The 57,671-nt window shown below is 72.8% G+C and carries 49 protein-coding genes (1 of these 49 running past the window's edge); 18 read left to right on the top strand and 31 right to left on the bottom strand.

The genetic code is table 11. The features are described from left to right. Nucleotides 1–51 precede the first annotated feature (51 nt). From prfB to pruA, 3 genes are all read right to left on the bottom strand, one after another. Nucleotides 52–1,173 (bottom strand): peptide chain release factor 2, encoded by a 1,122-nt coding sequence (gene prfB, locus D7147_RS00295; protein ID WP_120673230.1) that lies wholly within the window; start codon nt 1,171–1,173, stop codon nt 52–54. Nucleotides 1,174–1,289: 116 nt separating this feature from the next. Then, nucleotides 1,290–1,805, bottom strand: coding sequence for a PadR family transcriptional regulator (locus D7147_RS00300; RefSeq protein ID WP_120673901.1), 516 nt, complete (start codon nt 1,803–1,805; stop codon nt 1,290–1,292). Between the two features lie 149 nt (nt 1,806–1,954). Continuing rightward, entirely contained in the window at nt 1,955–3,583 is a 1,629-nt protein-coding gene (gene pruA, locus D7147_RS00305) for an L-glutamate gamma-semialdehyde dehydrogenase (protein WP_120673231.1), read from the bottom strand. Between the two features lie 487 nt (nt 3,584–4,070). Here pruA and D7147_RS00310 point away from each other — a divergent pair, with 487 nt between their 5' ends. Further along, nucleotides 4,071–5,207: a hypothetical protein gene (locus tag D7147_RS00310; RefSeq protein WP_120673902.1), complete on the top strand. Its 1,137-nt coding sequence runs from the start codon at nt 4,071–4,073 to the stop codon at nt 5,205–5,207. Between the two features lie 79 nt (nt 5,208–5,286). Here D7147_RS00310 and D7147_RS00315 read toward each other — a convergent pair whose 3' ends face one another. Then, nucleotides 5,287–5,796, bottom strand: a complete 510-nt coding sequence (locus tag D7147_RS00315) for a DUF6912 family protein (protein WP_120673232.1) — start codon at nt 5,794–5,796, stop codon at nt 5,287–5,289. Nucleotides 5,797–6,002: 206 nt separating this feature from the next. Here D7147_RS00315 and D7147_RS00320 point away from each other — a divergent pair, with 206 nt between their 5' ends. Both D7147_RS00320 and D7147_RS00325 read left to right on the top strand, forming a co-directional pair. Next, the gene (locus D7147_RS00320) at nt 6,003–6,230 is read left to right on the top strand and encodes a helix-turn-helix domain-containing protein (RefSeq protein WP_120673233.1); all 228 of its coding nucleotides are present in this window, start codon (nt 6,003–6,005) and stop codon (nt 6,228–6,230) included. Between the two features lie 102 nt (nt 6,231–6,332). Then, complete coding sequence (locus D7147_RS00325; protein WP_120673234.1) at nt 6,333–6,935, top strand: Rv3235 family protein; 603 nt, start codon at nt 6,333–6,335, stop codon at nt 6,933–6,935. A 935-nt stretch (nt 6,936–7,870) separates the two neighbouring features. Here D7147_RS00325 and secA read toward each other — a convergent pair. Beyond that, nucleotides 7,871–10,792 carry a preprotein translocase subunit SecA gene (secA, locus tag D7147_RS00330; RefSeq protein ID WP_120673235.1) on the bottom strand — a complete coding sequence of 974 codons (2,922 nt, stop codon included), beginning with the start codon at nt 10,790–10,792 and terminating at the stop codon, nt 7,871–7,873. Nucleotides 10,793–10,961: 169 nt separating this feature from the next. Here secA and D7147_RS00335 point away from each other — a divergent pair, with 169 nt between their 5' ends. Both D7147_RS00335 and D7147_RS00340 read left to right on the top strand, forming a co-directional pair. Further along, nucleotides 10,962–12,116 (top strand): GNAT family N-acetyltransferase, encoded by a 1,155-nt coding sequence (locus D7147_RS00335; protein ID WP_120673236.1) that lies wholly within the window; start codon nt 10,962–10,964, stop codon nt 12,114–12,116. Continuing rightward, a complete protein-coding gene (locus D7147_RS00340; RefSeq protein ID WP_120673237.1) occupies nt 12,113–13,222 on the top strand; it encodes a GNAT family N-acetyltransferase in 1,110 nt (369 codons plus the stop codon). Before D7147_RS00335 ends, D7147_RS00340 begins: the two co-directional genes overlap by 4 nt. Before the next feature lie 47 nt (nt 13,223–13,269). Here the strand turns inward: D7147_RS00340 and hpf are convergent, their stop codons facing one another. The 5 genes from hpf to mtrA all read right to left on the bottom strand — a co-directional run bounded on the left by hpf (nt 13,270) and on the right by mtrA (nt 19,164). Continuing rightward, the gene (gene hpf, locus D7147_RS00345) at nt 13,270–13,911 is read right to left on the bottom strand and encodes a ribosome hibernation-promoting factor, HPF/YfiA family (RefSeq protein WP_120673238.1); all 642 of its coding nucleotides are present in this window, start codon (nt 13,909–13,911) and stop codon (nt 13,270–13,272) included. A 251-nt stretch (nt 13,912–14,162) separates the two neighbouring features. Continuing rightward, the gene (locus tag D7147_RS00350) at nt 14,163–14,819 is read right to left on the bottom strand and encodes a ComF family protein (protein WP_120673903.1); all 657 of its coding nucleotides are present in this window, start codon (nt 14,817–14,819) and stop codon (nt 14,163–14,165) included. A gap of 46 nt (nt 14,820–14,865) precedes the next feature. Beyond that, nucleotides 14,866–16,698 carry an LpqB family beta-propeller domain-containing protein gene (locus tag D7147_RS00355; protein ID WP_120673239.1) on the bottom strand — a complete coding sequence of 611 codons (1,833 nt, stop codon included), beginning with the start codon at nt 16,696–16,698 and terminating at the stop codon, nt 14,866–14,868. Continuing rightward, nucleotides 16,695–18,362 (bottom strand): MtrAB system histidine kinase MtrB, encoded by a 1,668-nt coding sequence (mtrB, locus tag D7147_RS00360; RefSeq protein ID WP_120673240.1) that lies wholly within the window; start codon nt 18,360–18,362, stop codon nt 16,695–16,697. Before mtrB ends, D7147_RS00355 begins: the two co-directional genes overlap by 4 nt. 112 nt (nt 18,363–18,474) lie before the next feature. Beyond that, the gene (gene mtrA / locus D7147_RS00365) at nt 18,475–19,164 is read right to left on the bottom strand and encodes an MtrAB system response regulator MtrA (protein ID WP_120673241.1); all 690 of its coding nucleotides are present in this window, start codon (nt 19,162–19,164) and stop codon (nt 18,475–18,477) included. A 208-nt stretch (nt 19,165–19,372) separates the two neighbouring features. Between mtrA and D7147_RS00370 the strand changes: the two genes are divergently transcribed. The 5 genes from D7147_RS00370 to D7147_RS00390 are packed head-to-tail and all read left to right on the top strand — an operon-like array spanning nt 19,373 to nt 24,687. Continuing rightward, nucleotides 19,373–20,218: a hypothetical protein gene (locus D7147_RS00370; RefSeq protein ID WP_120673242.1), complete on the top strand. Its 846-nt coding sequence runs from the start codon at nt 19,373–19,375 to the stop codon at nt 20,216–20,218. Continuing rightward, nucleotides 20,215–20,967 carry a DUF4129 domain-containing protein gene (locus D7147_RS00375; protein ID WP_199734047.1) on the top strand — a complete coding sequence of 251 codons (753 nt, stop codon included), beginning with the start codon at nt 20,215–20,217 and terminating at the stop codon, nt 20,965–20,967. Before D7147_RS00370 ends, D7147_RS00375 begins: the two co-directional genes overlap by 4 nt. Beyond that, nucleotides 20,964–22,391 carry a DUF4350 domain-containing protein gene (locus tag D7147_RS00380; protein WP_199734048.1) on the top strand — a complete coding sequence of 476 codons (1,428 nt, stop codon included), beginning with the start codon at nt 20,964–20,966 and terminating at the stop codon, nt 22,389–22,391. The genes D7147_RS00375 and D7147_RS00380 overlap by 4 nt, the downstream gene beginning before the upstream one ends. Nucleotides 22,392–22,417: 26 nt before the next feature. Then, on the top strand, nt 22,418–23,380 hold the full coding sequence (locus tag D7147_RS00385) for an AAA family ATPase (protein ID WP_120673904.1): 963 nt from the start codon (nt 22,418–22,420) through the stop codon (nt 23,378–23,380). Beyond that, entirely contained in the window at nt 23,377–24,687 is a 1,311-nt protein-coding gene (locus D7147_RS00390) for a DUF58 domain-containing protein (protein WP_120673243.1), read from the top strand. The genes D7147_RS00385 and D7147_RS00390 overlap by 4 nt, the downstream gene beginning before the upstream one ends. 27 nt (nt 24,688–24,714) lie before the next feature. Here the strand turns inward: D7147_RS00390 and D7147_RS00395 are convergent, their stop codons facing one another. Next, nucleotides 24,715–25,737: a stage II sporulation protein M gene (locus D7147_RS00395; protein ID WP_120673244.1), complete on the bottom strand. Its 1,023-nt coding sequence runs from the start codon at nt 25,735–25,737 to the stop codon at nt 24,715–24,717. Between the two features lie 39 nt (nt 25,738–25,776). Between D7147_RS00395 and D7147_RS00400 the strand changes: the two genes are divergently transcribed. Both D7147_RS00400 and D7147_RS32565 read left to right on the top strand, forming a co-directional pair. Next, nucleotides 25,777–26,805, top strand: a complete 1,029-nt coding sequence (locus D7147_RS00400; protein ID WP_233562855.1) for an RDD family protein — start codon at nt 25,777–25,779, stop codon at nt 26,803–26,805. Between the two features lie 222 nt (nt 26,806–27,027). Next, nucleotides 27,028–27,180: a hypothetical protein gene (locus D7147_RS32565; RefSeq protein ID WP_187398596.1), complete on the top strand. Its 153-nt coding sequence runs from the start codon at nt 27,028–27,030 to the stop codon at nt 27,178–27,180. Nucleotides 27,181–27,278: 98 nt separating this feature from the next. Here D7147_RS32565 and ahcY read toward each other — a convergent pair whose 3' ends face one another. The 13 genes from ahcY to D7147_RS00465 all read right to left on the bottom strand — a co-directional run bounded on the left by ahcY (nt 27,279) and on the right by D7147_RS00465 (nt 42,665). Continuing rightward, nucleotides 27,279–28,775, bottom strand: coding sequence for an adenosylhomocysteinase (gene ahcY, locus D7147_RS00405; RefSeq protein WP_120673245.1), 1,497 nt, complete (start codon nt 28,773–28,775; stop codon nt 27,279–27,281). A 379-nt stretch (nt 28,776–29,154) separates the two neighbouring features. Next, nucleotides 29,155–30,318 (bottom strand): mannose-6-phosphate isomerase, class I, encoded by a 1,164-nt coding sequence (gene manA, locus D7147_RS00410; RefSeq protein ID WP_120673246.1) that lies wholly within the window; start codon nt 30,316–30,318, stop codon nt 29,155–29,157. Between the two features lie 5 nt (nt 30,319–30,323). Beyond that, nucleotides 30,324–31,331, bottom strand: coding sequence for a cation diffusion facilitator family transporter (locus D7147_RS00415; RefSeq protein ID WP_120673247.1), 1,008 nt, complete (start codon nt 31,329–31,331; stop codon nt 30,324–30,326). Between the two features lie 148 nt (nt 31,332–31,479). Then, the gene (locus tag D7147_RS00420) at nt 31,480–32,676 is read right to left on the bottom strand and encodes an SIS domain-containing protein (RefSeq protein ID WP_120673248.1); all 1,197 of its coding nucleotides are present in this window, start codon (nt 32,674–32,676) and stop codon (nt 31,480–31,482) included. Continuing rightward, on the bottom strand, nt 32,673–32,858 hold the full coding sequence (locus D7147_RS00425; protein ID WP_076471238.1) for a Trm112 family protein: 186 nt from the start codon (nt 32,856–32,858) through the stop codon (nt 32,673–32,675). Before D7147_RS00425 ends, D7147_RS00420 begins: the two co-directional genes overlap by 4 nt. 60 nt (nt 32,859–32,918) lie before the next feature. After that, nucleotides 32,919–34,304, bottom strand: a complete 1,386-nt coding sequence (locus D7147_RS00430; RefSeq protein WP_120673249.1) for a phosphomannomutase/phosphoglucomutase — start codon at nt 34,302–34,304, stop codon at nt 32,919–32,921. Between the two features lie 69 nt (nt 34,305–34,373). Further along, on the bottom strand, nt 34,374–35,414 hold the full coding sequence (locus D7147_RS00435) for a hypothetical protein (protein ID WP_120673906.1): 1,041 nt from the start codon (nt 35,412–35,414) through the stop codon (nt 34,374–34,376). Between the two features lie 211 nt (nt 35,415–35,625). Beyond that, complete coding sequence (gene nfi, locus D7147_RS00440) at nt 35,626–36,330, bottom strand: deoxyribonuclease V (RefSeq protein ID WP_120673250.1); 705 nt, start codon at nt 36,328–36,330, stop codon at nt 35,626–35,628. Between the two features lie 182 nt (nt 36,331–36,512). Beyond that, nucleotides 36,513–37,103, bottom strand: coding sequence for a DinB family protein (locus D7147_RS00445; RefSeq protein WP_199734049.1), 591 nt, complete (start codon nt 37,101–37,103; stop codon nt 36,513–36,515). Nucleotides 37,104–37,144: 41 nt separating this feature from the next. Further along, the gene (locus D7147_RS00450) at nt 37,145–37,585 is read right to left on the bottom strand and encodes a hypothetical protein (RefSeq protein WP_120673252.1); all 441 of its coding nucleotides are present in this window, start codon (nt 37,583–37,585) and stop codon (nt 37,145–37,147) included. Next, nucleotides 37,585–41,901 carry a toxin glutamine deamidase domain-containing protein gene (locus tag D7147_RS00455; RefSeq protein WP_120673253.1) on the bottom strand — a complete coding sequence of 1,439 codons (4,317 nt, stop codon included), beginning with the start codon at nt 41,899–41,901 and terminating at the stop codon, nt 37,585–37,587. The genes D7147_RS00450 and D7147_RS00455 overlap by 1 nt, the downstream gene beginning before the upstream one ends. A 15-nt stretch (nt 41,902–41,916) precedes the next feature. Continuing rightward, entirely contained in the window at nt 41,917–42,255 is a 339-nt protein-coding gene (locus tag D7147_RS00460; RefSeq protein ID WP_120673254.1) for a hypothetical protein, read from the bottom strand. Then, nucleotides 42,252–42,665, bottom strand: coding sequence for a YbaB/EbfC family nucleoid-associated protein (locus D7147_RS00465; RefSeq protein WP_120673255.1), 414 nt, complete (start codon nt 42,663–42,665; stop codon nt 42,252–42,254). The genes D7147_RS00460 and D7147_RS00465 overlap by 4 nt, the downstream gene beginning before the upstream one ends. A 79-nt stretch (nt 42,666–42,744) precedes the next feature. Here D7147_RS00465 and D7147_RS00470 point away from each other — a divergent pair, with 79 nt between their 5' ends. Beyond that, nucleotides 42,745–43,977, top strand: a complete 1,233-nt coding sequence (locus D7147_RS00470; protein WP_120673256.1) for an SUKH-3 domain-containing protein — start codon at nt 42,745–42,747, stop codon at nt 43,975–43,977. Nucleotides 43,978–44,015: 38 nt separating this feature from the next. Here D7147_RS00470 and D7147_RS00475 read toward each other — a convergent pair whose 3' ends face one another. Then, a complete protein-coding gene (locus D7147_RS00475; protein WP_120673257.1) occupies nt 44,016–45,455 on the bottom strand; it encodes an aldehyde dehydrogenase family protein in 1,440 nt (479 codons plus the stop codon). A 118-nt stretch (nt 45,456–45,573) separates the two neighbouring features. Between D7147_RS00475 and D7147_RS00480 the strand changes: the two genes are divergently transcribed. Genes D7147_RS00480 through D7147_RS00490 form a run of 3 tightly spaced genes read left to right on the top strand, consistent with a single transcriptional unit; the run spans nt 45,574 to nt 47,878 of the window. Beyond that, nucleotides 45,574–45,990 (top strand): GntR family transcriptional regulator, encoded by a 417-nt coding sequence (locus tag D7147_RS00480; RefSeq protein ID WP_120673258.1) that lies wholly within the window; start codon nt 45,574–45,576, stop codon nt 45,988–45,990. 11 nt (nt 45,991–46,001) lie between these two features. Beyond that, nucleotides 46,002–46,889: an ABC transporter ATP-binding protein gene (locus D7147_RS00485; protein ID WP_120673259.1), complete on the top strand. Its 888-nt coding sequence runs from the start codon at nt 46,002–46,004 to the stop codon at nt 46,887–46,889. Then, a complete protein-coding gene (locus tag D7147_RS00490) occupies nt 46,886–47,878 on the top strand; it encodes an ABC transporter permease subunit (RefSeq protein ID WP_120673260.1) in 993 nt (330 codons plus the stop codon). Before D7147_RS00485 ends, D7147_RS00490 begins: the two co-directional genes overlap by 4 nt. A 94-nt stretch (nt 47,879–47,972) precedes the next feature. On the opposite strand, the gene D7147_RS00495 is transcribed toward D7147_RS00490, so the two are convergent. From D7147_RS00495 to D7147_RS00520, 6 genes are all read right to left on the bottom strand, one after another. Next, nucleotides 47,973–48,665 (bottom strand): RlpA-like double-psi beta-barrel domain-containing protein, encoded by a 693-nt coding sequence (locus tag D7147_RS00495; RefSeq protein ID WP_120673261.1) that lies wholly within the window; start codon nt 48,663–48,665, stop codon nt 47,973–47,975. 80 nt (nt 48,666–48,745) lie between these two features. Then, complete coding sequence (locus D7147_RS00500; RefSeq protein WP_120673262.1) at nt 48,746–49,381, bottom strand: M15 family metallopeptidase; 636 nt, start codon at nt 49,379–49,381, stop codon at nt 48,746–48,748. Continuing rightward, nucleotides 49,378–50,511, bottom strand: coding sequence for a D-alanine--D-alanine ligase family protein (locus D7147_RS00505; RefSeq protein WP_120673263.1), 1,134 nt, complete (start codon nt 50,509–50,511; stop codon nt 49,378–49,380). The genes D7147_RS00500 and D7147_RS00505 overlap by 4 nt, the downstream gene beginning before the upstream one ends. Beyond that, on the bottom strand, nt 50,508–52,721 hold the full coding sequence (locus D7147_RS00510) for a pyridoxal-phosphate dependent enzyme (RefSeq protein ID WP_120673264.1): 2,214 nt from the start codon (nt 52,719–52,721) through the stop codon (nt 50,508–50,510). The genes D7147_RS00505 and D7147_RS00510 overlap by 4 nt, the downstream gene beginning before the upstream one ends. A gap of 143 nt (nt 52,722–52,864) precedes the next feature. Continuing rightward, the gene (locus D7147_RS00515; RefSeq protein WP_120673265.1) at nt 52,865–53,923 is read right to left on the bottom strand and encodes a sensor histidine kinase; all 1,059 of its coding nucleotides are present in this window, start codon (nt 53,921–53,923) and stop codon (nt 52,865–52,867) included. Further along, a complete protein-coding gene (locus tag D7147_RS00520) occupies nt 53,920–54,585 on the bottom strand; it encodes a response regulator transcription factor (RefSeq protein ID WP_120673266.1) in 666 nt (221 codons plus the stop codon). The genes D7147_RS00515 and D7147_RS00520 overlap by 4 nt, the downstream gene beginning before the upstream one ends. Nucleotides 54,586–54,884: 299 nt before the next feature. Between D7147_RS00520 and D7147_RS00525 the strand changes: the two genes are divergently transcribed. Together D7147_RS00525 and adh are read left to right on the top strand one after the other, a co-directional pair. Next, nucleotides 54,885–56,162 carry a GAF domain-containing protein gene (locus tag D7147_RS00525; RefSeq protein WP_120673267.1) on the top strand — a complete coding sequence of 426 codons (1,278 nt, stop codon included), beginning with the start codon at nt 54,885–54,887 and terminating at the stop codon, nt 56,160–56,162. Nucleotides 56,163–56,204: 42 nt separating this feature from the next. Then, nucleotides 56,205–57,671: the 5' portion of an aldehyde dehydrogenase gene (gene adh / locus D7147_RS00530; protein WP_120673268.1), read on the top strand. 39 nt of this gene lie beyond the right edge of the window; only the first 1,467 of its 1,506 coding nucleotides appear in the window; it begins with the start codon at nt 56,205–56,207; its stop codon lies off the right edge, out of view.

Consider the following 57,671-nt stretch of genomic DNA (forward strand, 5'->3'; position numbering starts at 1 on the left):
CGATTTAGACTGTTGTGCCGGAGATCGACGACGCACTGCGCCCACGGGTCGTCACGCACTGTCGCCGGCAAGCTCCCGCTGCTTACGCCACCGGATCCCGGCCTCGATGAACTCGTCCAGGTCGCCGTCGAAGACCGCGCTCGGATTGCCGGTCTCCTGCTCGGTTCGGAGATCCTTCACCATCTGATAAGGGTGCAGGACGTACGAGCGCATCTGGTCGCCCCAGGATCCCGCCGCGTCGGTCTTCAGGCCCTGAAGCTTGGCCTGCTCCTCCTGCCGCTTGCGCTCCAGCAGCCGAGCCTGCAGCACCCGCAGCGCGGACGCCTTGTTCTGCAGCTGGGACTTCTCGTTCTGGCAGGTCACCACGATGCCGGTCGGGATGTGCGTGATGCGCACCGCCGAGTCGGTGGTGTTGACGCTCTGCCCACCCGGGCCGGACGACCGGTAGACGTCGATCCGCATCTCGTTCTCGGGGATGTCGATGTGGTCGGTCTGCTCCACCACCGGCAGCACCTCGACCCCGGCGAAGCTGGTCTGCCGCCGCCCCTGGTTGTCGAAGGGACTGATCCGGACCAGGCGGTGGGTGCCCGACTCGACACTGAGCGTGCCGAAGGCGTACGGGACCTTGACCGTGAAGGTCGCGGACTTGAGCCCCGCCTCCTCGGCGTACGAGGTCTCGTAGACCTCCGTCGGGTAACCGTGCCGCTCCGCCCAGCGCAGGTACATCCGCAGCAGCATCTCGGCGAAGTCCGCGGCGTCCACCCCGCCGGCGCCCGCCCGGATGGCGACCAGCGCCTCCCGGGAGTCGTACTCGCCGGAGAGCAGGGTGCGGACCTCCATCTCCTGGATGGCCTTGGTCAGCCCGACGATCTCGCTCTCCACCTCGCCGAGCACGCTCGGGTCGGACTCCGCCTCCGCCAGCTCCAACAGGACGTGGGCGTCGTCGAGCCGCGAACGGAGGCTGCCCAGCTTGTTGATCTCGCCGTTGACGTACGACAGCTGCGAGGTCACCACCTGCGCCTTGGCCTGGTCGTCCCACAGGTCCGGCGCGGAGGCCTCCTGCTCCAGTCGAGCCTTTTCCCCGCGCAGCTTGTCAAGATCGAGGACGGCCTCGATGTTGCGCAGGGTGGCGTCGAGGTCCTTGAGCTGTTCGGCGAAGTCGGCAGCGGTCACGACAGACAAGCGTACTGCCAGGATCAGGAGTCAGCTTGCGAGCCCCGCGGAGACCGGCAGAAACCTGCCGGCACCGGGCGGTGCGGCCTGCGCCGGGGGCGAGAAACGCCCACGAATCACCCGACCGGGGCGCTCTTCAGCCAGGACAGCGCCGCCCGGTGATAGGCGACCGCGAACTCCAGGGCGCTGGCGTCGTAGTCCTCGCCCTCCTTGCGGGCGCTCTTCACCTGCTCCCGGACCTGCGCCAGGGCCTCCGTGTGGTAATCGTTGGCCTGGGCGTAGAGGTTCTTGAGCTGGCTCGCCGAGTGCAGGTCACCGAAGGCCATCCGCAGCGCGATCGGGTTACGGATGGTGTCCCGGCCGGGATTCTCCGCCAGCCACCGGGAGAATGTCCTCTTGCCGGCCGCCGTGATCGCGTACGGCTGGCTCAGCCGCGGCCCGGGCTTGCCCAGCCGCACCAGACCCCGCTCGGCCAGCACGGGCAACTCCCGGTAGACCTGGCTGCGGGTCATCGACCAGTACGGCGCCAGACGGCGCTCAGCGGCGGCCATCAGCTGACCGCCTGTCATCGGCCCCTCGTGCAGCAGGCCGAGAAGGGCCGCCGCCGTGGGGTTGACTCCGGAATCCGCCATGGCCATTACGCTGCCACTTTGCCGACGCGACGTCCAGGATTTGGCAGTTTGCCACCCGAGAAGGACTTCCAATGTGCACTGTCGGCCGACGACAGTCCGTTGAGGCGCGGAAGGCCCCCTGCCCGAGCAGGGGGCCTTCCGGCTTCGACTCAGCCCATGTGCGGGTAGGTGTGGTCGGTCGGCGGCACGAACGTCTCCTTGATCGTCCGCGGCGACACCCAACGGACCAGGTTCAGCCAGGAGCCCGCCTTGTCGTTGGTGCCGCTCGCCCGCGCACCACCGAATGGCTGCTGCCCGACCACCGCACCGGTCGGCTTGTCGTTGATGTAGAAGTTGCCGGCCGCGTACCGCATCTTCTCCGCCACCCGGTCGACCACCTCGCGGTCCGTCGCGAAGATCGACCCGGTGAGCGCGTACGGCGCGATCGACTCGGCCTGGGCCACCACGTCGTCGAAGCGGGCGTCGTCGAAGACGTGCACGCCGAGGATCGGACCGAAGTACTCGGTGGTGAAGGTCTCGTGGGCGGCGTCACCGCACTCGAAGAGGGTCGGCCGGACGAAGTACCCGACCGAGTCGTCAGCGGTGCCGCCGGCCAGGACCCGGCAGCTGTCGTCGCCGGCGATCAGCTCCAACGCGGCGGTGTGCCGGGCGAACGCCTTGTCGTCGATCACCGCGCCACCGAAGTTGCCGAAGTCCGTGACATCGCCGTACGTCAGCCCGTCGGCGGTCGCGGCCAGCCGGTCCCGCAGGCCACCCTCCCAGATCGAGCGGGGGATGTACGCCCGGGACGCCGCCGAGCACTTCTGGCCCTGGTACTCGTAGGCGCCACGGATCAGCGCGGTGTGCAGCGCGTCGACGTCGGCGCTGGTGTGCGCGACGACGAAGTCCTTGCCACCGGTCTCGCCGACCAGCCGCGGGTAGCCCCGGTAGCGGGAGATGTTGTCGCCGACGGTCCGCCACAGCTGCTGGAAGACCTTCGTGGAGCCCGTGAAGTGGATACCCGCCAGATCCGGGTCGGCGAGCACCACGTCCGAGACCTCCTCGCCGCGGCCGGTGACCATGTTGATCACACCGGCCGGGAGGCCCGCCGCCTCGAAGAGACGCATGGTGAAGTGCGCGGCGAACTGCTGGGTCGGGCCCGGCTTCCACACCACCGTGTTGCCCAGCAGCGCCGGCGCGGACGGCAGGTTGCCGGCGATGGCGGTGAAGTTGAACGGGGTCACCGCGTAGACGAAGCCCTCCAGCGGGCGGTGGTCGAAGCGGTTCCACACGCCCGCCGAGGAGAGCGGCTGCTCGGCGAGGAGCCGCCGGGCGAAGTGGACGTTGAACCGGAGGAAGTCGATGAACTCGCAGGCCGCGTCGATCTCGGCCTGCACGGCGGTCTTCGACTGCCCGAGCATGGTGGCCGCGTTCAACGTGTCCCGCCACGGGCCGGCGAGCAGCTCCGCCGCGCGCAGGAAGATCGCAGCCCGCTCCTCGAACGGCAGCGCCCGCCACATCGGGGCGGCGTCCTTGGCGGCCCTGACCGCCGCGCGGGCGTCGTCGTGGGTGGCGTGCGCGGTGACGCCCAGCACATGCGCGTGCTTGTGCGGCTGGACCACGTTGATCGACTCGCCGCCGGCCATCCGCTGCTCGCCCGCGATGGTCATCGGCAGGTCGATGCGCTCGGCGGCCAGCTCGGTCAGCCGCCGCTGGAGCCGCTCCCGGTCGGCACTACCCGGCTCGTAGGTGCGTACCGGCTCGTTGTGCGGCTCGGGTACGGAGAACACGGCGTCCATGAAGGCTCCTGGCGATCTCGACAGCGGTGGCGGAACCGGACCCGCGGGCACCGACCGGACGGTCGGACGCTGCACGCCGCACCGGGTTGACCGGCCACGACGACGGGACCTGCGGCGATTCTGTCACGGGCAGGTGACCACCCTGCCTCCCCGTCGCCCAGCTGCGGCGAGCGCCACGCGACCGGCCACCCGGGCACCGGGCGGGAGCGCTCGGCCTCGCCGATCACGGCCGGGCGGACACCGCGTGACCGGCCACCCGCGCTTTACCGGGACGGGCACCGTGTGGCCAGTCACCCGCGCGCGCCGGACGGGCACCGCGTGGCCAGTCACCCGCGCGGACCGGGCGGGCACCCCGTGGCCGGGTCAGCGGGTGGAGGACCGGGCCCCGCGGCACCGGCCACCCGCGCGGGTGACGCGTGCACGGCGCGGGCACCGGAGGCGGCTACCCTGGATGGCCGGTGACCTGCCGACCCGCGAAGGGAAGACGATGACCAAGCAGCCCGGCGGCCCCAACGCCGCGGAGCCGGACCAGCCCCCGGTCGCCGACACGGCGGAGACCAGGGCCGGCGAGGCCGCATCCGCGCCGGTCATCGAGTCGGCGACCGACGACGGGCAGCCGGCCCGGAGCGCCGACGCGGCAGTGGAGGACGAGCCGACCGACGCCGCGGAGGAGTTCGAGCCGAGCACCCGTCCGGTACCCGCGCCCGCCGCCACGGTGATCGCGCTGCTCTCCCTGGTCTGGCTGGCCGCGATGCTCTGGTCCACCCGGGAGGCGATCCACTCGGCGGAGGCCGGGGTCACCGTGATCAGCCTCTCGGCCTTCGCGCTGCCCGGAGTGATCTCGGCGGCGCTGGTCACCGGTGCCGCCGTCGCCCTCGCCGCCGGCAACCTGCTGGCCCGCCGGTACGGCGACGGCGTCACCCTGCGCTTCGCGGGCGCGATCGGCGCCGGCATGCTGGTCGGGCTCCTCGCCGCGCTGGCGATCAACCTGACCTACGCCGACAACGCCACCACCAACGTCATCGCCGGCACGACCGCCGCTGCGGCGATCATCGGCGGGGCGGTGGCCGGCGCCCGCAGCGCCCCGGTCGTCGGGGCGATCTCCGCCTCGGCGCTCGGCGTACTGATCTTCGTGGTGGCGTTCAGCCGGGTGCGGGACCCGCTCTTCGACCTCTACGGCGCCGGCGACACCCAGGAGTCGCTGGTGAACGCCGCCAAGTGGGTGTCGCGTACCGAGTCGGTGCTCGCCGGGGTGGTGGCCGGGTTGCTCGCCTTCGCGTACCTGACCTGGTCGAAGCGCCGGACGATCCGGCAGGACCCGACCGCGACACTGCCCCGCTGGCCCGCGTACCTCCTGGCCGGTGCCGGTCCCGGGCTGTTCCTGCTGCTGGCCGAGGTGATCATCCGAGTCGGTGGGCGGTCGCTCCTCGACCTGGCCGGCGCGCTCAGCGAGGCGGACTCGGTCGCCCAGACCATGCTCGGCAGCTCGCGCGTAGACAACGGCATCTGGGTGCTCTTCCTGGGGGCGCTGATCGCGCTCATCGCCTTCGGGCGCACCCTCGGCTCGCCCGAGACCGAGGACGACCCGGCCGACGACTCCGTGGCAGCCGGCGCCACCCGCTGACCGAAGCGGACCACCGGGCCGCCAGGCCGCCCGGGTCTCCGGGCCGCAGGCCCTCGGCTGGAGGGTGCCCGCCGGGCGGTCAGGAAGCCGTACGCAGGAGCACGTCGAGCTCGCTGGCGTCGTACCACTCCAACTCGTGGTCCTCGGCGCCGTCGACGGTGAACTGTGCGTCCGGGTCCCCGGCGAGCGCCTCGGCCACCACCTCGGCCGCGGCGGCGACGTCTTCCACCGCCTCCGCGCCGTCCACGTGGATGGCCGCGACGGCGCTCACCGGCACCGGACCGGTCAGCGCGATCGTGCTGGAGCCGAGGTCCCCGTCGGCGCGCCCCACCGCGGCGGCCGGCAGGTCGGCGGAGACCACCACCCGGCGGCGCGGCGCCTTGGAGTCGGCCCGGAGCAGTTGCAGGGCGTCCTGGGCGGCACGCGTGAAGGCGACGTACTCCAACTCCTCCTCGTCGCCCTCGGCGTACCACTCCCGCAGGGCGGGGGTGACCGCGTGGGCCTCGGCCGCGGCCAGCCCGTGTTCGCGCAGGCGGCCCAGCATCGGTACGGTCGCCGGGACGTACACCCGGACAAGCTGGTCGGTCACCGGTCGTCTCCCCGCTCAGGTCCTCCGCCGGCGTCGGCCGGCCCGGGCGCAGATCATGCCGTACGCCGTGACCGTCATACACCTCGCGCCCGGCCGGTGGAAGTTTCGCCACCGGTGTGTCAGGTGATCCGAGGCGGCGCTGAGGCTGGGGTGCGGAGCCGAACGATGGCAAACTGAGGCAACCGAAGTCAACCGAGGGAGTTTCCGTGGAGCCGAGGTTCCTGCTCCTCTCCGACGTGGCCGCCGAGCTGAACGTGTCGGATTCGCAGGTCTACCACATGGTGCGCAGCGGCGAACTGCCCGCGATCAAGATCGGCGGCCGTGGTCAGTGGCGCGTCGAGCGCACCCGGCTTGAGGAGTACATCCAGCGGAAGTACGAGGAGACCGCCGACTGGGTACGCAGCAACCCCCTCACCGAGCGCGACGCCGAGTAACCGACCCGGAGCCGGCTGCCATTGACCGATGACTCTACGTTGCCCGACAATGTGAACCAGTCGAAGGCAAACGAAAGCAAACGTAGGGTTTGGGAGCAGCCGATGAACCGCCGTCCCGGGCCGTCCCGGCCCCCGATCCGCCTCCGCCCCGCACCACCCCTCGACCCGCCGTACGCCGACGACGGCACCGGCTGGTCGCCACCCACCCACGGCCAACTCGCCCTCGACCTGTTCGCGGCGATTCGGCCCACCGCCGGCCCCTCCCCGGCCCGCCGGGCGGGCCTCCGGCCGGTACCCACCGGCCCCGGGCGGGGCCCTGCCGCGGCACTCCCGCCCGACGCCCTGGTCACCGCCACCGCGGAGGCGACCCGGGCGGCGCACCGGTTCGTCGGCACCTGCGTGGAGGTGCTCAACGGCTACCGCCCACCGGCGCAGCTACGGCCACTCTTCGACCCCACCCGGGCGCACGACCTGCTGCCCGAGCTGTCGCGGGCGACCAGCCGCATCGGGCCGCCCCGCCGCCGCTCGACCCGGTCCGCCCGACCCACCGTCCGGGTGCGGCGGGTCCGGGCCGGCGAGCCCCGGGCCGGGGCGGTCGAGGTGGCCGCCGTACTCACCGGCGCCACCGGGCGCAGTTGGGCCCTGGCCCTGCGCCTGGAGCACCGCCGGGGCCGTTGGCTCTGCACGGCCCTGCACGTCCTGTAACCCCGTCTGTCCGGCCGCCGGCCGGCGGGCGATCCCCGCTACCTCCCGGTCGGTTCACCCCCGCCGGCCGGCGGGCGATCCCTGCTACCTCCCGGTCGGTTCGCCCCCGCCGGACGGCCGGCGACCCCATCTCGGACGGGGATCCACTCCGCCCGCGACGGGGCCCCCGTCCCGTCCCGAACGTCCCCGACGTGATCCACTCCGTCTCAGGGCTCATCCACCCTGACCGAACCGCGACCCCACCCGATCCAGCCGTGATCCACTCGGGTTCCTTGAAGTCGGGGTATCCCGGACCCCGGATGGCACGACTTCCTTGAAGGCGAGTTGATCACCGGCGAAGCCGACAAGCGAAGGGCGCCCGAAAAGGCTCAGACCGGGCAAATCACCTGATCGGACTGGATAGTAGCCACACCGAGCTCAGCGCGGCCGCACCGCACCGCACCGCACCGCACCGAGATCGAGTCGGACCGCACCCAGATCAAGCCACACCGAAAGAGGCCGAGCCGAACCGAGCCGAGCCGAGACCAAGCCGAGCCACGTCGACCAGGCCGATCGACCGGGGTCGGCTGGCCTGAACCGGGCCGAGCCGGACAGGACCGGAGCGGACCGGACCGACGGACGGAGCGGACCGGACGGAGCAGACCGGACGGACGGAGCGGACCGGACGGACGGACGGACAGAGCGGACCGGGAAAGGCCCGGACCGGCAAGGCCCGGACCGGGAAAGGCCCGGACCGGCAAGGCCCGGACCGGGAAAGGCCCGGACCGGCAAGGCCCGGACCGGGAAAGGCCGGGCCGGGAAAGGCCGGGCCGGGAAAGGCCCGGACCGGCAAGGCCCGGGCCGGAAAGGTCCGGACCGAGAAAGGCCCGGCCGGAAAGGCGGAACGCCCCGGGGCGTTACTGCCCCGAGGCGTTCCGGATGAAGCGTCGTACCTGTCAGGCCCCGCCGCCGGGGGCACCGTGGCACCGCTTGTACTTGCGACCCGAGCCGCACGGGCAGGGCGCGTTGCGGGACGGACCGTTGCCGGCATCGACCTGCCCGGGTGCGGGTCGGCGGGCGGCGCTGCCCGCGACGGCCGGCCCGTTCATCCCGCTGGCGGGGCGCTGCGGCGCGGTCGGGGCGGTCGTTCCCGGGGCGGCCGGGGCGGCCTTCGCCGGGCGTCCGACGCCGAGGGCCGGAGCCTGCTGCTCGGCCTGCTCGACGGCGATCCCACCGGCGCCCGCCTCACCGTCGATGGTGGGCGAGGAGTACTGCAGGCCCTGCTGCTGCGGGGTCCGGTTGAGGCCCTTGGCCCGCAGCTCGACCGGCTTGTCCAGCAGCTGGACCTCTTCGGCCTCCGGCTCCGGCTCGGAGACCTGGACCTCCAGGTTGTAGAGGAAGCCGACGGTCTCCTCCTTGATGCCGTCCATCATGTTGGCGAACATGTCGAAGCCCTCGCGCTGGTACTCCACGACCGGGTCGCGCTGGGCGTACGCACGGAGGCTGATGCCCTCCTGGAGGTAGTCCATCTCGTAGAGGTGCTCGCGCCACTTGCGGTCGATCACCTGGAGCAGGACCATCCGCTCGAGCTGCCGTACGGCTTCCTCTCCGAGCTGCTCCTCACGCCGGTCGTACGCGGCGTTCGCGTCGTCCTTGAGGCGGGCGACGAGGAAGTCCTCGTCCATGCCGGCGCGGGAACCGCCGGCCTCCTCCTCGAGGTCCTCGATGCTCACACCCACCGGGTAGAGCTGCTTGAGGCTGGTCCAGAGCTGCTCGAGGTCCCACTCCTCGGCATAGCCGTCGGAGGTGGCGCCCTGCACGTACGCCCCGACCACGTCGTCGATCATGTTGCGGACCTGCTCGGAGAGGTCCTCGCCGTTGAGCACCCGCAGGCGCTCGGCGTAGATCACCTGACGCTGCTTGTTGAGCACCTCGTCGTACTTCAGGACGTTCTTGCGGATCTCCGCGTTCTGGCCCTCGATCTGGGCCTGCGCGGTCTTGATCTGGCGGGTGACCATCTTCGACTCGATGGGCACGTCCTCCGGGATGTTGAAGCGGTCCATCACCGCCTCGACCGCGCCGGCCCGGAAGCGCCGCATCAGCTCGTCCTGGAGGGAGAGGTAGAAGCGGGACTCGCCCGGGTCACCCTGGCGGCCGGCACGACCGCGCAGCTGGTTGTCGATCCGGCGGGACTCGTGCCGCTCGGTGCCCAGGACGTAGAGACCACCGGCTGCGGCGACCTCCTCCGCCTCGACGTCGCAGGCCTGCTTCCAGTTGGGCAGGACCTCCTCCATCGCCTTGGCGTACTCCTCCTCCTGCTCCACCGGGTCCAGGCCGCGCTGGCGCAGCTCGCTGGCGGCGAGGAACTCGGCGTTACCGCCGAGCAGGATGTCGGTGCCCCGGCCGGCCATGTTGGTGGCGACGGTGACCGCGCCCTTACGCCCGGCCTGGGCGACGATCTCCGCCTCCCGGGCGTGGAACTTGGCGTTCAACACCTCGTGCGGAATGCCCCGGCGGCGCAGCAACTGGGAGAGGATCTCGGAATTCTCCACCGAGACGGTGCCGACGAGCACCGGCTGGCCCAGCTCGTGCCGCTCGGCGATGTCCTCCACCACGGCGTTGAACTTGGCCTTCTCGGTCTTGTAGATCACGTCCGGCCGGTCCTGCCGGACCATCGGGCGGTGGGTCGGGATGGTCACCACGCCGACCTTGTAGACCTTGTTGAACTCGCTCGCCTCGGTCTGGGCGGTACCGGTCATGCCGGACAGCTTCTCGTAGAGGCGGAAGTAGTTCTGGAGGGTGATGGTGGCCAGGGTCTGGTTCTCCTGCTTGATCTCCACCCCCTCCTTGGCCTCGATCGCCTGGTGCATGCCCTCGTTGTAGCGGCGGCCGTGCAGGATGCGACCGGTGAACTCGTCGACGATCAGGACCTCGCCCTCGTTGACGATGTAGTCCTTGTCGCGCTTGTAGAGCTCCTTGGCCTTGATCGCGTTGTTCAGGTAGCCGACCAGCGGGGTGTTCACCGACTCGTAGAGGTTGTCGATGCCCAGCCGATCCTCGATCTTGGCCACGCCCCGCTCGGTGACCGCGACGGTCCGCTTGGCGTAGTCGACCTCGTAGTCGCCCTCGCCGTCGGTGCCGGGCTGGAGGCGGGCGACGACCCCGGCGAACTCGCCGTACCAGCGGGCGGAGTGCTCGGCCGGGCCGGAGATGATCAGCGGCGTCCGGGCCTCGTCGATGAGGATCGAGTCGACCTCGTCGACCACCGCGAAGTTGTGCCCGCGCTGGACCAGTTCGTCCTTCGACCAGGCCATGTTGTCGCGCAGGTAGTCGAAGCCGAACTCGTTGTTGGTGCCGTAGGTGATGTCGCACTCGTAGGCGGTGCGGTGCTCGCTGGCCGGCCGGTTGGGCAGCACCACGCCGACGGTGAGGCCGAGGAACTCGTGGACCCGGCCCATCCAGGCGGCGTCGCGCTGGGCAAGGTAGTCGTTGACCGTGACCACGTGCACGCCCTTGCCGGAGAGCGCGTTGAGGTAGACGGCCATGACCGAGGTCAGCGTCTTGCCCTCACCGGTCTTCATCTCGGCGATGTTGCCGAAGTGCAGCGCCGCGCCACCCATCACCTGCACGTCGTAGGGCCGCTGCCCGAGCACCCGGGCCGCCGCCTCCCGCGCCACGGCGAACGCCTCCGGCAGCAGGTCGTCGAGGGTCTCGCCGTCGGCGAGCCGCTCACGGAACTGTTCGGTCATGCCGCTCAGTTCGTCGTCGGTGAGGTTGACGTAGTCGTCCTCGATCGAGTTGACGGCGGCGGCGATGGCCTTGAGGCGGCGCACCATGCGGCCTTCGCCCGCGTTAAGGACCTTTTCCAGAATCGACACGGATCAACGCTCCCCTAGACAGTCTCGAACCATCGTAGGCGCTACACCGGGCCGATGGTCACTGGTGGCGGCGGCCCGATCCCACGGAAACCGACATACCGCGCGACGGACGCGGGATGCCGTGGATATCCGGTTACGCCGTGGGCGAACGATCCGGCACCATGCTCGGGTGGAGCCCACGGAGATCATCGAAGACGGCCTGCTGCTACGCCCCTGGCGGGCCGACGACGCGGAGGCCGTCTACCGCGCTTGCCAGGACCCGGACATCCAGCGCTGGACCACCGTTCCCCGCCCGTACCGGCCCGAACACGCCCACGGGTTCGTCACCGACTTCACCGCGAGCGTCTGGCGGGACGGCACCGGCGCCCCGTTCGCGGTCTGCGACGCCGCCACCGGGGAACTGCTCGGCTCCTGCGGGCTGGTCGCGCTCGACACCCGCCTCGGCTCCGGCGAGGTCGGTTACTGGACGGCCCCCTGGGCACGCGGCCGTGGGGTGACCACCCGGGCCACCCGGGCCCTCGCCCGCTGGGCGTTCGACGTGCTCAAGCTGCGCCGGCTGAGCTGGCAGGCGGAGGTCGGCAACCACGCGTCCCGGCTGGTCGCGCTCCGGGCCGGGTTCCGGGTCGAGGGACGGCTCCGGCTCGCCGATCCGGTCCCCGGCGGCCGGGCGGAGGGCTGGATCGGCTCGCTCCTGCCCGGCGAGGTACCCGCCCCCGGTGAACCCGGCCCCGCCGCCCCCGGCACCCTGGAGGCCCGCCGGGCCGCCGTCTTCGGTCGGCAGCAGCCCGTCCTCTTCGCCACCGCCGGCGGCACCGAGCTGCGGCTGCGCCCGATGGAGGAGCGCGACCTCGACGCGATCGTGCAGACCTGCCGCGACCCGGAGACCATCCGCTGGACCACCGTGCCGGATCCGTACGAGCGGTCGGACGCCGAGTCGTATCTCGAGTTCGTCCTGAGCACCTGGGCCGCCGGCACCAGCGCCAACTACGTCTTCACCGGCCCCGACGACCGGTACGCGGGCTCGATAGACCTGCGGCTCTCCCCCAGCGACCCGCTGCTGGCCGAGGTCGGATTCATGGCCCTCCCGGAAGCTCGGGGTCGCGGCTTCATGCCGGCCGCGCTGGCCGCGCTCTGCACCTGGGGCTTCACCACGCTCGGGCTGGCCCGAGTCGAGTGGCGGGCCCACGTGGGCAACACCTCCTCCCGTCGGGCCGCCGAGAAGGCCGGCTTCACCGTCGAGGGCACCGCCCGCGGTGGGCTCGCCCACCGGGGCGAACGGGTGGACGCCTGGGTGGCCGCCCTGCTCCCCGCCGACCTGACATGAGGCCGCTCGCGGTCGAGGCGTACGGGGTGCGGCTGCGCCCCTTCCGGCTCGACGACACCGCTGATGTGGTGGCCGGCTGCGCCGACCCGCTGACCTCGCGCTACATCTCCGGCCTGCCCACCCCGTACACCGAGGCGGACGCGCGGTCCTGGATCGGCGTGGGCGCCCCGGGGGTCTGGGCCGGTGGCGGGGCCGCCTACGCGGTCGCCGACCCCGCCACGGATCGGCTGCTCGGCGCGGTGGGCCTCAGCAATCCGGTGCCCTACCGCGGCCAGGCCGAGATCGGTTACTGGGTGACGCCGGACGCGCGGGGACGGGGCGTCGCCGGCGCCGCGACCCGGGCCCTGACCGAGCACGCCTTCGCCACCGGCACCGCCCGGCTGGAGCTGCTCACTCACGCCGAGAACGCGGTCAGCCAACGGGTCGCGGTGGGCGCCGGCTTCCACTTCGAGGGCGTACGCCTCGCCGCCAACCCGTCCCGTGGCGGCGGACGGCACGACCTGCTGGCCTGGGTGCGCCTCGCCGACGACCCGCCCGGGCCGGCGCCGCGGCAGCTGCCGGACCTGCCGCAGGGTGTGCTGGCCGACGGTGTGGTGACCCTGCGGCCGCTCGGCCCGGACGACGTCGACGTGATGCACCGGCTGCACACCCGCCCCGAGGTGGTGGCGAACCAGGCCCCGCCGGTACCGCCGGACCGGGCGGCGATCGAGCGGCGCTGCCGGCTGTCGGCGAGCCAGTGGCTCACCGGCGAACTGGCCCGGCTGCTGATCCTGGACGCGGCGACCGGCGAACCGGCCGGCAGCTGCGGGCTCTCCGTGAGCGACCCGCAGGCCGGGGAGGGCACCGTCGGGTACGCCCTGCTGCCGCAGTGGCGCGGGCGGGGGTACGCCACCAGGGCGGTCCGGCTGCTCGCCGGCTGGGCCTTCGGGCCGGCCGGTCTCACCCGGCTCGCCGCCGGCACGGTGCCCGAGAACGTCGCGTCGCACCGGGTGCTGGAGAAGGTCGGCTTCCGCCGCGAGGGTCTCCTCCGTGGCCGGCTGCCCGGCCTGGCCGGTACCCGGATCGACGACCTGGTCTTCGGCCTGACGCCGGACGAGCTGCGCTGACGGACCAGGAGGCCGTGCCGACGACGGCCCCCTGATCGGCGTATCGCTCAGACGGCCAGCGAGATGATGCCGTAGTCGTACGCGCGGCGGCGGTAGACCACGCTGGGCCGGCCGGACTCCTTGTCCAGGAACAGGTAGAAGTCGTGGCCCACGAGTTCCATCTGGAACAGGGCGTCGTCGACGGTCATCGGCTCGGCCGCGTGCACCTTCTCCCGGGCGATGTGCCAGGGCTGGTCGTCGTACTCCTCCTCGGCCTCGACCCGTTCCGCGACCGCGGTGGCGGCGCGGCCGTTGTCGCTGAGCGCGCCGAGCGGGTCCGCCGCCAGGTCGGTGACGGGCAGGTCGGCGGTGGCCGCCGCGACGGAGAGGGGCGCGTGCCGGCCGCGGTGCACGCGGCGCCGGTCGGCCGCCCGGCGCAGCCGGGTGTCGAGCTTGGCGATCGCCGCGTCGAGCGCGGAGTAGAAGTCGTTCGTGCAGGCCTCGGCGCGGATCACCGGACCACGCGAGATGCAGGTGATCTCCACCCGCTGGCAATGGTCGGACTGGCGTGGATTGCGTTCGTGGAACAGCTCCACGTCGACCCTGATGAGCTTGTGATCGTAGCGTTCGATCTTGGCAAGTTTCTCGGCTACGTGCACCCGGTAATGGTCCGGCACCTCAACGTTTCGGCCCTTGACCACGATGTCCACGTGACCTCCCTGGCTCGGACGAGTTTCGATCGGTATCCCGGTCGATCGCCCCTAGGGATGAGGCCCGCTCGGCGTCGACCGGTCAGTACGGCTACGCCTCCTTCCACCGCCGGGAGCGGTTGGGATGACCTCCTACCCCCGACACGTTGACGCTAACTCCTGTTCTTCGGGCAGTCACCCCTGGTTGCAAAGAGCGCCACGTTTTTTCGCAGCTCGTACACCATCGGGTGAAACCAAAACACGAAGAGTTATCAGCGGTGTCGCTTTTCGGTGGCGGCGAGCACCGCGGCCACGGCGGGAGCCGGTCCGGTCGCGCTCAGTGCCCGGCTCACCGCGGCGAGGGTCACCCCGGTGGTCACGATGTCGTCGAGCACCACCACTGTCGCGTCGACCCCGCCCCGCCCGGTCGACCGGGACCGGAACGCGGCCTCCGCCGCCGCGGCCCGGCCGGCGCTGTCCAGCGTCACCGAGTCCGGGCGGGGCAGCGCGCGCAGCGGCCGGAGCACCCGCACCGACCGACCGGCGTGGCGCAGCCGCTCGGCGCAGTGCCGGGCCAGACGGTCGAGGTGGTCGCCGTAACGGGCGCGGGCGGCCGCTGCGGTGTCCGGCACCGGCACCAGCGCCACCGGGCGCGCCGGTTCCACCGCCACGGCTACCACCTCGGCGAGCAACGCGCCGAGCGGTCGGGCCAGCCCGTGCCGGCCGTGCTCCTTGTACGCCAGCAGGGCCTCCCGCAGCGGGCCGGCGTACGGGCCGAGGGCGTAGCAGGGCGGCAGGCCGGGTGGGGCGGGAGTGGGCCGCACCGGCCCGGGGCGCAGCGCCTCGAGGGTTCCGACGCACTCCGGGCAGACCCCGTGCCGCAGTCCGGGACGGCGCTCCCGACAACCCGCGCAGTCGGCGGGCAGCACCAGGTCGCCGAGGTCCGACCAGAGCCCGCCGAGACCCCGCACCGGATCAGAAGAGGAAGAAGGGGGCGGACGGGTTCGTGGGCCGTACGCCGGTCGGCGGCGGCGTCGCGTCGGCCACCTGGTCCGGCTGGATCCGCTCGACCGGGACGGTCCGGTACGCCACCCCGTTCGCCTCGTACATCAGGGCACCGGAGGGGACCTCGACCGTCGGGTTCACGGGGTACGCCGACAGGTGGGTCACCTCGGCCCGGGTGTCGGGCGCGAGCGGCGATTCGACGACGCCGTCCACGCCGATCTCGTAGATCGCCGGGCGCGCCGCGGAGCCGGCCACGATCAGCCGGTTCTCGTCGCCCCAGTCGACCGCCGAGAGGCCGGTCAGCGAGGTGCTCACCCGGCGGGACGGCCCGACGGTCACCCCGCCGCCGTCCAACAATTTGACCGCCGCGACGTAGAGGGCACCGCCGACGATCAACGCGATCCGCTGGCCGTCCAGCGAGGCGGCGACCGCGGTGACCACGCCCGGAGGCAGGTTGAGCACGATCTGGGCCATCTCGGCATTGCCGTCGAACCGGTAGAGCTTGCCGTCGGCCACCACCAGCCCCTGGGGTCGGCGCGGGTCGCTGGAGCGCAGCCAGACGGGCGCGCCGATCGCCTTGTACTCCGGGCCCTTGGCGAAGGAGGTCACCGGTCCGCGACCGGTGCCCACAGAGAGCCGCTGCTTCCCGCCGGCCGCGGTTACCACGAGCGCGGCGAGGATCTGCTCCTCGGAGCGGGCCAGCCCGGCGGAGACCACGTTCCGGTTCGCCGCCGGGTCCAACGGCACCACGGCGGAGGGCTCACCGTCCACGGTGAGCGGATGGATCGCCCCCTCGAACACGCAGTACCGCCGGGGCCCCTCCCGCAGCCGGTACAGGGCCCAAGCGGAGCGCCGCGCGGCCAGGTTCTCCACCTTCACGGAGTTGTTGCGGATCTTCAGCTCCAACTCGCCGTCGAAGTCGCGGAGCGACCAGGCGAGCTGGGTGACCAGCTGATCGGCACGGGTCCGGTCGTCACCGGGCATGTCCAGGTTGACCTCCCAGCGGCCGTCGCCGCCGGTGGCGTTGTTGATCAGCTCGGTGCGGTCGGGCAGCCCCACCACGCCCGGGCGCAGCCAGTCGGACGGGCCGTCGACCAGCCACTTGACCACCTCGTTGAGCCGCCGCTCGGTGGGCACCGTGCCCGGGAGGTAGCGCAGGTCGGGCACCAGCCGGGTCCGGTCCGAACTCCAGAAGTAGATCGTTTTGCCCTCGTAGTAACGCAGCAGCGCCTCGTCGCTGAGCAGCAGCGTGTTCGGCGGCTCGGTCACGTAGAAGCCGGCCGCGTCGTCGGCCGCGCCCGCCTGGTCGGAGGCGCTGCGCAGCCCGAACTCGTAGCGCGTCTCGCCGGAGACCGGCGGTACGAGCGTCCCGTCGGTGCGCAGGACGCCGATCTGCTGCACCGCGATCGTCACCTTGAGGCTGTCGTCGCCGACGGGGCTGTCCTCGTTGAGGGTGATCACCGGCGCGTCGGTCAGCCGGACGACGGTGAGTTCGACCTCGCTGCCCCGCTTCTCCTGGAGCCGGTTGCGGTACTGCGGGTCGACGAACTGCTTGACCCGGCTGTAGGCGCGGTCGGGCTCACCCGCGGCCGCGGAGAGGAAGTTCGAGACGAACTCCTCCGGCCTCGTGGCCATCGACCGGGTGGGCGGCTCCTGACGCCCGGCGTTGACCGCGCCGGACTCCGTCGCCGGCTCCTTGCGCCGGTCGACCTGCACCTCGGAGCGCTCCGGAATGCCGCAGCCGGTGAACCCGACGACCGCCAGGGCCCCGCACAGCGCCCCGGCCACGAGACGTGCCCTCACGTGCGCACCTCCGCCCGCGTGCCGTCCGGATCTCCCGTCGGCGCCGGACCGATCGCCAACGCGCCGCCGGAGCCCGGGCCGATCGCCAACGGCGCGGCGTCGCCCGGACCGCCGAAGGGCAGCCGGGCGTCCTCGGGCACCAGCCGCAGCGGCGAGGTGGTCAGCCGGTCCCCGGCCCGCGCCGGCAGGGTGAGCCGGAACTGGGCGCCCTGACCCGGCGCACCCCACGCCTCCAGCCAGCCGCCGTGCAGCCGCGCGTCCTCCACGCTGATCGACAGACCGAGCCCGGTGCCGCCGGTCTGCCGCGCCCGCGACGGGTCGGCGCGCCAGAACCGGTTGAAGACCAGCTTCTCCTCGCCCGGCTTCAGCCCCACCCCGTGGTCGCGTACGGTGATCGCCACCGCCGTGTCGTCCAGGCCCAGCCGGATCAGCACCGGCCGGCCCTCGCCGTGTTCGACCGCGTTGCCGACGAGGTTGCGCAGCACGCGCTCGACCCGCCGCGGATCCACCTCGGCGATCACCTCGTCCTCCGGCAGCTCCACCTCGATCGGCACGCCGACCCGCTCGGCCAGGCCGGCCAGCCGCTCCACCACCCGGTGCACGATCGGCACCAGATCGGTCGGCTCGGCGTCGAGCATGGCGAAACCCGCGTCGAAACGGCTGATCTCCAGCAGGTCGGTGAGCAGCTCCTCGAACCGATCCAGCTCGGCCTGGAGCAGCTCGGCGCTGCGCGCCACCGCCGGGTCGAACTCGTCGCGCTCGGCGAAGATCAGGTCGGCCGCCATCCGGACCGTGGTGAGCGGCGTACGCAGCTCGTGCGAGACGTCGGAGGTGAACCGACGCTGCAACCGGGACATCTCCTCCAGCCGCAGGATCTGCCGTTGCAGGTTGGTGGCCATCTGGTTGAACGACGCGGCGAGCAGCGCCAGGTCGTCCTCGCCGTTGACCACCATCCGTTGGTCGAGCAGACCCGCGGAGAGCCGCTGGGCGGTACGGGCGGCCACCCGCACCGGATTCACCACCAACCGGGTGACCAGGGCCGCGAGCAGGCCGAGCAGCACCACGAGAGCGGCCCCGGTCGCGACCACGGTGGCCCGGGCCTCGGCCGCGGTGACGTCCTGCCGGGTCAGCGGAACGAGGTAGTAGAGCTCGATCTGACCGAACTTGGTCGGCACCGGCGAGCCGTACGCCAGGTACTTGGTGGCCTGGTCGCCGGTGAGCCGGCCGGTACCGATCTGGCTGGCCACGTTGCCGTTGGCGACCGCGGCCCGCAACTCCGGACTGATCAGCGGCCCGACGTCGATCGCCGGGGCCGCCCGGGTCTGGATGACCCCGGGATGGTCCTCCGCGGTGATCGCCACCACCACACCGCTGGTCTGCTGCGGGTCGCCGCCGGCCAGGTAGTTGACCGTGCCCTCGATGGTCTCCTGGAGCTGGGCCTCCTGCGGCTGGCCGTAGAGGTCGACCTGTTTGGCCGCGTACTCGGCGCCGCCCTCCAGCCGCAGCCGCACGTCGGTCTTGGCGTTCTCCAGCAGGATCCCAGTGATCTTGTCAGCGGTCAGGTAGGCGAAACCACCCACCAGCAGACTCGACGCCACCAGCGTGATGGTGACGACCCGGAACTGGAGGGAGCGCCGCCACGTCCGGTGCACCCCGGCGACCATCCGCACGGCCCGCCCGCTGAGCGCGCGCCACAGCTCGCGACCAGCGCCGCGTCGGCGCGTCGTCGCTGCTTCGGGGGTCGGGAGCACGGGGGAGGACACAGTGCGCCCCAGGCTATCCGGTGCCCGCCTTGTAACCCACACCACGCACGGTGAGGATGATTTCCGGCCGCTCCGGATCGGGCTCGATCTTGGCGCGCAGTCGCTGCACGTGGACGTTCACCAGCCGCGTGTCCGCGGCGTGCCGGTAGCCCCAGACCTGCTCCAGCAGCACCTCGCGGGTGAAGACCTGCCGCGGCTTGCGGGCGAGCGCGACCAGCAGATCGAACTCCAGTGGCGTCAGCTTCACCTCGTCGCCGTTGCGGCTGACCGTGTGGGCCGGCACGTCGATGCTGATCTGGTTGCCGGGCGGCCCGATGGTCAGCAGCTCCGGCGCCACGTCCTCACCGCGCCGCAGCCGGGCCCGCATCCGGGCCACCAGCTCCTTGGGCTTGAACGGCTTGACCACGTAGTCGTCGGCGCCGGACTCCAGCCCGAGCACCACGTCGACCGTGTCGCTCTTCGCGGTGAGCATGACGATCGGGACGCCCGATTCCGTGCGGATCGCACGCGCCACGTCGATCCCGCTCATTCCGGGCAGCATGAGGTCGAGCAGGACGATGTCGGGTCGACTGTCACGGAACGCGGCCAACGCCCGCTCCCCATCGGCGACGAAGGAGGGCAGGAAGCCCTCACTACGCAGCACGATGCCGAGCATCTCGGCAAGCGCGGGGTCGTCGTCGACCACCAGAACCCGGGCTCTCATGGGATTAATCTTCCATCCCCGTTTCAATGTCGGTGGGACCGGCGTCACCCGGCACGGTACCGCCGCGGCAAGCTTGCCACAGCAGCCGCCACCGTGGGCGACCGCGCGCCGACGCCGACCTGCGGGTCCACCGGATCGGGCCGGGCGTGACACCATGATCCCCGCGTGCGCCGCCGCGCGCCACCATCGCCCGTCCCCAGGAGTACGCGTGCCCGACGCCGGCCCGATCGCCGTGCTCCCGCACCGCCCGCTCACCGTGGGTGAACTGCTGGACTCCGCGGTCCTGCTGCTGCGCGCGCAGGCACGCGTACTGGTGCCGATCGCCGTGGTCCTCGCCGCCGCCGAACAGTTCCTCGTGCTGCAACCGCTTCGCCTCGCGGCCGGCACCGTGCCGCCGATCTGGTGGCTCTCCGACGGATCGTTCGCCACGTACTGGCTGCTGCTGACGACCGGCGCGGCGACCGAGGCAATGATCATCATGCTCCTCGGCAACCCGGCCGCCCGGGCCGGCGCCGCCGCGCTCCTCGGCCGGACCGCCCGCCCCGGCGAGGTGCTGCACCGGGCCGGTGGCCGTTGGGGTGGCACCGTCCTGTTCGCGCTCGTCGTCGGCGGCCTGATGTCCGTGGCGGCGTTCTGCGGGCCACTCTGGTTCGCGGGCTTCGCCCTGCTGGGCGCCGTCGCGCCGGCGCTCGTCGTCGACCGGGTGCCGCTGCACCGCGTCCTGCCCCGCGCCGGGGCGCTGGCCACCCGGTCAGGGATGCGCGCCGGCATGATTCGGCTGCTCGGCTACCTCGGCTGGTGGATCCTCCGGGTCGGTCTGGCGAGCGGGACCATCCTCGGGCTGACCCAACTCGGCCTCGTCGACGACTACTGGGCGATACCCGTCGCCCTGCTGGTCTGGACCGCGGTGAACGGGATCGCCTACCCGGCGCTCGCCTGCCTCGACGCCGTGCTGCACCTGGAGACCCGGATCCGCACCGAGGGCCTGGACATCCTGCTCGCCCGCGCACCGGCCGGAACACCCGAGCCCGCCCTGCTGGCGGCCGAGCGATGAGCTTCAGCCGGTGGTGGAGCGAGACCACCGCGGCGCTCGGCGACCACGTCCCGCTGTGGCTGGTCACGCTCCTGCTCTCCGTCGCAGCGGTGGCGACCGCCCTGGTCTGGTACACGTTCCCGGCCTGGCTCCCCCGCCGCCTCCCCCGCCCACGGGTGCGGCTGCCCCGGATCACCCTGCCCCGGTTGCGGCTGCGCCTGCCCCGGCTGCGGCTGCCCCGGCCACGCTGGCCCCGGCTGCGGCTGCGACGCCGCCGGCGCAGCGTCGACGCCGCACCGACGGCCGCTGCGACGCCTGCCCTGCCCGACGAGACGCCCGACCCGCTCACCGTCCACCTCTCGCTCGCCGACCGGCTGGCCGCCGAGGGGCGCTACGCCGAGGCGGTACGGGAGCGGCTGCGCGACATGATCCGCGAACTGGCGGCACGGCAGGTGGTACCCGCCCAGCCGGGGCTCACGGTGGTCGAGGTCGGCTCGACGGCGGCTCGGAACCTGCCGCCCACCGGCCCCCCGGTGACGGCCGCCGGCCTGATCTTCTCCGAACTCTGGTACGCACAGCGGCCCGCCTCCGCCGACCACGACCGACGCATGCGGGAACTCGCCGCGGAGCTGCACCAGGCGCTCGCCGCACCACGAGCCGTCGACCCGTCCGACCCGAGGCAGACCGGCGGCGGGGGGCCGACGAGTCTCGTACCCGAGCAGTCCGCCCCCGGCGGCCGGCCGGCCGGCACCCGGGAGGAGCGAGCGTGAGCGCCGCCGCGCGGACAGTGACCCCACCCGCCCCTCGTCCGGCCGCCGCCCGGCCCGGATCCGCCCCGAAGCGGCGACGGCGGTGGCATCGGCTGGTCATCCCACTCGGGCTGGTCGCCACCCTGATCACCACCACCCTGGTCGCGCAGGCGCTCGACCGGCCCGACGCCGACGATCCGGGTTACCTCTCCCCGGTCGAGGCCGGTGAGCACGGCGGCAGCCGGCTCGCCGAGGCCCTGACCCGGCGCGGCGGCACCGTCGCGCGGGAGACCGACGTGCGGGCGGCGCTGCTGACAGCCCGCACCGGAGCACCGACCACCCTCTTCGTGCCGGCGCCCGACCTGCTGAGATCCGAGACCCTGAGCCGCCTGAGCCGGTTGCCCGCCGGGACCCGGGTGGTGCTGGTCGACCCGTCCGTCCGGGTCCTGCACGCCGCCGGCCTGCCGGTGGAGCAGCACGGTCGGCGCTGGGCGACCAAGGTGGTGGGTCCGCAGGCGAACGGCCGCCCCTGCCCGCTCGACGAGCTCCGCCCGGTGCGCCAGGCCGCCGCGCAGCGCCAGCGGTACACGGCGGACACCGAGATCCCCCTGGATCTCTGCTTCTCGGCCGGTCTGGCCCGCCTGCCAGGAACGGTCGACACCGTCCTCGTCGGGGCCGACGACCCGTTCCGCAACGACCGGATCGGCGAGCACGACAACCAGGCGCTCGCCACCGCGCTGCTCGGCGTGCACCCACGCGTCGTCTGGCTGGACCTGGAGGGGCCCGAACCACCCCCGCCGACCCCCAGCAGCCGACCGCCGGTTACCGACTCCTCCACCGAAGGACCCGGTTCGGAGACCACCCCCGCGGACGGCACCGCACAGGGGCGGCCCAGCAGACCCGGCGACAGCTCCGACGACCGGCGCCCCGCCGACTCGGACGACGGACCGGCGCCGAACCCGCTCTGGGGCGCCTTCCCGCTCTGGTTCTGGGCGATGCTCGTCCAACTCGCGCTCGCGCTGCTGCTGGCCGCGCTGTGGCGGGCCCGCCGGCTCGGACCACCCGCGCCGGAGCCACTGCCGGTGGCCGTACGCTCGGCCGAGACCGCGCTCGGCCGAGCCCGGCTGTACCAACGGGCCGGCGCCCGCGGACCGGCCGGGCGGACGCTGCGTACGGCCGCACTGGCCCGCCTGCTGCCCTGGCTGAACCTGCCGGCGGAGACGCCACGCGACCGGGTTGCCACGGCCGTCGCGGCGCGCACCGGCGGCGAGCCGGAGCAGGTCGAGGAGCTGCTGTACGGCGACGACCCCGCCACCGACCAGGAGCTGCTCGACCTCGCTCGCTCACTCGACGCGCTAACCCGCGCCGCCGCGGAGTCCCCGCCCGAGCAGACGCACGGCGTCACGCCGACCCGAACCGAACCGACCGAAGGAGAACCGCGGTGACCCGACCCGCCGCAACCGCCGAATCCCTGACCGCCGGCCCCGACGAGGCCCGCGCCGCCCTGCACCGGCTGCGCGCCGAGGTCGCCAAGGCGGTCGTCGGCCAGGACTCGGTGGTCACCGGGCTGGTGATCGCCCTGCTCTGCCGCGGCCACGTGCTGCTCGAAGGCGTGCCGGGAGTCGCCAAGACCCTGCTCATCCGCACCGTGGCGACCGCGCTGGAGCTGGACTCGAAGCGGGTCCAGTTCACCCCCGACCTGATGCCCGGCGACGTCACCGGCTCGCTGATCTTCGATCCGCACACCGCCGCGTTCACCTTCCGCGAAGGCCCCGTCTTCACCAATCTCCTGCTCGCCGACGAGATCAACCGGACGCCACCGAAGACCCAGTCCGCGCTCCTGGAGGTCATGGAGGAGCGGCAGGTGTCGGTGGAGGGTGGCCGGCGCCCCCTGCCCGACCCGTTCATCGTGGCCGCCACCCAGAACCCCGTCGAGTACGAGGGCACCTACCCGCTGCCCGAGGCCCAGCTGGACCGGTTCCTGCTCAAGCTCACCGTGCCGCTGCCCACCCGGGAGGAGGAGCTGGGCGTGCTGCGGGCACACCACGCCGGCTTCGACCCGCGGGACCTGGCCGCGGCCGGCGTACGACCGGTGGCGAGCGCGGCGGACCTCGCTGCCGCCCGGGCCGCGGTCGGTCAGGTCCACGTGGCCGAGCCGCTCCTCGGCTACCTCGTCGACCTCTGTCGGGCCACCCGCACCACCCCCGCGCTGGAGCTCGGCGCCTCACCGCGAGGCGCCACCGCGCTGCTCAACACCGCCAAGGCGTGGGCCTGGCTGGCCGGACGCGACCATGTGGTGCCCGACGACGTGAAGGCGGTGGCCCGGCCCACGCTGCGGCACCGGCTGCGCCTGCGGCCGGAGGTCGAACTGGACGGCGTGGGGGTGGACTCGGTGCTGGACGCGGTGCTCGCCACCGTGCCGACGCCGCGATGACCTGGCGGGCGGCGCTGCTGCTCGCGGCCGGGGCGCTGACCCTGCCGCTCTGGCCGTCGCCGTTCGTCGGCGTCCTGGTGATGACCGGTGGCGTGCTGCTGCTGGTCCTCGTGGACCGTCTCTGCGCAGTTCCCCCGGCCGCGCTCACCGCCGAGCGGGAGGGCGACCGGACGGTCCGGCTCGGCGGCACCGCCACGGTCGCGCTCCGGCTCGGCAACACCTCCGGGCGGACGCTGCGCGCCCAGGTCCGCGACGCCTGGGTGCCCTCGGCCGGCGCAAGCCCCGACGTACCACCGCAACGGATCGTCACGGTGGCGCCCGACGACACGCTGGTCCTGCCCACCCGGCTGACCCCGACTCGGCGCGGTGACCGGCCGGCGCTGACCCTGACCGTCCGCTCGTACGGGCCGCTGCGGCTGGCGTTCCGGCAACGCTCCGGCCGCCCCGCCACGCCACCGTGGACGCTGCGGGTGCTGCCCCGTTTCGACTCCCGCCGGCACCTGCCCGAGAAGCTGGCTCGACTGCGGATCATCGACGGCACCCAGGTCACTCGCGGGCGCGGCCAGGGCACCGAGTTCGACACCCTGCGCGAGTACGTGGTCGGCGACGACGTCCGGTCGATCGACTGGCGGGCCAGCGCCCGGCAGGCGGACGTGCTGGTGCGTACCTGGCGACCGGAGCGGGACCGGCGACTGGTCTGCGTGCTCGACACCGGCCGCACCTCGGCCGTACGGGTCGGCGACGAGCCCCGGCTGGACACCGCCATCGACGCCGCGTTGCTGCTCACCGCGCTCGCCGTACGAGCCGGCGACCGTGTCGACCTGCTCGCCGCGGACACCGCGGTCCGCGCCACGATGACCGGCAGCGGCCGGCCGGCGTTGCTGACCCGGGTGGTGCACGCGCTCGCCCCGCTCCAGCCGGCGCTGGTCGAGACGAACTTCGAACTGATCGCGAGTGAGATCCTGCGCCGGCAGCGCCAGCGCAGCCTGGTGGTGCTCTTCACCGCGCTGGAGGCGGGCGCTCTCGGCGAGGGCCTGCTACCGGTGCTGCCCCGGCTGGCGGCCCGGCACCGGGTGGTCATCGCGGCGGTCCACGATCCGGTGCTCACCGCGATGACCACCGGCACGCCGGCCCGACCGGGGGACGCCTACGCGGCGGCGGCGGGGTGGCGGGCGCTGGCCGAGCGGGACCGGGTGCGGACGGCGTTGACCCGCCACGGCGTCACTGTGGTGGACGCCCCCGCCGGCGCCCTCGCCCCCCGGCTGGCCGACACCTACCTACGCCTCAAAGCCCAAGCCCAACTCTGACCCCCGACCTTCCGGTCGATCATGACGTTAACGGGCCGAAGGGAGATCCAGAACGCCGTCAACATCATGATCAACGGGGAGGGGTGGAGGTGAGGGCGCGGGGGTGGGGGTGGGGTGGGTGGCGCGGCGGCCGAGGATCAGGACGTACGCCAGGAAGGCCAGCCAGACGGCGGCACCCACCCCGACGCGGAGCGGAACCGGCACCGGGGCCGGAGTGACGAACGCCTCGACCAACGCCGAGACCGCGAAGACCCCGACCAGACCGAGCGCGACCACGATCGCGGAGCGGCCCGCCCGGGCGACCGCCTGCCCCCGGGTCAGCTCGGCCGGCGGTGAGATCCACGCCCACCCCGTACGCAGACCCAGCCCGGCGGCCACGAAGACCCCGGTCAGCTCCAGCAGCCCGTGCGGGGTGATGAGGCCGAAGAAGACGTCCGCCCGGCCGTACGAGATCATCACCCCGCCGACCACGCCGATGTTGAGCGCGTTCTGCCAGAGCAGGTAGAACACCGGCACGATCAGCACCCCGGACGCCAGGCACTGCGCGGCGATCCAGGCGTTGTGCGTCCAGAGGTGGAAGGCGAACGTCGGCGCGGAGAACTCGGTGTAATAGCCGGCGAACCCCGATTCGACCAGCTCGGCCGCCGCGTCGTCACCGATGAACGCGGCAGCGGTGTCCGGGTTGTCGGCGACGAACCACATCAGGAGGAAGCTGAGCAGGCTGAAGCCGGTGGCCACCCCGCACCACCACGGCCAGGCCCGGTAGACCGCGCCCGGAAACCCGGCGACCAGGAACCGGGTGACCGCCGACAGGGACGGGCGCGAGCGGCCGGTGATACGCGACCGGGCCCGCAGCACCAACTGGGAGAGCTGACCGACCAGCGCCGGGTCGGGTGAGCGGCTGCGCAGCACGGAGAGCTGGGTGGCCGTCCGCTGGTAGAGGGCGATCAGCTCGTCGACCTCCTCGGCGTCGAGGCTGCCGCGCTGGCACAGCGCCTCGAGGCGCCGCCACTGCCCGCCGTGCTCCGCAACGTACGCGTCGAGATCCACAAGCACCCCCGTCCGGCGATCATAGTGTTCACTGTCGGGGTGAGCGCGCAACCACCGTCGTCGGCCCGTACCCGCCCGGAGGCCCGGGCCGTGCCGTGGAGCGACGCCGGTCTGGTCAGCGGCGAGGCCGTGGCGCTGGAGGTCCGGGTCGCCCGGCTCGGCTCGCGGGTGCTCGCCCTGCTGCTGGACGTCCTGACCCAGCTGGTGGCCGCCCTGCTGCTCGCCGTGCTCTTCGCGCTGCTGTTCACGGCGCTGCCGTTCGAGCTGGTCGACGCGGCCTTGAACAGCGCGACCGGCACGCTCGGACTGGCGTTCGTGCTGGTCGGCTACCCGGTGCTGATGGAGCGCTTCAACAACGGCCAGACGGTGGGCAAGCTCGCCGTCGGCCTGCGGGTGGTCAGCGCCGACGGCGGTCCGGTCGGTCTCCGGCAGTCGCTGACCCGGGCCCTGGTCGGTGTCGCCGTGGAGTGGCCCGGCCTCATCCTGCCGCTGGTCAGCTGGGTGGCCGGGGTGACGGTGATGCTGACCGACCGGCGCGGTCGTCGCCTCGGTGACCTGGTGGCCGGCACGCTGGTCGTGCACACCCGCACCGCGTCGGTGTGGCGTCCCGTCCCGACCGCGGTCCCGGCGCTGGTCAACTGGGCGTACACGCTGGACCTGAGCCGGCTCGACGACAACCTGGCGCTGGCCGCGCGGCAGTATCTCGCCCGGGTGCACCGGTTCGCGGAGCCGGCGCGATCAAGGCTGGCGCGTGGCCTCTGGGCCGAGGTCGCCGCGGTGATCACGCCGCCTCCGCCGTTGGCCGCGCCGGAGACCGTCTACCTGGCCGCGGTGCTCGGCGAACGGCATCGCCGGGCGGTGCAGCGGCTCCAGCAGCGCCGGGCGGTCACCGCGGCGCTCTGGCCGGAGCTGGTTGCCGCCCCGCCCACCGCGGCGATCCGCCCCGCCGCGCCCGAGTCCACGCCGCCGGGCGCGTCGAACCCCCCGGTGGTACGTCCGCCCGCGCAGCCCACCGCCCCCACCGTCCGTCCGGCGACGGCGGCGGCGGGCGAGCATCACGGTGCCTGACCGACGGCCGCGCGCGAGCAGGCCGGACCGACGGCCGGCACCGCCCGTGCCCGTCCGGCGGGGCCGGGGTGCGACAGGTGCCCGCTGCTCGGCTGCGCGGCGCGACCGGCCGGCGGCTGTGGAAGGATCCGGAGCATTCCTACGCGCAGACAGGACGACCGTGCCCGACGACCTGTTCACCCGTACCGCCGCGTCCGCCCCGGCCCTGCCCGGACGGCGACGGTGAGGGGTTTCGGCCCATGGCTGGCGGTGCTGGCCGTGGTGTTCCTGCTGAGCGCGCTGCGGATGCGCGCGCTGGCCACGGCGGTCTCGCTGGCGTGGCTCGCCTGGTGTGTCTGGACCTGGGTCCGCCCGAGCCGGCGCGGCCCCGGTTGATTCCCGGCACGCGGCGGCCCTGACCGGCCACGGACGCGGGGCGTCCGAGAACGCGAACCGGGCCGGTCGCTCGCGCGGCCGGCCCGGTTCCCGTCGGATCAGTAGCGGTAGTGCTCGGGCTTGAACGGACCCTCGACCGACACACCGAGGTAGTCGGCCTGCTCCTTGCTGAGCGTGGTCAGCTTCGCGCCGAGGGCGTCGAGGTGCAGCCGGGCGACCTTCTCATCCAGGTGCTTGGGCAGGACGTAGACGCCGGTCGGGTACTCGTCGGTCTTCGTGAAGAGTTCGATCTGCGCGATCGTCTGGTTGGAGAACGAGTTCGACATGACGAAGCTCGGGTGGCCGGTCGCGTTGCCCAGGTTGAGCAGGCGCCCCTCGGAGAGCACGATGATCGCGTGGCCGTCGTCGAAGCGCCACAGGTCGACCTGCGGCTTGATGTTCTCGCGCGTGACGTCGGAGCGCTTGGCCAAGCCGGCCATGTCGATCTCGTTGTCGAAGTGGCCGATGTTGCCGACGATGGCCTGGTGCTTCATCCGGGCCATGTGCTCGTTGGTGATGACGTCGTAGCAGCCGGTGGCGGTGACGAAGATGTCCGCCTGCTCGACGACGTCGTCCAGGGTGGCGACCTGGTAGCCGTCCATCGCGGCCTGGAGCGCGCAGATCGGGTCGACCTCGGTCACCACCACTCGGGCGCCCTGGCCGCGCAGCGACTCGGCACAGCCCTTGCCCACGTCGCCGTAGCCCATGACGACGGCCATCTTGCCGCCGATCAGCACGTCGGTGGCGCGGTTGATGCCGTCGATCAGGGAGTGCCGGCAGCCGTACTTGTTGTCGAACTTGCTCTTGGTCACCGCGTCGTTGACGTTGATGGCCGGGAAGAGCAGGGTGCCCGCGCGGTGCATCTCGTAGAGGCGGTGCACGCCGGTGGTGGTCTCCTCGGTGACGCCCTTGATGGTGGACGCGATCCGGGTCCAGCGCTGGCCGTCCTCGGCGAGCGTGCGGTGCAGCAGCCCGAGGATGACCGCGTACTCCTCGGAGTCGGCGGACTCGACAGGCGGTACGACGCCGGCCTTCTCGAACTCGACGCCCTTGTGCACGAGCAGGGTGGCGTCACCGCCGTCGTCGAGGATCATGTTCGGGCCCTGCCCGTCCGGCCAGGAGAGCACCTGCTCGGTGCACCACCAGTACTCCTCCAGCGTCTCGCCCTTCCAGGCGTAGACCGGAACGCCGGCCGGGGCGTCGGGGGTGCCGTTCGGGCCGACCACCATCGCCGCAGCGGCGTGGTCCTGGGTGGAGAAGATGTTGCACGAGGCCCAGCGGACCTGCGCGCCGAGCGCGACCAGGGTCTCGATCAGGACGGCCGTCTGGATGGTCATGTGCAGCGACCCGGTGATCCGGGCACCGGCCAGCGGCTGCGCCGCGGCGAACTCGCTGCGGATCGCCATCAGCCCGGGCATCTCGTGCTCGGCGAGCCGGATCTCCTTGCGCCCGAACTCGGCGAGCGACAGATCCGCCACCTTGTAGTCGCCGCCGGCGACGGTGTTCGGCCGGGCCGCGGACGGCGTTCCGCTGGCCGCCGGGAGGGTGCTGGTCATGGAAGCTCCTGTCGGACGATGTGCTGCGCGACCCTCCACCTTACGCGCGCCGGCATGTGGGCACCCCGGCCGCCCGCAGACGCGCGGGACGCGGACAGCGCACGGGGCGGTCGGCCGTGAACGGACTTTCCGTCCACCATCCGCCCGCCCCGTGCATCCCCCCGGTTTGGTTCCCCGCGCGTTCTCGGACCGTCGTCGCGATCACGCTGCGTACTCATAGAGTCACACTGCGCGAGGCCCGCGTCAAGCTATTTCGGGAAAGTCGGACTTGGAATTCCCGTCGCCGGGCCGCGACCCGCCGCCGAGGTTGCCGACCGGAACCTGTCGACCGCCCGGAGCAGCCCGGTGGACCCGCCCGACGGGTGCCCCGGCCCTGAGGTCAGCTCACGCCACTCGACGCGACGTACGCCTGACCGGATCCGCTGATCCGCAGCGGCCCGCCGGCCGCGCTGCCGATGGCGGCCTGGCCGCTCTCCAGCTTCAGCACGCCCGTCCCGTCGTCCACCGTGAGCGGGCCGGTCACGCAGAGCACCACCCGGGGGCCGTCGACCGAGAGCTCCGCCTCCGGCACCTCGCCGCCCACGGTCACCCGCTGCAGCGCGAAGTCGTCCACCGGCACCCGCCAGCAGTCCACCCCGGCACCGGCCGGCCGCGCGGCGACCACCGGATCGTCGAGCACCTCGAAGCGGAGCACCCGCAGCAGCTCGTCGACGTCCACCCGCTTCGGAGTGAGCCCGCCGCGCAGCACGTTGTCACTGGCCGCCATGATCTCCACGCCGGTGCCGCGCAGGTAGGCGTGCAGGTTGCCGGCCGGCATCCAGATCGCCTCGCCGGGCACCAGCCGGACGTGGTTGAGCAGCAACGCCACCAGCACGCCCGGGTCGGCCGGGTACTCCGCCGCCAGCGACCGGGCCAGATCGGCGTCCGGGCCCTCGGCCGGCGAAGCCACCACCGCGGACACCAGCCCGGCCCGCTCCTCCTGCGGCCAGGTGAGCAGCGTACGGACCGCCGTGCGCAGCCCCGCCAGGCCGGTACGCAGCGCCGTCACCACCGGCTCCAGCGCCGGTACGTCGAACGCGGCGAGCGCCCGCGCGGACTCCGCCGGGTCACGGAACCCGCAGAGCGCCTCGAACGGCGAGAGCGCGACCAGCAGCTCCGGCTTGTGGTACGGGTCGACGTAGTTGCGCTCCCCCACCGGACGTGAGATGTCGGCGGCGTGGCCGGCCCGTGCCTGCTTCGCGTCCGGGTGCGCCTGGAGGCTCAACGCGCCGTCGGCGGCCAGCACCTTCAGCAGGAACGGCAGCCGGGTGCCGAACCGGTCGACGCCTTTGCGCCCGAGCCAGTGCTCGGGCTCCGCCGCCAGTACGTCGAGCAGGCTGACCCGCTCGCCGTCCCGCTCGACGGCGGCCGGAGCGCCCGGGTGGGCGCCGAGCCACAGTTCGGCCTCCGGGCCCTCGCTCGGCACCGGGCGCCCCTGCAGGGCGGCGATGGCCGAACGCGATCCCCAGGCGTAGTCCCGAACAGGGCCGTACAACAGTTCCACGTGTTTCAGCTCCCCGGCCGTTCGGCCGTCTCGTCCGCCGCATCCTGTGTCGGCGGTGCCGCGGTGGGCGCGGCGGACCCGGTGCCCGCCCGCTCGGCCGCAGCGCTGTAGATGTCCGGCTCGAGGTAGATGACCCGGGCGATCGGCACGGCCGCGCGGATCCGCGCCTCGACGGCGTTGATCCCGCGCGCCACCTCCTCAGCGGTGTCGCAGGCCATGACGGCGACCTTCGCGGCCACCATCAGCTCCTCCGGGCCGAGGTAGAGCGTCTTCATGTGGATGATCCGCTCGACCTCGGGACCCTCGGTCACGGCCCGCTCGATGGCGGCCAGGTCGTGCGACTCGGCACCCTCACCGAGCAGCAGGCTCTTCGTCTCGATGGCGAGGACGACCGCGATGGTGACCAGCAGGATGCCGATCATCGCGGTGCCCAGCGCGTCCCAGCGGCCGTTCTCGGTCACCAGGGTCATGCTCACGCCGAAGAGCGCGAAGAGCAGACCGATCAGCGCGCCGAAGTCCTCCAGCAGCACCACAGGCAACTCCGGCGCCTTGGCGCGGCGGATGAACTTGACCCAGGACTGGTTGCCCCGGAGCTGGTTGGACTCCTTGATGGCCGTGCGGAAGGAGAACGACTCCAACGTGATCGCGATGAGCAGCACGCCGATCGGCACCCAGTGGTACTTGGTGATCGCCTCCGGGTGCTCGTACTTGTGGTAGGCCTCGTAGAGCGCGAAGAGACCACCGACGCTGAACAGCACGATGGAGACGATGAACGCGTAGATGTAGCGCTCCCGGCCGTAGCCGAACGGGTGCTGCGGGGTCGCTTCCCGCTTGGCCCGCTTCCCGCCGAGCAGCAGCAGCCCCTGGTTGCCCGAGTCGGCCACCGAGTGGATCGACTCGGCCAGCATCGACGACGATCCGGTCAGCGCGAACGCGATGAACTTCGTGATGGCGATACCGACATTGGCCAGCAGGGCGGCGATGATCGCCTTCGTCCCGCCTTCGGCGCTCACGCCGCCGCTCCGCTCCGCCGGGCGACACCGTGAGCCGCGACCGCACCGAGCCGGATGCTCCGCTCACCGCGTACGCCCACGCCACCGCTCGGCTCCGCCGCGCGAGGCCGCCGGCCACGGGAGTCCCGCGCCGACCACCAACGTCCGATCACTGGTTCGACAGCTCCTTCATCTCGGTGATGGCCGGTACCGCCATCGGGTCCAGCCCGTGGGCCAGCGCCAGGTAGATCGAGGCGAAATCCGGGACCGCGGTGAGCGAGGCGAGCCGCTCCAACGCGGAGCCCCCCTCGGCCGTCACCACGTCACAGCGAACGCCTCGGCGCTCCGCGAGGGTCTGCACCGCCTCGGCGCGTCGCTCCTCCACGGCGAGCGGTTCGTCGGTGTCGTCCTCCGCGTTCAGCCCGCCGTCGCGCAGCAGCACCAGCCGCAGCCGGGTGCCGTCGTCGCTCTCCTCGTCCGGGTCGGCGAAGATGTCCCGCTCGCCCTCCGCGAGGCCGCCGAAGACTCCGTCGAGCAGGCCCACCCGGCCCCGCCCGGCCTCGCCCAGCGCCCCGGTCACCACCGGGTACCGGGCGTTTGCCGAGAGGGTGTCGCCGAACCGGCGCGCCGCGACGGTGGCCAGCGGCGACGAGCCCCAGACGATCGGGATCGACCCGGCGAGCCCCAGCGCCAGCGACTTGGCCGGGTTGACGAAGGACTCGGCGGTGGGCCGGCAACGGTCGGCGTCCGCGTCGAGCCGGGCCGCGGTCTCGGCCAGGTCCGCCTCGTTGACCTTGACCAGCCCGAGCGTACGCGCGGCGAGCAGCACCGGAACGGTGAGCGCCCAGAGGCTGGCCCGGGCCGGGGCACGCCGGGGTACCGGAATGAACGGCGCGCGCGCCCGCTCGGCGACCGACTGGAGCTGCGAGTCGGGCGCACCGACCGCGACCAGCCGGGCGCCACGCCGGTGCGCCGCCTCGGCAGCGCCCAACGCCTCCGGGCTACGGCCGGAGGCGCTCACGGCGATGACCACGTCGGCCGCGCCCACCCAGCCCGGCACGCCCGCGCTGCGGTGCGCGATCACCGGCACCGGGCAGCGCGGTCCGGCGACCGTGGCGAGCACGTCGCCGGTGCGGCCGGCGGTGCCGATGCCCGCGATGACCACCGCGCGCGGCCGCCCCTCGTCGGCGAGCACGGAGAGGTTCGCCTCGGCGGCGAGCGCGGCCGACTCACGGACCTGCGCACCCGCCGCGGCTGTGTGCCGCAGCATGCCGCCCGGGTCGCGCTCGGAGAGCGCGTCGGCGTCGTCGAGCAGCGCCTCGTCGGCTTCCCGGTGACCACTGACTCCGGCGGTACCGTCGATCACGACTGCTGCCCCGGTCCGCCGCGCGCCTCGTCGAGCAGGAGCACCGGCACGTCGTCGCGGACCTCGAAGATCCGGCCGCACTCGGTGCAGGTCAGCGTCTGCGCCTGCGCGTCGTAGTTCAGCGGTGCGTGGTGCGTGTCCGGGCAGGCGAGTATCTCGAGCAACTGCGGATCCAGGGCCACGGCGCGGCTCCTTCCACGTGTGCGGCGTGACCGTCGGCGGTGCCGACGGCGCAGGCGATCTTATCGGCGAACCCGGTCGAGCACCTCGTCGCGGAGGGAGATCATCCGATCCCGGCTCGGTGCCTCGACGTTCAGCCGCAGCAGCGGCTCGGTGTTGGACGCGCGCAGGTTGAACCACGCGCCGTCGGGGAAGCGCAGGGTCAAGCCGTCCAGGTCGTCGGCGACGGCGTCCGGGTACGCGCCGCGTACGTCGGCCATCGCCGCGGCCTGGTCCGCCACGGTGGAGTTGATCTCACCGCTGGCGACGTACCGCTCGTACTCGCCGGCCAGCACCGAGAGCGGCAGCGACTGCTCGCCGAGCGCGGCCAGGGTGTGCATGGCCGCGAGCATCCCGGTGTCGGCGAACCAGAAGTCCCGGAAGTAGTAGTGCGCGGAGTGCTCACCGCCGAAGACGGCGTTGGTGCGGGCCATCTCCGCCTTGATGAAGGAGTGACCGACCCGCGCCACCACCGGCTCCCCGCCGTGCTCGCGGATGATCTCCGGCACCGCACGGGAGGTGATCAAACCGTGGATCACGGTGGCGCCCGGGTACTTGCCGAGCTCCCGCGCCGCGACCAGCGCGGTGATCGCGGACGGCGAGACCGGCTCGCCCCGCTCGTCCACCACGAAGCACCGGTCGGCGTCACCGTCGAAGGCGAGCCCGATGTCCGCTCCGTGCTTCACCACCGCGCGCTGGAGGTCCACCAGGTTGGCCGGGTCCAGCGGGTTGGCCTCGTGGTTGGGGAAGCTGCCGTCGAGCTCGAAGTAGAGCGGCACGATCTCCAACGGCAGCCCCGGCAGCACGGCGGCACCGAGCACGCTCGGCACGGTGTGACCGGCCATGCCGTTGCCCGCGTCGACCACCACCTTCAGCGGCCGGATCTCCGACAGGTCGACGAGCTTGCGCAGATACGCCCCGTACTCCGGCAGCATGTCCCGCCGCTCCACGGCGCGCGTCGGCTCGCCGGCCGGCCGGGGCTCCTCCTTGTCCAGCAGCGCCTGCGCCCGGTCGCGGATCTCGGCGAGCCCGCTGTCCTGTCCGATCGGGCGGGCACCGGCGCGGCACATCTTGATCCCGTTGTACCGGGCCGGGTTGTGGCTGGCGGTGAACATCGCCCCGGGCAGGTCCAGCGAGCCGGCGGCGAAGTAGAGCATGTCGGTAGACGCGAGGCCGATCTCGATGACCGAGCGTCCCTCCGCGCGTACCCCGGAGGCGAACGCGGCCGCCAGGCCGGGCGAGGTGGCGCGCATGTCGTATCCGATCACGACGGCGTCGCCCGGCTCGTCGGTGGCGTTCAGCAGCTGGACGAACGCGGCGCCGAGAGCCTCGGCGGCCCGTTCGTCCCACTGGTCAGGCACCGTCCCGCGGACGTCGTACGCCTTCACGATCTGGGACAGATCAGACACCAGTTCACTCCTCGGCCTCAGGTCGTCACGCAACCCTGAGCGTATCGGAGGGCACCGGTCGAGCCTTGGTCAGTCGGGCAGCCTGGGCATGAGGACGGTGTGTTCGCCACCCGGCGCGGGCATCGACGGCGCGCTCTGAGGGTCGTTGCCGGCCCGCTGCCCGGGAACCGGTTGGGTCCGGTCCGGCTCGGCGGCCGGGCGGGCGCCGTAGACGCCGCCGCCCGAGGGCCGCTGCGCGGGGGCGCCGTAGACGGCGCCACCGGCGGGCGACTGCCCGTACACCTGGCCGGGACGTGCCGGCGCGCCGCCCCCGGCGCGGTAGGTGGTGCCACCCGGGTAGCCCGCCGCCATGACCGGCTCGTCGGCGGACGACTTGTCCTGCCGGGACCGGCGAACCAGCAACCCGATCAGCAGCGCCCCGAGGGCGACCAGGCCCAGACCGATGAACATGATCGGGGACATACCGGAGGACTCCTTGGACTTGTCGGTCGTGCTCGGTCCGGTCGGCGCCGCCAGCGCTGCCGGAGTCGAACCAGCATCTGTGGTGGCCTCGGTGGCCACCGGCGTCGGACTCGGCGACGGCTTCTTCGACGGAGTGGGTGACGCCGTCACCCGCGAACCCTCCACCCGCGCCGAATCCGAGTCCCGGCCCAGCGTCCGGCCGGTGGCGTTGGTGGCCTCGCCGGTCACGCTGAGCCGCCCGCCCGGTGCTCCGGCCACGAAGGCGACCCGGTAACGAACCGTGATGCCCTTGCCCCGGCAGAGCGTCGGCTTCGCCGGTGCGGTCGGCGTCGTGCTCACCGCGCCGCCACCGCCGTTGACAGGCACCGGAAACCAGCGCCCACCGTAGTTGACCTGGACCTCCACCTGGTCCGCCGCAAGGCCGTCCAGCCGCAGCCCGAGCGTCGTACGCAGCAGCACGCAACCGTCGCTGCGCTTGCGCACCTCGACGTTCACCCCCTGGGCCGAGCCGCCGGCCCGGAAGCTGCTGGCCGCCCCCACCCGCACCGAGTCGTCATCGGCCAACGCCGGCGACCCGCCGAGCAGCACCAGGCCACCGAGCACCGCGCCGACCGTCGCGAACCGCGCCACGTGCCGCCGTACTGCCATGATCACCTCGCCGTTCGCTCCGGGTAAGGGCCCGCGTCAGGCTACTACCGCCCCACCTGGCGCACTGGTCATAGAGCGGCCCAGATGTGCGCCGCATTACCTTCGCCAGCGCCTCCGCCCCTGGTCACGCCGCCGACCGGAAGCCATTCGAACGGCGGCGACACGCGACGTCCGGCGCGTGGCACGGTGGCTTGTGCCGTGTGGAGGCGGGTCAGCCTGTCGCGGGTGGTGCCGTGGCTTGCGCCGCGATGAGGGTGTCCCGGCAGAGCCGGTCGGCGGTCCGGGTGGTCTCGGGCAGCCGGTAACGCGGGGTCAACGCGAGCACCTGGGCGGCGGCGTTCTCCAGGCTCATCCGGTGGCCGACGCTGACGAAGACCGGCTTCACCCCGGCACGCGTCCGCAGCACCCGACCCACCACCTCACCCCCGTCCCGCAGCGCCGACCACGCGCCCCGCTCGACGGCCGGCGGCACCCAGTCACCGACCAGCGGCGTCTTGCCGACCCCGATCGCCGGCAGGCCGGTCACCACCCCGAGGTGACAGGCGAGCCCGAACCGGCGCGGGTGGGCGAACCCGTGCCCGTCACAGACCAGCAGCTCCGGCCGGGTGTTCAACCGGTCCAGCGCGGCGAGCAGCGCGGGCAGCTCCCGGAACGCGAACAGGCCCGGGACGTACCCGAACGCGGGCCGGCCGACGCTCACGGCCTGGTCGAGCACCGCGAGCGTACGGGTGTCGAGCACCGTCACCGCAGCCGCCAGCAGGTCACCGCTCTCGGCGTACGCGACGTCGAGCCCGGCCACCGTCGCGGGCTCGGCCGGACCGGGCCCCACGAGGTCCACCCGCGACCGCAACTCCTCCTGGACGGCCACCGCCTCGGCCACACTGGCCGGCGTGGCCGCCGCTCCCGGCACGCTCATCGCCCTCCCCCGTGGCGCCCGCGCCGCACACCCCCGGCCGCCCTTGATCGAACAGCCCCGGCCGCCCTTGATCGACACGACTTCCAGGAAGTCGGGCGATCATCCCGCCCTCGACAGCCCGACTTCAATGATCCCGAGTGGATCACCCTCCACCTGGGCCGCGGCTCCGGCCCCGGCCGCACCTACTGCCCGATTCGACCGTCGATCAGCTCGCGGAGCAGGTCGGCGTGCCCGTTGTGCCGCGCGTACTCCTCGATCATGTGCACCAGCAGCTCACGCAGGGAGATGGTCTCGCCGTCGCGCATGCGGCCCAGGACAGCGAGGTCGGGCGAGCGCTCCACCAGCCGCTCGGCGAACTCCACCTCGGCACGCCAGTCCCGCCACGCCTCCTCGACCACATCGGGCTCCGCTATCGCCCCGTTGAAGTCGGCGTCCCGGTCGTTCTCCGTACGGTAGACGGGCGGCACGTCCTCGCCGGCCATCACCCGGCGGAACCAGCCCCGCTCCACCTCGGCCATGTGCCGGACCAGGCCGAGCAGCGACAGCGTCGACGGCGGCACGGCCCGGCGGGCCAACTGCTCGGCGTCGAGATCCGCGCACTTCAGCTCCAGGGTGAGCCGCTGATCGCGCAGGTACTGGACGAGGACCGTCCGCTCATCGTCGAAGCCGCCCTCGGAACGGGGGTCCGCGTCGGGGTGGACGAACATGTTCGACCAGGCGAAGCCCTGAGCGGGGAGATCCTCAGGCTTGCCGGTGGCGGGCGAGTCAGACATACCGCGACACTCTTGCACCGCCACCGCCCTTCGCAAGCGGTTTAGGGCTGCTGGGCCAGGGACGGGTCGGCCCCCGGATCACCCGCCCGCTGCAACTCCTCCTCGAACATGACGAACGTCCTGCGGCGTACCCCCTTGATCAAGGCGGTCTCCTCTGTCGTCAGACGACGGCCTTGCTCTTCGGCGGTGCTTCGAATCGCCGAGATGGTGTCGTAGAGAGCGAAAACAGGGCCTTCGCCCGTGAGGTAATGGGCGCGGTACGCCTCTACCTCCTGCACGAACTGCTCAGCAGTTCGAGTGAAGATTTCACCGCCGACCGCGAGGAGGATTTCTTCGAAGAGTCGGTTCTGCTCGACCCAACCGCCCGTGTCTATGGAGACCCTCCAGACCCGTGCGCCGCCCTCAGGTGTAGCGACGATCTTCACCGGTGAGGCGTAGTAGATGTGATAAGAGGGCAGGACCAAACCCGGGAAGTCCGTCATCAGGTGTCTCTCTCGTACGTCGCCATCAACGCCGTCCAGAAGAGCTCCTGCCCTCTGCGCAGGAGGCCCCCCATTATGGCCCGCTCCGCGACGGTCAATGATCGCCCCTCGTCGCGGGCGATGGACTCCAGGTCACGGCGCACTTCGAACAGCACGTGCTCCCACTCGGCGACTTCGTCGAGACGCGCCAGATGCAGACGGAACTCGGCAAGGTGCCCGTTGCGCATTCGCAGGACCAGCTGCACATCTCGATAGCCGCTGCTCTGCGGCTCAACGAACCTGTCCTCGAACCTGACGATGTCGACATCGGGATCATCCCGGAGGCGAACCAGCCCCTCATAAAGCTGATCCAGAGATCGGAACTGCACTTTGGCTGCGGCAAGGTCGATCAGCTGGCTCGCGTCGCCGCCGTACTTCGTCACCTTGTCCTCGGCACGTCGCCGATCCTTGGGCTCCGTACGCCAGCCGGGATCGCCCACCCGCTCGCCACCCGAGTACGCGAGCCTGGCGGCCAGCTGATTCAGCTCCTCCTGTGCGCCGGCGGCTTGGCCATAAAGTGCATCGAGGTACTGCTCGCGGTAGGCGGTGTCGCTGCGTCGCCGCTGGTCGAACCCTTGCTGCCCGGCCATCACGTCCGCACAGACGACGGTCGAGCTGATCCGCCGCTGCTCCACGGTCAACGGCGTCGGTCTCGGATCCGCGACACCCTCCGCCGCAACCGCCTCGGCACCCCGCTCCGAAATCTCGGCGAGCACGTCGCCGAGGACGTCGATCGCCTGCTGATGGCTCGCCAGGTGATGCAACGTCAGCGGACGGGCGGTCAACGAGTCGAAGAGCTCCGGCGTCGCCAGGATCAGGCGCACCAGGTCGGGCCGCTCGGCCAGCTGCCGAATCAGAGTCGCGGCGAGCAGCGGCTCGTCCGGCGGCGGTTCCCGCCAGGCCCCGTCCAGCATCGCGCGCGCCCGTGGGTCCGCGAAGAAGGTGGCCACGTCCCGGGCGGCAGCGTCGTCCAACTGCGGTACGAGCCGACGCAGCGTCGGCCCGTCCAGCGCCTCGGCCAGTTCGGGCGGCGGCACTCCGGCCCGGAGGGCGCCGGTGAGGTCCACCGCGTCGGCGAGCACCCGCTCCACCGGCGAATGCTCCGCAGTGGTCGACCCAGGCCCGGCGGCGAGGAGATGCAGCCGGTTGAGGTACGGGTGGCCGTACCCCTCGTCGCGCTCGGCAGGCGGATATTCGGGCAGGTCTGGAAGGGCGCTGTGCCATCCCCGTCGCAGCCCGGCCATCGGCATCGGCCGGGCGTCGGGGCCGAGCACCAGAACCTCGAGGTCGACCGAGTTGTACCGGTTCGCCGTCCCGGTGTGCCGGTAGAGCGGTCGGGTGGCGATCCGGCCGGTCTGCGGATCGAGGTAGAGCACGGTGCCGTTCTGGTTGAGCGCCACGGAGATGTGGGCACCCCCGCCCTCCCACGTGTTGATCACGAACGCGTAGCTGCCGTGCCCACCGAGCAGCAACTGGTCGTGCAGGTTGTGGTACCCGCGATCGATGGCGTGCCGCCGCTGCGCCGGCGTGACGTCGTGCCTCGGCTCGCAGAGTCGTTGGAACCGCCCACCGGTGATCTGCTCGATCCGCTGCGGCCCGTGCAGCTCGCCGTCGAGCGGCCGGTTGACGTCGCCTGCCGCGTACGCGTCGAAGGTGCGCGGCGCCGACACCCGGGGGCGGGCGTGCGCCCACGTGTCGAAGAGCGAGAGCGTGCAGTCGACGCAGTTGATGCCCCGGGTGGGGTCGGCCGCCGGCCCACCGTCGTTCAGCAGCCGGAACCAGTCGCCCTGGCGCGGATCCGGGGTACGTGCGACCCGCCCGTCGGCTTCCCGGGGGACCCGACGCTCGACGTCGGTCTGGTGCAGGGCCAGCGGCGGACGCAACCCGCCCGGCCGGCCGTAGCGGCGTGACCTGTCGATCGGTGGGGGGTGGTCGTCGCCGGTCAGCGCCGAGCGATCCGCCGTCTCGACCCCGCCGGCGGCGAGCTCGCCGACGTCGTCGTTGACGCGCCGGAAGGTCTCCTCGTCGAGGCCGACCCTCGGCGACGCGACCGTCCCGGCCAGGATCTCCTCGGCGAGGTCTCGCTGCTGGTGGTACCACCTTTCCCGGTCGCGGACCTCGGCGCGGTACCGCCCGGCGGCGGCGTGCCGCCCGGCGCGGGCCAGATCGTGGCCCTCGCTGCGCAGCCAGCGGATCTCGTCGTCTGTCCGGTCGGCGTCTCGGCGCAGCTGCGCGACCCGGTCACGGCGCCGGTTCTCCTCGTGGGTGCGCCGCTGGTACTCGAAGTGGCCCCGGTACCGGCGCCGCTCGAAGGCGTCCCGGTCGGCCGCCCAGACGGCGGCGTACCACTCGGGCGTTCTCGGCCGCGGCCCATCGGCGCCCACCAGCCCCGGCGAACCGTCGGACGGCGGCCGGGGCGGCACCGGCTGAGCCGGTGGCGCATCCGACCCGCCCGCCGTCGGCCGGTCCGGACCTCCGCCGTTCGGCGGCCCGGTGGAGTTGGGTCTCGGCGGGACGGCGGGCTCGGGGGTGCGCGGATCCGGCGTCGGCGGCGGAGTGCCGGATGCCGGGGCGGCGGGTGTCGCGGGCTCGGGCGGCGTCGGTGCCACGGGGCCGGGTGTCGCGGTCCGGGTCGGCCAGACGGTCGGAGCCGCCGCCGTGGTGGCTGCGAGCGAGCCGGCCGAGGGGGGCGTCGGCTGCGTCGCCGCGGTCGGAGCGGTCGGGTTCGGGCCGGTCGGCACCGGGTCGACAACCGGCGAGCTCGGGGGTGGTGCCCCGGTGATCGGCGGGGCGGGGGCCGCGAGCGCACTCAGCGTCGGGGTGTCGGCGATCGCCGCCGAAGTCGTCACGGTGGGGGCCGGCAGAACGGAATCCATCGGCCCGGGCGACACCGGCACGGTCACGGGTGAAGCCGGCCCGGACGACACCGGCACCGTCTCGAACGAAGCCGACGCGGACGACACCGGTAACGCCTCGGACGAAGCCAGACCGGGCGACACCGGCACCGTCTCGAACGAAGCCGGCCCGGGCGACACCGGCGCGGGCGCGGACGGACCGGGCGCGGCGGGAGGGGGTACCTCGATCGGCGCACTGGACGAGGGCAGCACGCCGGGCGAGGGCAACATGCCGGGCGCGGACGTTGGGTCGGACGGCGGGCGCGGTGCGGGCACCGGCGACTCGGGCCCACCCGGCAGCTCGGCCACGCCTGAACCGAGCGCCACGCCCAGACTCGGCGGCACGCCCAGCTCCGTCGAGGCCAGCGCGGCGAGCCGGCCGTCGAGCCGGGCGCGGAGCGCGGCGTCCGCCTGCGCGGTGGCCGAGCCCGTGCCGCCGGAGACCGCGGCCCGCGCGGCCTCCTCCACGGAGGTCAAACCCGCCCCGGTGGCGAGGCTCGCGGCGTTCTCCGCAATCACCTCACCGGCCATCTCCCGGGTCAGGTGCTCGCCGACGCGGGCCACGGGCCCGGTCGCGTGCCGGCCCAGCCCGGCCAGCGGTGCGGCCGCGCCCCCGGCCAGGCCGCCGAGCGCCGAGGTGCCGGCGTCGGTGAGGTCCAGCCCGTCGCGCCGGCCCGTGGAGTTCTGGTACGCCTGCGTGGCGAGGCTGATCCCCGCCTCCTCGCCCGCCTCGGTGAGCCCGCCGAGCGCCGAGCGCCGGGCCAGGCCCCGCACGCCGCCCTCGGCGACCTGCCGGGCGGCCCGCTCGCCGGCCTCCTTCAGGCCGTGGCGCAGCGACTTACGGGCGAGCTGCCCGATCAGGCGCTTGAAGATCTGCTGCACGATCACCCGGCTGGCGGCGACCGCGGCGCCCGCCGCGGGCGAGGCGGCGCCGGCGGTGAGCGCGGCCGCGACCGCCAGCGACAGCAGCTCGACGACCAGGACGCCGAGCTCGATCCAGACCTCGAGCTTCGCGGCCTCGATGTCGCACCCGCACTCCTCGACCAGCCGGCCCAGGTCGGTGGAGACGGCGAGCAGCACGGGCAGCGGAGCGTCGTCGCCTTCAGCCAACCGCCGCCAGGCCGCCTCGAACGCCTCGGGGACCGCGCCGACCGCGCCGTAGCCGCCTCGTACCTCGGCGGCGGCCTCGGCCGCGTCGGCGCGCGGGGCGGCGAGCACGGCGGCCACCGCGTACCACTGGTCGGCGAGGTCCCAGACGGCGCGTTCGTTCCCCTCCGGCCATTCGACCCCGAGCACCCAGTCGAGGGCCTCGTAGATCCAACCGGGCAGGTCCCACGGCGAGTAGTCGAGCGGGTGCGGTACCGGGCTCGGCAGCAGGCTCATCGGGATGCTCCGTGGTCAGCGGCTGTCGACGCGGGCGAGCCGGCCCGAGGCGGTTGCATCGGTGTTCACGTTGGCGTCGACCGAACGCACCACGTCGACGCCGAGCGCGTTGAGGTGGCGGCCGAGCCCCTCCCACGCCCGCAGCACGATCTCCTCGCACCCGCGGTAGCCGCGCTCGAAGGCTGCCCCGATGTCGTCCCGCCCCCAGGGCTGCTGCGCGCTGGTCGAGGCGATCTCACCGCCTACCTCGGCCCGCCGGGCGCTCAGCGCCTCCCCGGCGGCGCTCAGGTCCGCGCCGCCCTGCCGGGCCCGGGTGGCGTCGAGCCACAGCTGCCCGCCGCCCGCGCCGCTCACTTGCCGCCGCCCAGGACCGCGTCGGCCCGGTCGAGCAGCGCGCCGAAGTCACCCGTACGCAGGAAATCCATCGACCCGGCGCCGGCCGGAAGATAGCCGGCGACCAGTTCCCGGGTGGCCGCGTTCGCGCGGGTGCTCGCCCGGCGCACCGTCTCGGTGATCGTCCGGCTCAGCGCGGCGGCGTCCCGGTCGCCGTAGACGGCGGAGCTCAGCTCCACGGTGATCACCTCGCCACGGGCGCCGACCGTGGCGGTCACCCTTCCGTCCGCGGAACGCTCGGTCACCCGCAGGTCGGCGAGCCGCTCACGCAGTTCGTCCAGACCGGACCTGAGTCGCTGGTACTGACCGTGGATCTCGTCGAACCTGACCCGCAGTGGGTGATTCGTCGACCGGTCCGCCTCCTCCGCCACGCCGCCTCCCCCGTCACCGTGTGTAGGCCGCACCATACCGGGCGCGACGAATCTCGTGGGGTCCGGTAGTTTCTGCCGGGTGATCGACCGTCATCAGGCCGAGCAACTCGCCGCGGTGTGGGCGCGCCGCGACTCGCAACGCCTGGGCTACGAGTGCGTGCCGACCGTCGACGAGTTCGACCTGGGGTTCGTCATATCGTCCACTGTGTCCGTCGAGGCGCGGACGCTCCCGGGTGACCTGCCGACGACGTTCGTCGACCGGGAGACCGGCGAGGTGACGACCTGGCCCCGGGTCCCACCGAACGTGGTCGAGGAGCTCTACCGACGTAACCGGCCGAGCGAGCCGCGGGCGCCTCGGACGGTCGATCCGGCGAGCCAACTGCTGCGGGAGATCGGGCGGCTGCCCACCCCCGGCGCGATCGCCCACCTCTCCCTCGACGGCAGGATGTTCCGGGCCCAGGGGGCCAAGGGCGACGTGGAGCTGCGGCACCATCCGCTGGTCCGGCGCTACCTCGACGAACTGCCCGTCGGTCACCTCGGTCGCGGTGGTGACCGGCACGCCGAGCTGATCGTCGTCTCCGACGTGCTGCACGAGTACGACCACCGCCGGGCCGCCGAGGGCATCGCCCCGATGGGCATGGGCGACGCCGAGTTGCTGCTCGCCGCGGCCCGGTTCGAGGTGTTCCGGGTACGGGAGCCGGGCGATCCGGCCGGTGGGCTCGCCGAGCGCCCCTGCGACTCGTGCCTGAACTTCCTGGTGCACTTCAACGTTCTCCGCTGGTCGGAGCTGGCCTACACGCAGGAGTGGCTGCCCGAGCGGCAGGTACCGCACCAGCCCGGACGGTTCCCGGCGGAGGTGGCGGATTCCCTTCTGGACGGTGGCTGGGCGGACGGCCCGCTCAACGAGGTGCTCTGCGCCGGGGCGATCCGGGAGACCCGCGAGGTGCGGGGGCAGCGACACCGGCACGAGCCGTTTCCGGCGGCGGTGGCCGCGCTGACCGCCTTCCCGGCGCTGCTCAGCCGGCGGCGCGGCCCGGGCGAGGAGGTGTGGATCAGCCGGTTCACCACCAACCCGCTACGGGGCGCGCACAGCGCCGACACCCTCGCTGACTTCGCGACAGTGCTCGGCAGCCACCTCTTCCCGTTCGGCTCGGAGCACGGCGAGAGCATCCTCGCCGTCGACCAGGAGGGCCGGGTCTTCGCGCTGGACCAGGCGGGCGAGTGGTTCCTCGGCGCCGACGTCGACGCGGCACTGACCACGCTGCTGCTCGGGCGGGCGCCGTCCCGCGTCCGGGAGGACGGCACGTGGTGAGCGACCGGCCGGTCGCGCTCCCGCGTCGGCGTTGAGCCCTAGAGGCGGACGCCGGTGAGCACGAGCACGCGGGGTTCGGTGTAGTTCTCCATGGCGCTGCTCAGGCCTTCCCGCCCGACGCCACTGCCCTTGACCCCGCCGTACGGCATCTGGTCGGCGCGGTACGACGGTACGTCTCCGACGATCACCCCGCCGACCTCCAGCACCCGGGCGGCGAGGAAGGCGGTGCGTACGTCGTGGGTGAAGACGCCCGCCTGCAATCCGTACGCCGAGTCGTTGACGGCGGCGAAGGCGGCCTCGTCGTCGGGCACGCGGCTGACGACCAGCACCGGCCCGAAGACCTCCTCGGCGTTGACCTTGGCGGCCGTGGGCACCCCGGAGAGCACGGTCGGCGGATGGTTGGCGCCCTCGCGCCGGCCGCCGATCTCGATGGTGGCGCCGGCGGCGACCGCCTCGTCGACCCACGCCTCGACCCGGCGTGCGGCGTCGACGGAGATCAACGGCCCGACGTCGGTCCGTTCGTCGGTCGGGTCTCCGGTGCGCAGCTCCTGCACGGCGGCGACCAACCGGGGCAGGAAGCCGTCGTAGATCCATTCGTGCACGTAGACCCGCTGGACGGCGATGCAGGACTGACCGGCCTGGTAGTTCGAGAAGGTGGCGATGCGCTGCGCGGCGAAGGTCAGGTCCTCGTCGGCGGCCCAGTCCGCGCAGATGACGGCCGCCGCGTTGCCGCCCAGCTCCAGCGTCACGTGCTTCTCGGGTACCGCTCGGCGGATGGCGGCACCGACCGGGCCGGACCCGGTGAACGACACGATCGGCAAGCGCGGGTCGGCGACCAGCTCGGCGGCGCGCTCGTTGGGCAGCGGCAGCACGGAGAACATTCCGGCGGGTAGGTCGGTCTCGGCGAGCAGGTCGCCGAGGAGCAGCGCGGTGAGCGGGGTGGCCGGCGCCGGCTTGACCACGATCGGCGCGCCGACCGCGACGGCGGGGGCCACCTTGTGCGCGACCAGGTTGAGCGGGAAGTTGAACGGGGTGATGCCGAGCACGGGGCCGCGGGGCACCCGGCGGACGAGCGCGATCCGACCGGTGGCGGCCGGGTCGGTGTCGAGGCGTTGCAGGTCGCCGGAGAAGCGCCGGGCCTCCTCGGCGGCCCAGCGGAACGTGGCGACGGCGCGTCCCACCTCGGCGCGGGCCCACTTCAGCGGTTTGCCGTTCTCGGCGGTGACGAGCCGGGCGATCTCGTCGGCACGTTCGGCGAGCCGACGGGAGACGTGGTCGAGCGCGCCCGCGCGGACGTGCGCGGGCAGTGCCGCGGCCTCCGTCGTCACCTCCGCCGCGGCCGCGATCGCCGCTTCGACCTGGTCGGGCGTGGCCACGGTGGTACGTCCCACGACCCGCCCGTCGTACGGGTGGTGGATGGTCAGCTCGCCCTCGCCGTGGGCGGGACGGCCGGCGACGTAGAAGGCCCTCGACTCCACGTTCGAAGCCTAGGCGACCCCGGTCGGGCGCGGCGAGGTCGCGTCGCGGCTTCGGGGCACCACGGAACCCACTCCTGTCCTATAGTCCTACTGTCGTAGTACAACAGAGAGGGCTCAGGTGATCGAGTTCGTACTGGACGCCCGGTCCAAGGTGAACACCTACGTGCAGCTGATCCAGCAGGTGAAGCAGGCGCTGCGGGTGGGGCTGCTGGTCCCGGGTGACCAACTGCCCAAGGTGCGCGACGTGGCGCAGTCACTGGCGATCAACCCCAACACGGTGCTGAAGGCCTACCGCGAGCTGGAGATCGAGGGGCTCGTCGAGGGGCGGCCCGGCGTCGGCACCTTCGTCCGCCGCACCCTCGGCGGCCCACCCGTCGCCGACCAGGCGGAGCTGCGCGCCGACCTGGTGGCCTGGCTCGGTCGCGCCCGCGCGGCCGGCCTCTCCCCCGAGGACGTCATCGCCCTGGTCGAGACCACGCTGCGGGCCACGCTCGCCGCCGAGGCGGTCCGCACGCAACCCGCCTCGGCCGGATGAGAGGAGAGGACATGGATGTCGCACTGGAGACGGAGCAGCTCGGCAAGCGGTACGGGAAGCGCTGGGCGTTGCAGGACTGCTCGCTCCGCCTGCCGACCGGGCGGATCGTGGGCCTCGTCGGCCCCAACGGCGCCGGTAAGAGCACCCTGCTGCACCTCGCCGTCGGCCTGCTCCGACCGGACGCGGGTGAGGTTCGGCTCTTCGGTCGCTCGCCGTACGACAACCCCGCCGTCCTGCCCGACATCGGCTTCGTCGCGCAGGACACCCCGCTCTACCGCGACTTCACCGCGGCGGAGCTGGTGCAGCTCGGCGGCCGGATGAACCGGCGCTGGGACGCCGCGTTGGCGCGGGAGCGGCTGGCTCAGCTCGGCATCCCGCCGAAGCTGCCGGTCGGCCGGCTCTCCGGCGGCCAACGCGCGCAGGTCGCGCTCGCCCTCGCCCTCGCCAAGCGACCCCGGCTGCTGCTGCTCGACGAGCCGGTCGCCAGCCTCGACCCGCTGGCCCGCCGCGAGTTCCTCCAGTCGCTGATGGGCAGCGTCACCGACTCCGGAACGACGGTGCTGCTCTCCTCCCACCTCCTCGCCGACCTGGAACGCACCTGCGACCACCTGGTCGTCCTGCACTCCTCCCGGGTCCGGCTCGCCGGAGCGGTCGACGACCTGGTCGACGCCCACCGGCAGCTGGTCGGGCCGCGGCACATCGGCGAGCCGATCGCCGGCGTCGGCACGGTGGTACGCGCCCGCCACACGGACCGCCAGTCCACGCTGCTGGCCCGGATCGACGGTGTAGTCGATCCGGAGTGGACGGTCCATGACGTGACGCTGGAGGACGTGATCCTCGGTTACCTCGCCGACGGGGAGACGACCGTCACCCGGACCGACTGGGAGGTGCCCGCGTGATCTGGCTGACCTGGCGACAGCATCGCCGGCAGGCGCTCTTCACCCTGGTGGCCCTGCTCGCGCTCGCCGCCCTCATGATCCCGACCGGGCTGATGATGCGCGCCTCGTACGCCGACAAGGGCCTGGCCGAGTGCCTCCGGGTGTTGAACGCGGTCCAGCCCGACCCGGGCCGCGCCGGGCCGTGCAGCCGGGCCCTGAACCAGTTCGCCGACCAGTTCAACTCGATGTCCCTGCTCGGCGTGCTCTTCCTCGTCCTGCCGCTGATCGTGGGGCTGTTCTGGGGCGCGCCGCTCGTCGCCCGCGAGGTCGAGCAGGGCACCCACCGGTTCGCCTGGACCCAGGGCATCGGTCGCCGGCAGTGGGCGCTGGTGAAGTTCGGGTTCGTCGCGGTCGTCGCGGTGCTGGTCGCCGTGGTCTACGGGCTCGGCATGTCCTGGTGGGTCGCGCCGCTGACGGGCGCGGCGCAACAGAACCGCTTCGACGTCTTCTTCTTCGACATGCAGGGGGTGACCCCGATCGGGTACACCCTCTTCGCGGTCGCCCTCGGCATCTGCGCGGGCGTGTACTGGCCGAGGATGATGCCCGCGATGGCGGTGACGCTCGGCGGGTTCATCGGCCTGCGAATCCTGCTGACCGTCCTGGCCCGGCCGCACTACCTGCCGCTGGAGACCCGGGCCATCCCGATCGAGGGCACCATCGGCGAGCCGGGCGGCGCCTCCGGCGACTGGATCATCGACAAGGGCATCCGGGACGCCGGCGGCACAATGGTGCTGCCCGGCGCCCAGGCGGCGTGCGGGGCGGAGTCCGCCCGCCCCGCAGGCGGGAGGTGTCCGCCGCTGGAGGAGTTCGGCGAGGGCGCCTACAACTGGCAGCTCTTCCAGCCGGCCGACCGGTTCTGGCTCTTTCAGGGCATCGAGTCCGGCATCTTCGTCGCGCTGGCGGCGGTGCTGCTCTACCTCGCCGTACGCCGGATCCGCCGCGTCGCCTGACGGCAACAGCTCGAAGACCGGAGGCGGTTCCGACGGGAACGCCGTGGCGGCCCCTCACCCCGGGGGGGCCGCCACGGCGTTCCCGTCGGAGCGGTCAGTCGAGCAGCTCGACCACGTTGCGGCGTACCACGTTCTTGCCCGGCTCGCGGATCGCGTCCATCGCGGCGGTGTTCAGCAGCACGCAGCTACCCGACGGGCCGGTCACCGTCACCGGCACCGACCGCCCGTTGTCCAGATTGGTCACCCGCAACCGGGTACCCACCGGGAACCGACCACTGGTCGCCGCCGGAGCGCCTCCCTCGGCGAAGAAGGTGACCGACCCGGAGCAGACCGAGGACGGGACGGCCGGCTCAGTCCCGCCGGGCCGGGCGGCACCCGGTTGGGCGCTGCCGGGCCGGGTCTCGCCCCCGCCGGGCCCGGCCGACGGGGGTGCCGGAGCGTCGAGGCGTTCGACCACGTTGCGGCGTACCACGTTCTTGCCCGGCTCGCGGATCGCGTCCATCGCGGCGGTGTTCAACAGCACGCAGCTACCCGACGGGCCGGTCACCGTCACCGGCACCGACCGCCCGTTGTCCAGATTGGTCACCCGCAACCGGGTACCCACCGGGAACCGACCACTGGTCGCCGCCGGAGCGCCCCCCTCCGCGAAGAAGGTGACCGACCCGGAGCAGACGGAACTCTGCCCCGGAGTCGTGTCCGCGAACCCGAGCCCGGTGCCGACCGCGACGACCGCCGCGGCGGCCACTGCGACGGTCGCCGCCAGCACATGCCTTCGCTGCACCTTCACTGTCTCTCCCGTTCGTCCGGTGACGTCCTACGACGCCTGGTACGGACGACAGGGCCGGACCGTTCAGTGCGGCTTCGGGATCACAACGGGCCGTAACGGGTGTGTGGCGCTCCGGTCATCAAGGCCCAGTACCGGTCCCCGTACGACCAGTGCCACCACTCCGTCGGGTAGTTCACCATCCCCGCCCCGCCGAGGGCGGCCACCAGGATCTCCCGGTTGCGTCGGGCCGCGGCCGGAATGTTCTCCGCCCCGGTGAAGCAGGCGTTCGCGCTCGCCTCCGGGGTGGCGTCGACGACCGTGCCCATGTCCAGCTCGATCCCGTCGGCGTCGCAGAGGGTCAGGTCGACCGCTCCGCCAGTGCTGTGCGGGGCCACCTCGACCGGCGAGACGAACTTCGTGGTCTCCACGTGCAGCCGCTCCGGCGACCACTGCGGGTACCGGCGGCGCAGCTCGTCCCGGTAGCCGGTGAAGATCTTCAGCTGCGCCTGGTACGGCCGGTAGCCCTCGATCACCAGCAGCCGCAGACCCACCGGCAGGGCACGCTGCGCGTCGAGCAGCCGAAGCGCCACCGCACGCCGCACCCGGGCGTACGAACCGGCGGGGTCTGCGGCCCGGGAGTCCAGCCGCAGCTCCGGCACCTCACGCAGGTCGACCAGTTCGTCGCCGTCGTCCTCGCTCCGCACCGCGGCCACCCGCGGATCGGAGAGCAGGATCATCGCGTCTCTTCCAGCCGCGCGCTCGCCGGACGCTCCGCGTGCCGGACGAAGGCGAGTTCGACGAGACGGTTCACCAGCTCCTGGTAGCTGACGCCGGACTCCGCCCACACCTTCGGGTACATCGAGTGCGCGGTGAAGCCGGGCAGGGTGTTCAGCTCGTTGACGTACAGGTCGCCGTTCGCCTCGTCGTAGAGGAAGTCGACGCGGGCCAGACCCCAGCCGCCGATCGCCGCGAACGCCCGTACGGAGAGTTCCCGGATCCGCTCGGTGACCTCGTCCGGCAGCACCGCCGGGACGATCATCGGGTCGCTGTCCCCGAAGTACTTCTGCTGGTAGTCGAACCAGCCGCCCTTCACCTGGACCTCACCGACCGCGGAGGCCTCCGGCCGCCAGCCGCCGAGCACGCCGGCCTCCAGCTCCCGGCCGGTCACGCCCTGCTCGACCACGACGACGTTGTCGTGCTCCAGCGCCGCCTCGACGGCGGCCGCCAGGTCGTCGCCCTCGGCCACCCGGGAAATGCCGATGGAGGAACCCATCCGGGTCGGCTTCACGAAGAGCGGCCGGCGCAGCCCCAGCACCAGCTTCTCCGGGTCGTCCACGGCCCGGTAGGTCTGCGCGTCGAACGACACCTGCGGGGTGACCGGCACACCCTCGGCCCGCAGCGCGCGCTTCATCGCGACCTTGTCCATGCCGATCGCGGAGGCGAGGATGCCGCACCCGACGTACGGCACGCCGAGGGACTCGAGCAGCCCCTGCACCACGCCGTCCTCGCCGTACGGACCGTGCAGGACGGGGAAGACCACGTCCAGCTCGGCCTCGACCGTGCCGGGGGTGTCGGCCGCGGTGACGGCGAGGGTGCCGGGGCGCTCACCGGAGCGCAGCTCCACCACCGGTCCGGTGACCGTGAGCCGGTCCTCGATGGCCAGCCCGGTCCCGACGGCGGCGCGCAGCTGCGCCAGCGTGGCCTCCGGCACCAGCCGGAATCCGCCGGTACGGGTCACGCCGATGGCGACCACCTGGTGGCCGGCGTCGGCCAGGGCCCGGGCGACGCCGAGGGCGGAGGCGCAGGACACCTCGTGCTCCGCGGACGGGCCACCGAACAGGATTCCGATCCGGACAGGCGTGCTCATGCCGCCACCCCTTCCATAGTCGCCATGTCGGCGAAGTGCCGGGTCGCCAACTGGGCGATCAGCTCCGCTTCGACATTTCCGCCGGTCAGCACCACGCCGACCGTGCGGTACCGCTCCCGCCCCTGGCCGCTCTGCACGACACCGGGCCGGTTGACCGCCTCACCGAGGTCCGCCGCCAGCCGCAGCGCACCGGCGAGCCCGGCCGCGCCGGACGGTTCGGTGAGCACCTTCAGCTCGAGCAGGAGCATCTGGAACGCCTCGGCGATCTGGTCGTCGTTGACCCGTACGACGCCTCGGATGGCGTCGCGTGCGACCGCGAAGGGTAGCTCACCCACGCAGGTCGGGCGAAGCCCGTCGGCGATCGTGGGTGCCGGGGAGACCGCCGTCGGTCGGCCGGCCGTGAGGCTGTGGGCCAGCGAGTCGCAGCCGACCGGCTCCACCCCGTACACCTCGATCGACGTCCCCGCCGCCGCCAGGCACGCGCCCGCGACGCCCCCGCCGCCGCCGACCGGCACCACCAGCGCGTCCAGCGGCGTGCCGGCGCGCTCCGCCTCCTCGATCAGCTCCAGGCTGGCGCTGCCCTGCCCGGCGATGACGTCCGGGTGGTCGTACGCGTCGATCAACGGGTGCCCGTGCGCCTCGCTGATCTGCCGGGCGGTCGCGATCCGCTCGTCGAGGGTGCTGCCGGCGAAGACCACGTCCGCTCCGGCGGCCCGCGCCCGGGCCACCTTGGTCGACGCCGCGTCCACCGGAAGCACGACGGTCGCCGTCAGACCGTGCCGTGCGGCCGCCAGCGCCACCGCCACCGCGTGGTTGCCGGTGCTCTGGGCCACCACCCCGGTGTACCCCGCCGCGGCCAGCCGGCCCACGGCCAGCATCGCGCCCCGCATCTTGTACGAGCCGCCGGTCTGGAGGTTCTCCGCCTTCATCAGGATCCGAACGCCGGCCAGCCGGTCGATGGTCGGAGAGTTGAGCACCGGGGTACGCACCACGCGACCGGAGAGCCACCAGGCCGCCTCCTGCACCCGGGCCCGGTCCGGTACCGCCTGGATCGGGACTGTCTCCGACGCCGAAGCCGCAGGTTTGACCTCGGCCGGCTGTTCTGTGCGCGACATGATCTCTCCTTCACGGTTGTACCTCGGGGCGGTACGCGGTGGAAGCTTGAACATCCACCACGCGCCGACCGCCAGCAGTCCGCGGTGAACGGCCAGGCTGAGCGCCAACACCACCGCGGTTACCAGGACCGGATATCCGGCCACCAGCAGCTCCCGTCCCGGCCCGTTCAGCTCGGTGACCGGACCGGCGAGGAGCCGGTGCAGCAGGGCGAGCACCGGCATGTGAATCACGTAGACCGGCAACGTCTGGCGCCCCAGAGTGGCGAGCATCGTGCCGGCTGCCCGCGTCCGCTGGGCGACAATAGCCGCCGCCGTGATGCCGAACGCCACCGCGGTGACCGAGACCACCGGCCACACGCCGAACCACTGCTCGGCTGCGGCGAAGCCCATGACGGCCAGGGCCGCCACATAGACCGCGGCGGTCCAGAGCAGGCGCCGGCGGGTCGCGGTCGCCGCCCAGCGCATCAGGTACGGCCGCAGGTGCACGCCGGCGAGGAAGAACACGAGGTTCTGGTAGACCCCGCCCCGGTTGCCCGGTGTGTCCAGCAGCCCCGCGGCGGCGACGGCCGACAGCACGCCCGAGACGCCGAGCAGCACCGCCGGGTGGACCCGGCGCAGCGCCTTGGCCAGCACGAAGTAGAGCGCCAGCGCGTACAGGTACCAGAGGTTGGACGGTGTGATGGTGAGCTGGCCGAGCAGCCCGCCGAGGCTGGTGGCCCGGTCGGTCGGGAAGCCGGGGGCGAGGGCGAGCAGGGCGGTGTGGATCAGCAGCCACATCGCGTACAGGTAGAGGTTGCCGGCGACCCGGGGGCGGAGGGAGGCGCGCCATGACCGGTTCACGGCGTTCGCCGCGAAGATCCCGGAGATGGTGAAGAAGAGCGGCATCCGCAGCGGCAGCAGCTGCTCGCCGAGCAGCCCCCACGCGCCCGGCACCGGCAGGCCGATCCGCCAGTCGATCTGCAGGTAGTCCTTCACCACGACGTGCCAGAGCACCACGAGGATGATGCAGGTGCCCTTGGCCACGTCGGCCCAGCCCTCGCGCCCCGCGCTCGTCCGCGCCGCCGGCGCGGTCGACGCTTCGGTTCCGTGTGTCACAACGTCCTTTCCTCTCCGGCTCCGGGTGGGCCGGCGCTCCGCGAGTGCGGACCGCTCAAATACCGGGCAGGCCGGAGTCGGGGATCCGCGTACACACGGATCCCGGGGCCGATCGGTTCGGTCTGGTCGGCGGCGACACCGCACTAGTGGGGAACGGGTAGCTGGACGTCGACGCGGAGGCCACCGCCGTCGAGGGGGCGGGCGGCGATGATGCCGTCGTGCGCCTGGGTGATCGAGCGGGCGATGGCGAGACCCAGTCCCGCGCCGCCGCTCTGGTTCGTCCGGTCACGGGCCAGGCGCCGGAAGGGCTCGAAGAGGCCGGCGACCGCCTCCGCCGGCACGATCTGCCCGCTGTTGGCCACCGTCAGCGCGGGGGACCGGCCGACCGTCACGGCGAGCCGGCCGCCGGGACGGTTGTACTTGATCGCGTTCTCCACGAGGTTGGTCACCAGGCGCTCCAGCAGCACCCGCTCACCCATCACGATCCGGCGGTCGAGCTGGCTCTCCACCGTCACCCCGGCCGCCGTCGCTCGGTCCTGGTACGCGGCCAGCACCCCCCGGGCGATCTCGTCGAGCGGCTGCGGGGTCGAGGAGCGCAGACCCTGGTCGCTCTCGCTGAGGGCGAGCAGCCCCTCGATGAGCCGCTCGTTGCGTTCGTTGGTCTGCAACAGCTGGGCGGTCAGGAGTTCGAGCTGCTCGCCGGTGAGCGCCTGGGCCATACCGACCTCGATCAGCGTCCGCTGGACCGCCAGCGGCGTACGCAGCTCGTGCGAGGCGTTCGCGGCGAACCGCCGCTGCCCGTCGTACCCGGCGGCGATGCGCTCCATCATCTGGTCGATCGCCCCGGAGAGCTGGGCGAGTTCGTCCCGACCGTGCCGCCGGATCCGGTAGCCGAGGTTCTGCGGACCGACGTGCGCGATCGGCTGGGCGAGGTCGCGTACCGGCCGCAGGCACCAGACCGCGGCGCCCCAGAGCCCCGCCAGGGCGGCCAGCAGGAGCACGAACTCGGCCATCCTCGGGATCGCCACGTCGAGCCGGCGGGCGGGCTCACACGCCACCTCGAGCCCGGGCATCGGCAGGCCGCAGACCTCCATTGCGGGCAGCCAGAGCAGGCCGAGCAGCCACCTCGTCAGTGCGGGCAGGTAGAACCCGGCGAGCAGGGCGAGCACACAGACGAGGACGATCCGGCGGCGGGGGATCACTCCGGCCCGCCGATCCGGTAACCGGCCCGGGGCACCGTCTGGATGATCGCCGGTTGCCCGAGCTTCTTGCGCAGCGTCATGACGGTGACCCGCACCGCGTTGGTGAACGGGTCGGCGAACTCGTCCCACGCCTGTTCCAGCAGGTCCTCCGCGCTGACCACCCGACCGTCCGCACGCATCAGCACGTGCAGCACGGCGAACTCCTTCGGGCTCAGGTTGACCGCGCGCCCGTCCCGGCTGACGGTGTGCCGGGCGACGTCGAGCGCCACCCCCTGCTGTTCGAGGACCGGCGGCACGGCCGGCGCGGAGCGGCGACCGAGCGCCTGCACCCGCGCGACGAGCTCGGCGAACGCGAACGGCTTCGTCAGGTAGTCGTCGGCGCCGAGACCGAGACCCTCGACCCGGTCCCGGATGCCGGCGGCCGCGGTGAGCATCAGCACCCTTGTGCCGGCGTCCGATCCGGCGAGGTTGCGGCACACCTCGTCGCCGGTCTGCCCGGGCATGTCCCGGTCGAGCACGGCCACGTCGTACCGGTTCACGGCGATCCGCTCCAGCGCCGCGTCGCCGTCGTAGCAGACGTCGACCGCCATGGAGACCCGACGCAGCCCCTCGGCGATCATGTCCGCCAACAACCGCTCGTCGTCCGCCACCAGCACCCGCACGCTTGCCGCTCCCGTGATCCTTCGTTCTCCGGCATACGGTCTCAAGCGGGAGATAAGCGTTCTGTAAGCACCCGCCTGAGCCATCGTCCACGGCCCGCGCGCAGGAACAAATGCTGGCGAATCGTCCAGCCAGAAGAACGTCCTGAATACCACGAATAGGGGGATCTGGCCTCACCGCCACCGGGGCGGGCGACGCCGGGAGTGAACCGGATCACTCCGGCCACCGACCGCCACCGCCACTCCCACACCCCTGGCGGGCGGGGGTGACGTGGGTCACGATTGGTGCGAGGAGGTCGCCGGTGGCTGACCCGTGGCTCGCCCTGGAACTCGGCGCCGATCCCGCGGAGCGGATCGCGCAGGTCGCCGCCGCGCACGAGGCGTTCCTCGCCGCCGGCACGACACCCGGCCGCGTCCGCGAGGTGGTCCGGCGGTCCTGGGAACGGTCCGCCCTGCTCGATCCGGAGGCCACCGCGCCGGTCGACCTGACCGACGACGCGCTGGCCGATCACCGCACCGCGCATCCACTGGCCCGGGTGCTGCCGCTCTTCCGCGACCTGCTCGGCGGCGTCGCCTTCGACGGCGCGCACCTCATGGCGGTCTGCGACGCGCACGGACGGCTGCTCTGGGTCGAGGGCCATCCCGGGGTGCGTCGGCGCGCCGAGGCGATGAACTTCGTGCCCGGAGCCCGGTGGGACGAGGCGCACGCGGGAACGAACGCCCCCGGCACGGCGCTCGCCGTCGACCACAGCGTGCAGATCTTCGCCACCGAGCACTTCAGCCGCCGGGTGCAGCGCTGGACCTGCGCCGCCGCCCCGATCCACGATCCGCGTACCGGACGGCTGCTCGGCGCGATCGACATCACCGGCGGCGACCACCTGGCCAACCCGCAGAGCCTGGCGTTGGTCCGGGCCACCGCCCGCGCCGCCGAGGCGGAGCTGGCCGCCGGCCGGCCGGCCGAACCGGGCGCGCTCAACGTCCTGGCGCTCGGCCGCGACGAGGCGGAGCTGCGGGTGGACGGACGCCGGATCCGACTCGGTCGCCGGCACAGCGAACTGCTCGTGCTGCTGCTCGAACACCCCGAGGGGCGCTCCGGCGAGCAGCTCGGCCTCGACCTCTACGGCGACGACCGGCTGCACCCGGTCACCGTGCGCGCCGAGCTGTCCCGGCTGCGCCGGGTGCTCGGCCCGGAGCTGCTGGACTCCCGACCGTACCGGCTGCGCGGGACGGTGCGCGCGGACTTCCGCTCCGTCACCGCCCGGCTCGACCGGGGCGACCCGGCGGGCGCGCTCGACGCGTACCCGGGCCCGCTGCTGCCCGCCTCCGACGCGCCGGGAGTGACCCGGCTGCGCCGGCTCATCGACGGCCACCTCCGGGCGGCCGTGCTCGCCACCGCGGACCCGGCGCTCCTCTTCGCCTGGACCGCGACACCGACCGGCGCCGAGGACCTGGCCGCGTGGCAGGCGTTGGCGCGGGCGCTGCCGCCGGGCGCGCCCCGCCGGCCGCTCGCCGTCGCCCGGATCCACCAGCTCGCGCGGGAGTACGGCCTGCCACGCAACGTGGATGCAACCCTCCGCTGACTAGCGTCGCCGCCGTCACCGCACCTCGACGCGGAGGTAACCATGACGCGCTACGACGCGCCCACCCACTGGCAATCCCGCTACGACCACTTCATCGGCGGCGAGTACGTCAAGCCGCACGGCGGACGGTACTTCGAGAACCCCACTCCCGTGACCGGGGAAACCTTCTGCGAGGTGGCCCGGGGCACCGCCGACGACGTCGAGAAGGCCCTCGACGCCGCGCACGGCGCCGCCGACGCGTGGGGCCGCACCTCGGTGGCCGAGCGGGCCCGCATCCTCAACCGGATCGCCGACCGGATGGAGGAGAACCTCGAATCCCTGGCGATCGCCGAGACCTGGGAGAACGGCAAACCGGTTCGCGAGACGCTGGCCGCGGACATCCCCCTCGCCATCGACCACTTCCGCTACTTCGCCGGGGCGATCCGGGCGCAGGAGGGGAGCGTCGGCGAGCTGGACGACGACACGGTCGCCTACCACTTCCACGAGCCGCTCGGTGTCGTCGGGCAGATCATCCCGTGGAACTTCCCGCTGCTGATGGCGACCTGGAAGCTCGCCCCGGCCCTCGCCGCGGGCAACGCCGTGGTGCTCAAGCCGGCCGAGCAGACCCCGGCGTCGATCCACCACTGGCTCTCCCTGGTGGCCGACCTGCTGCCGCCCGGGGTGGTCAACGTGGTCAACGGCTTCGGGGTCGAGGCCGGCAAGCCGCTCGCCTCGTCCGCGCGGGTGGCGAAGGTGGCGTTCACCGGCGAGACCACCACGGGGCGGCTGATCATGCAGTACGCCAGCGAGAACATCAAGCCGGTCACGTTGGAGCTGGGCGGCAAGAGCCCGAACATCTTCTTCGACGACGTGAGCGCCTCCGCCGACGACTTCCACGACAAGGCGCTCGAAGGGTTCACGATGTTCGCCCTCAACCAGGGCGAGGTCTGCACCTGCCCGTCGCGGGCGCTGATCCAGCAGGGCCACTACTCGGACTTCCTCGCCGCCGCGGTGGAGCGGACCCGGGCGGTGAAGCAGGGGCACCCGCTGGACACCGACACGATGATCGGGGCGCAGGCCTCCAACGACCAGCTCGAGAAGATCCTGTCCTACCTGGACATCGGGCGGCAGGAGGGCGCGAAGGTGCTGACCGGCGGCGCGCGGGCGGACCTGGGCGGCGAGCTCTCCGGCGGGTACTACGTCGAGCCGACCATCTTCGAGGGCGACAACTCGATGCGGGTCTTCCAGGAGGAGATCTTCGGACCGGTGGTCTCCGTGACCTCCTTCGCCGACCTCGACGAGGCCGTGAAGATCGCCAACGACACGCTGTACGGGCTGGGCGCCGGCGTCTGGACCCGGGACATCAACACCGCGTACCGGGCCGGGCGGTCGATCCAGGCCGGCCGGGTCTGGACCAACTGCTACCACGCGTACCCGGCGCACGCCGCGTTCGGTGGGTACAAGCAGTCCGGCATCGGCCGGGAGAACCACAAGATGATGCTGGAGCACTACCAGCAGACCAAGAACCTG

Origin of the sequence: Micromonospora musae (genome assembly GCF_003626545.1) — a bacterium.
Classification (GTDB): domain Bacteria; phylum Actinomycetota; class Actinomycetes; order Mycobacteriales; family Micromonosporaceae; genus Micromonospora; species Micromonospora musae.

Excerpts from the sequence above, each read along its gene's own strand:
- D7147_RS00300 (WP_120673901.1), bottom strand. The coding sequence starts at position 1,805 with ATGGCGGATTCCGGAGTCAACCCCACGGCGGCGGCCCTTCTCGGCCTG.
- pruA (WP_120673231.1), bottom strand. The coding sequence starts at position 3,583 with ATGGACGCCGTGTTCTCCGTACCCGAGCCGCACAACGAGCCGGTACGC.
- D7147_RS00310 (WP_120673902.1), top strand. The coding sequence starts at position 4,071 with ATGACCAAGCAGCCCGGCGGCCCCAACGCCGCGGAGCCGGACCAGCCC.
- D7147_RS00325 (WP_120673234.1), top strand. The coding sequence starts at position 6,333 with ATGAACCGCCGTCCCGGGCCGTCCCGGCCCCCGATCCGCCTCCGCCCC.
- D7147_RS00340 (WP_120673237.1), top strand. The coding sequence starts at position 12,113 with ATGAGGCCGCTCGCGGTCGAGGCGTACGGGGTGCGGCTGCGCCCCTTC.
- mtrB (WP_120673240.1), bottom strand. The coding sequence starts at position 18,362 with ATGGTCGCCGGGGTGCACCGGACGTGGCGGCGCTCCCTCCAGTTCCGG.
- mtrA (WP_120673241.1), bottom strand. The coding sequence starts at position 19,164 with ATGAGAGCCCGGGTTCTGGTGGTCGACGACGACCCCGCGCTTGCCGAG.
- D7147_RS00375 (WP_199734047.1), top strand. The coding sequence starts at position 20,215 with ATGAGCTTCAGCCGGTGGTGGAGCGAGACCACCGCGGCGCTCGGCGAC.
- D7147_RS00390 (WP_120673243.1), top strand. The coding sequence starts at position 23,377 with ATGACCTGGCGGGCGGCGCTGCTGCTCGCGGCCGGGGCGCTGACCCTG.
- ahcY (WP_120673245.1), bottom strand. The coding sequence starts at position 28,775 with ATGACCAGCACCCTCCCGGCGGCCAGCGGAACGCCGTCCGCGGCCCGG.
- D7147_RS00435 (WP_120673906.1), bottom strand. The coding sequence starts at position 35,414 with ATGGCAGTACGGCGGCACGTGGCGCGGTTCGCGACGGTCGGCGCGGTG.
- nfi (WP_120673250.1), bottom strand. The coding sequence starts at position 36,330 with ATGAGCGTGCCGGGAGCGGCGGCCACGCCGGCCAGTGTGGCCGAGGCG.
- D7147_RS00445 (WP_199734049.1), bottom strand. The coding sequence starts at position 37,103 with ATGTCTGACTCGCCCGCCACCGGCAAGCCTGAGGATCTCCCCGCTCAG.
- D7147_RS00450 (WP_120673252.1), bottom strand. The coding sequence starts at position 37,585 with ATGACGGACTTCCCGGGTTTGGTCCTGCCCTCTTATCACATCTACTAC.
- D7147_RS00455 (WP_120673253.1), bottom strand. The coding sequence starts at position 41,901 with ATGAGCCTGCTGCCGAGCCCGGTACCGCACCCGCTCGACTACTCGCCG.
- D7147_RS00485 (WP_120673259.1), top strand. The coding sequence starts at position 46,002 with ATGGATGTCGCACTGGAGACGGAGCAGCTCGGCAAGCGGTACGGGAAG.
- D7147_RS00500 (WP_120673262.1), bottom strand. The coding sequence starts at position 49,381 with ATGATCCTGCTCTCCGATCCGCGGGTGGCCGCGGTGCGGAGCGAGGAC.
- D7147_RS00505 (WP_120673263.1), bottom strand. The coding sequence starts at position 50,511 with ATGAGCACGCCTGTCCGGATCGGAATCCTGTTCGGTGGCCCGTCCGCG.